The 57,671-nt window shown below is 45.9% G+C and carries 50 protein-coding genes and 2 pseudogenes (2 of these 52 running past the window's edge); 44 read left to right on the top strand and 8 right to left on the bottom strand.

Going from position 1 to position 57,671, the window contains the following annotated elements; translation table 11 throughout:
- A protein-coding gene (gene cytX / locus DWX00_RS07140; protein WP_022462800.1) for a putative hydroxymethylpyrimidine transporter CytX crosses the window boundary here: on the top strand, positions 1–1,017 show its 3' portion. Its footprint begins 144 nt before the window's first position; only the last 1,017 of its 1,161 coding nucleotides appear in the window; its start codon lies beyond the left edge, outside the window; the stop codon is at positions 1,015–1,017.
- 416 nt (positions 1,018–1,433) lie between these two features.
- Here cytX and DWX00_RS07130 read toward each other — a convergent pair whose 3' ends face one another.
- On the bottom strand, positions 1,434–2,276 hold the full coding sequence (locus tag DWX00_RS07130) for an AraC family transcriptional regulator (RefSeq protein ID WP_158578776.1): 843 nt from the start codon (positions 2,274–2,276) through the stop codon (positions 1,434–1,436).
- Positions 2,277–2,422: 146 nt separating this feature from the next.
- On the opposite strand from DWX00_RS07130, the gene DWX00_RS07125 reads away from it, so the two are divergent.
- From DWX00_RS07125 to DWX00_RS07100, 6 genes are all read left to right on the top strand, one after another.
- Positions 2,423–4,141 carry a glycoside hydrolase family 2 protein gene (locus DWX00_RS07125; RefSeq protein ID WP_118594920.1) on the top strand — a complete coding sequence of 573 codons (1,719 nt, stop codon included), beginning with the start codon at positions 2,423–2,425 and terminating at the stop codon, positions 4,139–4,141.
- Between the two features lie 47 nt (positions 4,142–4,188).
- Positions 4,189–4,722 carry an AbgT family transporter gene (locus DWX00_RS07120; RefSeq protein ID WP_330416926.1) on the top strand — a complete coding sequence of 178 codons (534 nt, stop codon included), beginning with the start codon at positions 4,189–4,191 and terminating at the stop codon, positions 4,720–4,722.
- Between the two features lie 402 nt (positions 4,723–5,124).
- Positions 5,125–7,158, top strand: a complete 2,034-nt coding sequence (locus DWX00_RS07115; RefSeq protein WP_118594919.1) for a hypothetical protein — start codon at positions 5,125–5,127, stop codon at positions 7,156–7,158.
- A gap of 20 nt (positions 7,159–7,178) precedes the next feature.
- Positions 7,179–7,643, top strand: a complete 465-nt coding sequence (locus tag DWX00_RS07110) for an 8-oxo-dGTP diphosphatase (protein WP_243037981.1) — start codon at positions 7,179–7,181, stop codon at positions 7,641–7,643.
- Between the two features lie 187 nt (positions 7,644–7,830).
- Positions 7,831–8,199: a TnpV protein gene (locus DWX00_RS07105; RefSeq protein WP_118594962.1), complete on the top strand. Its 369-nt coding sequence runs from the start codon at positions 7,831–7,833 to the stop codon at positions 8,197–8,199.
- A 119-nt stretch (positions 8,200–8,318) separates the two neighbouring features.
- On the top strand, positions 8,319–9,305 hold the full coding sequence (locus tag DWX00_RS07100; RefSeq protein ID WP_243037980.1) for an Abi family protein: 987 nt from the start codon (positions 8,319–8,321) through the stop codon (positions 9,303–9,305).
- A 177-nt stretch (positions 9,306–9,482) separates the two neighbouring features.
- Here the strand turns inward: DWX00_RS07100 and DWX00_RS07095 are convergent, their stop codons facing one another.
- Positions 9,483–10,808, bottom strand: a complete 1,326-nt coding sequence (locus DWX00_RS07095; protein ID WP_118594918.1) for an AAA family ATPase — start codon at positions 10,806–10,808, stop codon at positions 9,483–9,485.
- A 294-nt stretch (positions 10,809–11,102) separates the two neighbouring features.
- Here DWX00_RS07095 and DWX00_RS07090 point away from each other — a divergent pair, with 294 nt between their 5' ends.
- The 4 genes from DWX00_RS07090 to DWX00_RS07075 all read left to right on the top strand — a co-directional run bounded on the left by DWX00_RS07090 (position 11,103) and on the right by DWX00_RS07075 (position 14,653).
- Positions 11,103–12,197, top strand: coding sequence for an MBL fold metallo-hydrolase (locus DWX00_RS07090; RefSeq protein ID WP_158578774.1), 1,095 nt, complete (start codon positions 11,103–11,105; stop codon positions 12,195–12,197).
- Positions 12,197–12,955, top strand: coding sequence for a hypothetical protein (locus DWX00_RS07085; RefSeq protein ID WP_118594916.1), 759 nt, complete (start codon positions 12,197–12,199; stop codon positions 12,953–12,955). The genes DWX00_RS07090 and DWX00_RS07085 overlap by 1 nt, the downstream gene beginning before the upstream one ends.
- 71 nt (positions 12,956–13,026) lie before the next feature.
- Entirely contained in the window at positions 13,027–13,485 is a 459-nt protein-coding gene (locus tag DWX00_RS07080) for a low molecular weight protein-tyrosine-phosphatase (RefSeq protein WP_118594915.1), read from the top strand.
- A gap of 229 nt (positions 13,486–13,714) precedes the next feature.
- Positions 13,715–14,653 carry a hypothetical protein gene (locus tag DWX00_RS07075; protein ID WP_118594914.1) on the top strand — a complete coding sequence of 313 codons (939 nt, stop codon included), beginning with the start codon at positions 13,715–13,717 and terminating at the stop codon, positions 14,651–14,653.
- 122 nt (positions 14,654–14,775) lie between these two features.
- Here DWX00_RS07075 and DWX00_RS07070 read toward each other — a convergent pair whose 3' ends face one another.
- Entirely contained in the window at positions 14,776–15,030 is a 255-nt protein-coding gene (locus tag DWX00_RS07070) for a heavy-metal-associated domain-containing protein (protein WP_118594913.1), read from the bottom strand.
- A 289-nt stretch (positions 15,031–15,319) separates the two neighbouring features.
- On the opposite strand from DWX00_RS07070, the gene DWX00_RS07065 reads away from it, so the two are divergent.
- Entirely contained in the window at positions 15,320–16,222 is a 903-nt protein-coding gene (locus DWX00_RS07065) for an AraC family transcriptional regulator (protein ID WP_055228413.1), read from the top strand.
- A gap of 10 nt (positions 16,223–16,232) precedes the next feature.
- Here the strand turns inward: DWX00_RS07065 and DWX00_RS07060 are convergent, their stop codons facing one another.
- Complete coding sequence (locus tag DWX00_RS07060) at positions 16,233–17,567, bottom strand: MATE family efflux transporter (RefSeq protein WP_022461056.1); 1,335 nt, start codon at positions 17,565–17,567, stop codon at positions 16,233–16,235.
- A 314-nt stretch (positions 17,568–17,881) separates the two neighbouring features.
- Between DWX00_RS07060 and pckA the strand changes: the two genes are divergently transcribed.
- Positions 17,882–19,486, top strand: coding sequence for a phosphoenolpyruvate carboxykinase (ATP) (gene pckA / locus DWX00_RS07055; RefSeq protein ID WP_118594912.1), 1,605 nt, complete (start codon positions 17,882–17,884; stop codon positions 19,484–19,486).
- 240 nt (positions 19,487–19,726) lie between these two features.
- Here the strand turns inward: pckA and DWX00_RS07045 are convergent, their stop codons facing one another.
- Positions 19,727–21,217, bottom strand: coding sequence for an AAA family ATPase (locus DWX00_RS07045; protein WP_118594911.1), 1,491 nt, complete (start codon positions 21,215–21,217; stop codon positions 19,727–19,729).
- Positions 21,218–21,352: 135 nt separating this feature from the next.
- On the opposite strand from DWX00_RS07045, the gene DWX00_RS19605 reads away from it, so the two are divergent.
- Entirely contained in the window at positions 21,353–21,517 is a 165-nt protein-coding gene (locus tag DWX00_RS19605) for a hypothetical protein (RefSeq protein ID WP_158578772.1), read from the top strand.
- 2 nt (positions 21,518–21,519) lie between these two features.
- Here DWX00_RS19605 and DWX00_RS07040 read toward each other — a convergent pair whose 3' ends face one another.
- A complete protein-coding gene (locus DWX00_RS07040; RefSeq protein WP_118594910.1) occupies positions 21,520–22,446 on the bottom strand; it encodes a DMT family transporter in 927 nt (308 codons plus the stop codon).
- Between the two features lie 315 nt (positions 22,447–22,761).
- On the opposite strand from DWX00_RS07040, the gene DWX00_RS07035 reads away from it, so the two are divergent.
- From DWX00_RS07035 to DWX00_RS20700, 25 genes are all read left to right on the top strand, one after another.
- Entirely contained in the window at positions 22,762–24,690 is a 1,929-nt protein-coding gene (locus tag DWX00_RS07035; protein ID WP_158578770.1) for an ABC transporter substrate-binding protein, read from the top strand.
- 99 nt (positions 24,691–24,789) lie between these two features.
- Positions 24,790–25,794 carry an ABC transporter permease gene (locus DWX00_RS07030; RefSeq protein ID WP_022462698.1) on the top strand — a complete coding sequence of 335 codons (1,005 nt, stop codon included), beginning with the start codon at positions 24,790–24,792 and terminating at the stop codon, positions 25,792–25,794.
- 15 nt (positions 25,795–25,809) lie between these two features.
- Positions 25,810–27,063 (top strand): ABC transporter permease, encoded by a 1,254-nt coding sequence (locus tag DWX00_RS07025; protein ID WP_118594908.1) that lies wholly within the window; start codon positions 25,810–25,812, stop codon positions 27,061–27,063.
- Between the two features lie 10 nt (positions 27,064–27,073).
- A complete protein-coding gene (locus tag DWX00_RS07020; protein WP_199596442.1) occupies positions 27,074–28,081 on the top strand; it encodes an ABC transporter ATP-binding protein in 1,008 nt (335 codons plus the stop codon).
- Complete coding sequence (locus DWX00_RS07015; RefSeq protein ID WP_117510330.1) at positions 28,074–28,892, top strand: ABC transporter ATP-binding protein; 819 nt, start codon at positions 28,074–28,076, stop codon at positions 28,890–28,892. Before DWX00_RS07020 ends, DWX00_RS07015 begins: the two co-directional genes overlap by 8 nt.
- A 198-nt stretch (positions 28,893–29,090) precedes the next feature.
- Positions 29,091–30,956 (top strand): sensor histidine kinase, encoded by a 1,866-nt coding sequence (locus DWX00_RS07010; RefSeq protein ID WP_118594907.1) that lies wholly within the window; start codon positions 29,091–29,093, stop codon positions 30,954–30,956.
- Positions 30,928–32,376 (top strand): response regulator, encoded by a 1,449-nt coding sequence (locus tag DWX00_RS07005; protein WP_118594906.1) that lies wholly within the window; start codon positions 30,928–30,930, stop codon positions 32,374–32,376. Before DWX00_RS07010 ends, DWX00_RS07005 begins: the two co-directional genes overlap by 29 nt.
- A complete protein-coding gene (locus DWX00_RS07000) occupies positions 32,369–34,126 on the top strand; it encodes an ABC transporter ATP-binding protein (protein ID WP_118594905.1) in 1,758 nt (585 codons plus the stop codon). The genes DWX00_RS07005 and DWX00_RS07000 overlap by 8 nt, the downstream gene beginning before the upstream one ends.
- Positions 34,127–34,241: 115 nt before the next feature.
- Entirely contained in the window at positions 34,242–34,511 is a 270-nt protein-coding gene (locus DWX00_RS06995) for a spore coat associated protein CotJA (protein ID WP_243037979.1), read from the top strand.
- Positions 34,508–34,789 (top strand): spore coat protein CotJB, encoded by a 282-nt coding sequence (locus DWX00_RS06990; protein ID WP_330416924.1) that lies wholly within the window; start codon positions 34,508–34,510, stop codon positions 34,787–34,789. Before DWX00_RS06995 ends, DWX00_RS06990 begins: the two co-directional genes overlap by 4 nt.
- 3 nt (positions 34,790–34,792) lie before the next feature.
- A complete protein-coding gene (locus DWX00_RS06985) occupies positions 34,793–35,446 on the top strand; it encodes a manganese catalase family protein (RefSeq protein ID WP_055228403.1) in 654 nt (217 codons plus the stop codon).
- Between the two features lie 165 nt (positions 35,447–35,611).
- The gene (locus DWX00_RS19600) at positions 35,612–35,782 is read left to right on the top strand and encodes a hypothetical protein (protein WP_156327612.1); all 171 of its coding nucleotides are present in this window, start codon (positions 35,612–35,614) and stop codon (positions 35,780–35,782) included.
- Positions 35,783–35,968: 186 nt separating this feature from the next.
- The gene (locus DWX00_RS06980) at positions 35,969–37,816 is read left to right on the top strand and encodes a glycerophosphodiester phosphodiesterase (protein ID WP_118594904.1); all 1,848 of its coding nucleotides are present in this window, start codon (positions 35,969–35,971) and stop codon (positions 37,814–37,816) included.
- Between the two features lie 30 nt (positions 37,817–37,846).
- Positions 37,847–39,079: an FtsW/RodA/SpoVE family cell cycle protein gene (locus tag DWX00_RS06975; protein WP_226906412.1), complete on the top strand. Its 1,233-nt coding sequence runs from the start codon at positions 37,847–37,849 to the stop codon at positions 39,077–39,079.
- A gap of 95 nt (positions 39,080–39,174) precedes the next feature.
- On the top strand, positions 39,175–39,408 hold the full coding sequence (acpP, locus tag DWX00_RS06970; protein WP_022462712.1) for an acyl carrier protein: 234 nt from the start codon (positions 39,175–39,177) through the stop codon (positions 39,406–39,408).
- A 142-nt stretch (positions 39,409–39,550) separates the two neighbouring features.
- Entirely contained in the window at positions 39,551–41,002 is a 1,452-nt protein-coding gene (gene gltX / locus DWX00_RS06965) for a glutamate--tRNA ligase (protein WP_022462713.1), read from the top strand.
- Positions 40,999–42,819, top strand: a complete 1,821-nt coding sequence (locus DWX00_RS06960; RefSeq protein ID WP_118594903.1) for an ATP-dependent helicase — start codon at positions 40,999–41,001, stop codon at positions 42,817–42,819. The genes gltX and DWX00_RS06960 overlap by 4 nt, the downstream gene beginning before the upstream one ends.
- Before the next feature lie 150 nt (positions 42,820–42,969).
- The gene (locus DWX00_RS06955) at positions 42,970–43,962 is read left to right on the top strand and encodes a 2-hydroxyacid dehydrogenase (RefSeq protein WP_022462715.1); all 993 of its coding nucleotides are present in this window, start codon (positions 42,970–42,972) and stop codon (positions 43,960–43,962) included.
- Between the two features lie 163 nt (positions 43,963–44,125).
- Entirely contained in the window at positions 44,126–44,485 is a 360-nt protein-coding gene (locus DWX00_RS06950; RefSeq protein WP_022462716.1) for a zf-HC2 domain-containing protein, read from the top strand.
- Complete coding sequence (polA, locus tag DWX00_RS06945) at positions 44,482–47,157, top strand: DNA polymerase I (RefSeq protein ID WP_118594902.1); 2,676 nt, start codon at positions 44,482–44,484, stop codon at positions 47,155–47,157. Before DWX00_RS06950 ends, polA begins: the two co-directional genes overlap by 4 nt.
- Positions 47,158–47,191: 34 nt before the next feature.
- Positions 47,192–47,791 (top strand): dephospho-CoA kinase, encoded by a 600-nt coding sequence (coaE, locus tag DWX00_RS06940; protein ID WP_118594901.1) that lies wholly within the window; start codon positions 47,192–47,194, stop codon positions 47,789–47,791.
- Positions 47,778–48,575 carry an MBL fold metallo-hydrolase gene (locus DWX00_RS06935; protein WP_055218850.1) on the top strand — a complete coding sequence of 266 codons (798 nt, stop codon included), beginning with the start codon at positions 47,778–47,780 and terminating at the stop codon, positions 48,573–48,575. The genes coaE and DWX00_RS06935 overlap by 14 nt, the downstream gene beginning before the upstream one ends.
- Positions 48,576–48,672: 97 nt before the next feature.
- Positions 48,673–48,945 carry an ACT domain-containing protein gene (locus DWX00_RS06930; RefSeq protein WP_022462719.1) on the top strand — a complete coding sequence of 91 codons (273 nt, stop codon included), beginning with the start codon at positions 48,673–48,675 and terminating at the stop codon, positions 48,943–48,945.
- Between the two features lie 19 nt (positions 48,946–48,964).
- Positions 48,965–50,329 carry a PFL family protein gene (locus DWX00_RS06925; protein WP_055267333.1) on the top strand — a complete coding sequence of 455 codons (1,365 nt, stop codon included), beginning with the start codon at positions 48,965–48,967 and terminating at the stop codon, positions 50,327–50,329.
- Between the two features lie 221 nt (positions 50,330–50,550).
- Positions 50,551–50,790 (top strand): hypothetical protein, encoded by a 240-nt coding sequence (locus DWX00_RS20700; RefSeq protein WP_438267032.1) that lies wholly within the window; start codon positions 50,551–50,553, stop codon positions 50,788–50,790.
- Here DWX00_RS20700 and DWX00_RS20065 read toward each other — a convergent pair.
- Positions 50,711–50,893 (bottom strand): annotated as a pseudogene (locus DWX00_RS20065) (IS66 family transposase); the annotation flags it as partial. The gene DWX00_RS20700 and the pseudogene DWX00_RS20065 sit on opposite strands and share 80 nt — an antisense overlap.
- 481 nt (positions 50,894–51,374) lie before the next feature.
- On the opposite strand from DWX00_RS20065, the gene DWX00_RS06905 reads away from it, so the two are divergent.
- The 4 genes and pseudogenes from DWX00_RS06905 (at position 51,375) to DWX00_RS06890 (ending at position 55,307) form a co-directional block, all read left to right on the top strand.
- A complete protein-coding gene (locus tag DWX00_RS06905; RefSeq protein ID WP_118594900.1) occupies positions 51,375–53,549 on the top strand; it encodes a hybrid sensor histidine kinase/response regulator in 2,175 nt (724 codons plus the stop codon).
- 24 nt (positions 53,550–53,573) lie between these two features.
- Positions 53,574–54,311: pseudogene (locus DWX00_RS20695) on the top strand (substrate-binding periplasmic protein).
- A gap of 257 nt (positions 54,312–54,568) precedes the next feature.
- Positions 54,569–54,874 (top strand): response regulator, encoded by a 306-nt coding sequence (locus DWX00_RS06895; protein WP_055228394.1) that lies wholly within the window; start codon positions 54,569–54,571, stop codon positions 54,872–54,874.
- A gap of 121 nt (positions 54,875–54,995) precedes the next feature.
- On the top strand, positions 54,996–55,307 hold the full coding sequence (locus tag DWX00_RS06890) for a hypothetical protein (RefSeq protein ID WP_147342484.1): 312 nt from the start codon (positions 54,996–54,998) through the stop codon (positions 55,305–55,307).
- On the opposite strand, the gene DWX00_RS06885 is transcribed toward DWX00_RS06890, so the two are convergent.
- Positions 55,250–56,500: a tRNA(Met) cytidine acetate ligase gene (locus DWX00_RS06885; protein WP_117805083.1), complete on the bottom strand. Its 1,251-nt coding sequence runs from the start codon at positions 56,498–56,500 to the stop codon at positions 55,250–55,252. The two genes, DWX00_RS06890 and DWX00_RS06885, sit on opposite strands and share 58 nt — an antisense overlap.
- A 215-nt stretch (positions 56,501–56,715) precedes the next feature.
- On the opposite strand from DWX00_RS06885, the gene pta reads away from it, so the two are divergent.
- Positions 56,716–57,671 carry the 5' portion of a phosphate acetyltransferase gene (gene pta / locus DWX00_RS06880; protein ID WP_022462726.1) on the top strand. The gene runs 40 nt beyond the window's last position, so the window shows 956 of its 996 coding nt (coding positions 1–956); its start codon is at positions 56,716–56,718; its stop codon lies off the right edge, out of view.

Here is a 57,671-nt window from a genome sequence, read left to right as displayed (position 1 = left end):
ATCGGATGCCTGATGCTGTTTCTGGCGGGCGTGATCGGCGGAAGGGTCAGAAAAAGTGCCATGGAAACCGTAAAAATGAGTTTTGGACAGAAGGGAAGCATCCTTTTTGCTGTCCTGAATGTATTGCAGCTCGTTGGCTGGACCGCCATCATGATCTATGACGGAGCGCTCGCCGCAGACGGCGTAATGCATACGGGCAGATGGATCTGGTGCCTTGTGATCGGAGTCCTGATTATTCTCTGGATTGTGATCGGAATCACGAATCTTGGTAAAATCAACACGGTTGCCATGGCAGCATTATTTCTGCTTAGCCTGATCCTGAGCAAGGTCATCTTTGCCGGAGGCGGAGCAGGAGCACCATCGGATGACAGTATGACATTCGGTGCAGCAGTAGAACTTGCGGTTGCGATGCCGTTATCCTGGCTGCCGCTGATCAGCGATTACACAAGAGAAGCAAAAGAACCGGTCAAAGCAACGGCCATCAGCGCGGTTGTCTATGGAATCGTCAGCTGCTGGATGTATGTGATTGGAATGGGAGCAGCGATCATCACCGGAGAATATGACATCGCGCAGATCATGCTGAAGGCAGGCCTTGGCATTGCGGGCCTTCTGATTATTGTATTTTCAACAGTAACAACGACATTTCTGGATGCCTACTCCGCAGGAATTTCCAGCGAGACCGTCGTAAGCAAATGGAATGGAAAGCATGTGGCCATCGTTGTCACCGTCATTGGAACCATCGCAGCGATTGTATATCCGATGGATAACATCACAGATTTCCTCTATCTGATCGGCTCGGTCTTTGCACCGATGATCGCAATCCAGATTGCCGACTTTTTCCTGCTGAAACGGGACAAGAGCAGCCTGGCCGTACATATTCCGAATCTGATCATCTGGGTGATTGGATTTGTGGTATACCGAATTCTGATGAACATCGACATGCCGCTGGGAAACACTCTGCCGGATATGGTGATTACGATTGTAATCTGCCTGATCGTTGGAAAATTTGTTTCATAAAAAGTGAATAAAAATATCAGATGACTGTTCTGCCTGCATTTGAGCAGGCGGGGCAGTCATTTTGTGTGCCGAGCATGGCACTAATCTTGCTGGTGCAAGTCCAGTCACGGGTATTTACCGCCAAGTGTAGCGAATCACAAGTCGGTATCAGTAACGGTATGGATGGAGGAAGTGGTGTAGCAAAGTTCTTGAGCCTATGAACAGAAACTTGATCAGGCGATTAGGTGGGTGAGATTGCAAATCAAATCGAAGCCCAAATGGTAAACGTAAACCGAATATGTAGTAGCAATAATTCATACCTTTTTAGCTGTATTTTGTATCGTAAACAGAAAGAAAATGCACTATAATCCAAGGCAATGAAAGTACTTAAAAAAGTAGTTTCGTTGCCTTGGTTCCATTTTTAGAAAGAATAATATTTAGGTGGGAAAATTCCCAGGCGCTGTGTGGAGTTTTCTGTAAGAAGCCGGGGACAGACCGCACTGTTTCTTGAAAAAGTAAGAAAAGTGGTGAGGGTCTAAGAACCCAAGCTGTGTGGAGATGGCAGAAACAGGAAGAGTGGTGCGGCTTAGCATGGACTGGGCCAGCTTGCACTTCTGGGACAGGTAATACTGGTAGGGAGCAACATGATATACCTCCTGGAACAGGTGGATGAGCCTGGAGCGGGACAGGGAAACGGTATCTGCCAGATGATCCAAGGACAGACTTTCTGTTAAGTGCATATCGATATAATTGCGGATCGCCAGTGCAGTAGGATTGATGGGAACTTTGTTTGCCAGAAAATCCGCCAGCTCCTGAATATATTGATGGAGCAGTACAGCCAGCTTGTCAGCAGAGTGTACAGGGTCGGCGGTAAAGGCATCAAGGATCCGGGTCAGAGGTGTTTCGTTATGGAAGCGGGGGATCAGGGTGACACCGTCTAAGCCGTAATCGGAGAGAAGATGCTGTACCAGACTGCCGCTGACATTGAACCAGATCTTGGTCCAGGGATCAACTTTGTCTGAATAGTAGTGGTGGTAGGTGCCTGCAGTAAGGATATAGGCATCTCCGGCATTTACAGTGAGGATACTGCCGTTTCGCTCGATATGTCCACGGCCGCTTAAAACGTATTCAAACACACACAGGGGTCTGCGATAAACCAGGATCTCATAGGCAGGATCCGGGTAAGTGATACCGGCCATGATGGGAGAAAAGCTTTCCGCGGTAGGGCCGGTGTAGACCGTGTATTTTTCAATCTGTGTACGTGTAATTTCCTGAGGCATGGTGGTTCCTCCATTTTTTGAAAGCAAATTGCAATAATGTAATAACAGCATTGTAGTAAAAAGGAGCAAGCCTGTCAACTATGGCTTTCACCATATAAAATAAAAATGAAATCAACCCAAATAAATGATCACAGGAGGACAAAATTATGACACAAATACCCAGACCGGAGCATCCCCAGCCCCAGATGAAGAGGGAGCATTGGAAAAACCTGAATGGAGAATGGGATTTTTCCTTTGACTTTGGATGCAGCGGCATAGATCAGAAATGGCAGGAAGGAAAGACAGATTGGGAGAAGAAGATCCTGGTGCCCTTCTGCCCGGAAAGTGATCTGAGCGGAATCGGCTATAAGGACTTTATCCCCGGCGTATGGTATCACCGTACCATCACATTGACAGGGGAGGAGCTGAAGGGAGATCTTCTCTTACACTTCGGCGCAGTGGACTATGATGCAAGAGTATGGATCAATGGAGTAGAGGCAGGCAGACACCAGGGCGGTTATGTTTCCTTTACGTTTAATATTACAAAGCTTGTAAAGGAAGGAGAAAATGACATTACGCTTTTTGCAGCAGATGATGTGAGAGGCGGAAAGCAGCCCAAGGGAAAGCAGAGTCATTTCTTCTACTCCAGAGGCTGTGATTATACCAGAACGACAGGTATCTGGCAGACGGTATGGCTTGAGTGGGTACCGGAAAGCTACATTGAAAAAGTGCAATATTATCCAAACCTGGCAGAGGCAACTCTGGGAATTAAGGCGGTAGTAAAGGGGCAGGGCACACTGGAAGCAAAGGCCTTTTATGGGGGAGAGCCCTGTGGCAGCGTAAGCGCAAAGTCAGAGGGCGGCACCGTTACCATGACACTTCCTTTGTCCCGTCTGGAAAAGTGGGAGCCGGGTCATGGCAGACTGTATGACCTTACATTAACCTATGGAGAAGATAAGGTAGAAAGCTACTTTGGTATGCGTGAGGTAAGACTGGATGGAGAGAAATTCCTCATCAACGATAAGAGCGTGTTCCAAAGACTGGTGCTGGATCAGGGCTTCTATCCGGATGGCATTTACACAGCGCCTACAGAGGAAGCGCTTGTCAAGGATGTGGAACTGTCCATGGCTGCAGGCTTCAACGGCGCAAGACTCCATCAGAAGGTATTTGAGCCTCTGTTCTTGTATCACTGCGATAAAGCAGGCTATCTGGTATGGGGCGAGCAGGGCTGTTGGGGACTGGATTACAGCGATCCCGCAGCATTAAAATATTTCCTGCCTGAGTGGATGGAAGCCTTGGAGAGAGACTTCAACCATCCCGCCATCATCGGATGGTGTCCATTTAATGAGACATGGGATTATGAGGGAAGAAGGCAGGATGACAGCTTACTGGCCAATGTGTATAAGATGACAAAGCTGTATGACACCACCAGACCCTGCATTGATACCAGCGGAAATTATCATGTGGTGACGGACATCTATGACTTACACAATTATGAGCAGGATCCGGCAAAGTTTGCAGCAACCTACGAGTCCTTTAAACAGGGAGGTGATTTGGAAGATAATCATGGCTACAGGCAGACACCTGTAAAGGGTATCCCTACCTTCATCAGTGAGTATGGCGGTATCAAGTGGGACGAGGAAGGTGTTGAAAAGGATGGCTGGGGCTATGGTGCAGGTCCTGCTACCAAGGAGGAATTCCTGAACCGATATAAGGGACTGACCGATGCCCTTTTGGACAATCCCCATATGTTTGCCTTCTGCTATACTCAGCTGTATGATGTGGAGCAGGAATTAAACGGTCTGTATACCTATGAACGTAAACCCAAGTTTGATATGGATGTGATAAAGGCAATCAATGCCCGTAAGGCAGCAATCGAGGATTAAAAGCATCCCGCAGAGTATAAAAGAAAGCGTGTGAGAGACATTGGGGTCTGACCCTCTTATACTTAAATGATATGAAAGTGAATGATATTGCTGTTTCTTTTAAAAACGGTGCGAAAGACCTGATTGGTGCAGCACTCGTTGTTGCCATGGCGCAGGGCATCATGCAGGTGCTTGGAGGCTCCGATCCGACGACACCGACGGTGATTAATACCATTATGTACGGAATCTCCAACGCGCTTTCCGGTCTTTCCGGTGCAGCCGCAGCGGTTATTATGTATCTCTTCCAGTCTGTTTTCAACTTCTTTGTTGTATCCGGCTCCGGCCAGGCTGCAATTACGATGCCGATTATGGCTCCGCTGGCAGATCTTTTGGGTGTTTCTCGTCAGACATCTGTTCTGGCATTCCAGCTTGGAGATGCTTTCACGAACTTAATCGTTCCAACCTCCGGCTGTCTGATCGGTTCTCTGGCCATCGCGAAAATCGAATGGTCCAGTTGGATTAAATTTATGTGGAAATTCCTTGGCATTCCGATGATCGGCGCGATTATCACGATTCTGATTGCGGTTGGAATTGGATTCTAAAGAGAACTTCTAATAGAAGAAAAAGAGATGCATTGAGGTCTGTAGGAAATGATGCATCTGAAACAGAAAGAAAATAAAAACAGGTTGCTTTTACGCAGAGAGAATCGGTAGCCCCTGAAACCAGAAAATATATGGTTACGGGGACTGGCCAGAAGGCGTGAGAGCAATCTGTTTTTTTATAAAATTGAAAAAAAGTACAAAAGAATACAGAAATAATATGAAATGGAAGAATTAAAAAATATTTGTCAAAATAATCTGGGTATGTGTTATCATATATCTAAGATTTTGCGGTATGAAGTTTCGAGAGCGTGTTTGAAAAACAGAAACCAGATTAAGGGAAGGATATGAAAAGGTATCCATAAACCGGTTTGTATCAGTTGCACAAATAACGGAGGAAAACGAATGAGAAATGAGGAATATCCAGTTAACAGAGAATGGAAGCAAAAAGCATTTAGTATGCCGAAATTACCCGGTGGGGACGATGGTCTGGAAAAAACATTGTATACGATTTTACAAATGGTAAAGGAGGGACAATCGCCAAATACGGTTCCTGAAATCAAAGGAAGCGACAGCACTGCCACATTGGGACGTATGTGCGAATGGATTCGGCCAATCGGTCTAGTCAACAAAGAAAAACAGAGGTGGTCTTTAACGGAGCTGGGAGAAACTGTTTTAAAGAAGCGGGACAGTTTCTTTTCTACGGCAGTGCTTTGCTCATCGATTGTATTTATGGGAGAAATTCTGTTCTCCCTGAATTTGCCGAAAACATCACAGCAGCTTTTAAAGATTGCAGAGAGCTACCATCTAAGCTGGAAAACATATTCCGAGATTCATAATAGAATCAAATGGTTCCGAGATGTGGAGATGGTTTATTTTGAAGAATACAAACTGGAATACCATCTGACGGAAAAAGGAGAAGAATTTCTCAGGCAGATTGATATTGTGTTGCCTTCCGATCTTGAGGAAGAACAGGATGAAACTATACAGGAAGATGCATTACCCATGGAAGAGTGGGCCAGAATGCTGGAGGCGGTTCCGTTAGAACAAAAGAGGATGGCAATCGGCTATATGCCGGGAAAAATGATGGATGCCTGTACAACGATTAGTACATATCTCCAATTGATGAACCAGGCTGTTTCGATTGAGCATATTCGGGAATATTCCCAGACAAATTATCAGATAGCCGTTTCTTCTTCCAATATGTTTCTATCCTTTTTGGAAAAAATCGGATTTATTGACCGGGTCAGCAGAACAATGTACATGACATCTGAGCTCGGAAGAAAATGGATGGAGAAACAATCACCAGTCGATTTGATTGCGTGTTTGAATGCCAGATATTTATTTGTTTATGAACTGCTGGCTGAATTGCGCAAAGAACCGAAAAACGCGAAAACACTCTCTATTATTGCAAAAGTGTCGTACGGATTTGAAAGAGAAAGTATTGATGAGATTAGAAAGCGATTGATTCTGCTGTCGTCAGCAAAGCTGGTGTATTATGTGGATAACGATAAATACGGGGTGACGGCAAGAGGGGAAAAATTACTGGATGAGTTTTCTGTTACGGTTGTGAATGCGGTTCAAAAGGACGAGGAAAGAAAGACAGAAAGCGGTGCGGAACTGCAAAAAGACCTCTGCGAAAGTGTGATTACAGAGCTGAGATTATCCAGCAGGGATTCCGCAAATCCGGATCGTTTTGAAAAAGCAATCAAATCCGCTTTTGTGTATCTTGGGTTTCAGGCGGCATGGCTTGGCGGATCAGGAAAGACGGATGTGTTGATTCAAGCAAGGACGGCGCCGAAGCTGTCTTATGTGGTTGCTGTGGATGCGAAATCTACGCAGTCCGGAAATGTTACAGAAGAAATGATTGATTTTGATACCTTGAAAGAACACCGGAAGCTCCATCATGCGGATTATTCAGCGATTGTCGGCTGTTCCTTCCGGGGAGAACGGCTGTTTAACCGATGCCGGGAACATAAAGTAGCACTTCTTGATGTGGATATCATGGAACAGATGATTCGGAATCAGGCAGAAATTCCACTTACAGGTGAAAATTATAAAAAAATCTTTGAACAGACGGGTATTGTCGATCTGAGTGTTTTGGATGAGGCAAGAAACCAGACAGAACGATATGGGCAGCTGGTTGATGCGATCATGGGATGTCTTGTGAGTGAAAGCCAGGACGAAGTGACAGAAGGAGTTCTTACGTCCCGTGAAATTTACAGAACGGTAAGAGACGATGAAAGATTCTCGATAACCCCCGGGCTGGATGAGATCGAAGATATCCTCCGTTTTTTAGAATCGCCGTTAATTGGCTGTGTTGGAAAAAATAAAGATGGATATTATGCAGTCGGATCTTTAAATGAAGTGGCAAATAAGTTTCAATTTTATGCAAGAAATTGTAAAAAGATAAATCAGAGCGAAGAAAAAACAAGATAAGAACAAGGAAGGAAATCATTTTGAATCGTAAATCACAAGTAGAATTGACAAGCATGTGCCTCATCTGCGATGAAACACGAATTCTGGTGGAGGAAAAGTGCGGCACATCTTATCCGGGCGGCCTGGTTTTTCCAGGCGGCCATGTAGAGAAAAATGAATCGCTGCAGGATTCGGTCATTCGTGAAATGAAAGAAGAGACAGGGCTGACCATAAAGAATCCAAAGCTGTGCGGCGTAAAGGACTGGATCGAGAAGGACGGCACGAGATATCTTGTTCTGCTGTACAAAACAGATCAATTCGAAGGAGAATTAAAATCATCCGAAGAAGGCCGCGTCTTCTGGATCGACCGGAAAGATGTTCCGACTGCCAATCTGATCTGGAATATGAGAGAACTGCTGGAGATTTTTGACACGGACGATTACAGCGAGTTTTTCTTCCGGGATGAAGATGATGTAAGACCGGACAGAACAAATCTTCTGGGATAATGTGCAAAAGAAAGGAATTTTAGGAGTATGATAACTGTGTATTTCGTTTGCCACGGCAGGTGACGAAAATAGTGCTGAAAACCTTTGAAAATCAAGGATTTTTTCAAAATCCGACCTGAATTTACGACACTTTTACGACAGATGAAGTCAAGCTATGATAAATATGTTGTGAAAGAGGTCAAATATGATGAAGGAAAGAATTACGAAAAACGGAATTGATTATGTACTGGTTGGGGATTATTACATACCGGATTTAAAATTCCCAGAGGAAGAACGGCCTATTGGAAAGTATGGGCGAATGCACCGAAAATATTTAAGAGAGAATAAACCGATGTTGTTTAATGATTTGGTGCTGAGTTGCCAGTTCTGGACTTACCTTGCAGATATAAATGAGCAGGCACAGGACAGATTACAGGTCATTATCAGTCAGATGCAAAAAGCTGAGTCTGTAACTGAGAAAATGAAAGAAAGTAATCAGTGGGAATGGATTCAGAGAATGGGCAGTATCCATAATCGTGCAGAGGAAATTGTGTTGAACGAATTGATTTATAGATAATTGACAATGCAGTACATACCTATTACACGAAGTGTAACAGGTATGTACTGCAAGAAATAGTGGGAGCTTGTATTCTTTTTTCGAAAAGGAATCTTGACAGCCACAATAAAAGTTGTATAATGATAGTAACAGAACCCACCACGCCTCTGATTTTTCATGCGCAACCCGGTGGGACTTTTTCATTTATGGGGTGTTTTATGTATCAATATCCAAAACAAATTTTAACAATAGCACAGCAGGTACAATCATATATTGATGCAGGAATGGTAATTACTTCTCGTGCGGACGTAGAAAAGTCATTAAAGTCCGTTGGATTTTATCGTTTGCGTGGATACTCGTTCCACTTATATGATAATGCTACAAAGAAGTATGTTCCAGGAACAAAGTTTGAAGATATTTTAAAGTTGTATCAATTTGATCAGGAATTATCTGCTTTGATTTTTTCAATGATTTCCAAGATTGAAGTGGCTTTGAGAGTACGATTGGTGGAAGCGTTACTAATACACGGAGAGCCACTTGTTTTGCAGGATTCATCGATTTTTAAAGAGAAAAAACTGTATTGGCAGAATATGTCTACTGTAGCGTCAGAAATTGCTCGTTCTAATGATGTGTTTATCAAACATAATTTTGACAATCATGATGGAGAGGTGCCTGTGTGGGCAGCTGTTGAAGTTCTTTCATTTGGTACGCTATCGAAGATAATTAAGAATTTGAAAACAGGTACTGGAAGTTCGTATTCTATATTGGCCACTAATTACCAGTATAAATCGAAAAAAGGGAATTTGGTAAATCCATCACAGAAAATGCTTGCTTCATGGATACAAGGCGTTTCGGTATTGCGTAATATGTGTGCTCATAATTCCAGAATTTACAATCGAACCATACATACTACACCAGAAATTCTCGATGTAGATAAAGTTACACCTCCGCCAGCACATAATGGATTGTATCAAATCTTACTGGCAATGAAATATCTGAGATCTTCAGATGAAGAGTGGACAGTATTTGTAGATACTTTTGATAAGCTGATTCAAAATAATATTGGTGTAGTCAGTCTTACAGCAATGAATCTTCCAACGGATTGGAAAGCACATTTAATCGTATAAATGTAGCAGAACTGCATAAAATAGTAAAGCAGACCTAACCAAGCTTTTTTTGCTCAAACCGGTTAGGCTTTCGGCGAAGTGTTACGATAAGCACTTCGCCATTTTTATTTTGATGGAATTGATCTGAGTATAAACAAGAGCTGGCTCCCAGTGTTTGAGGAATCCAGCTCTTTAAAATTAGTTTGAATCATTTTCTAATGTTTCTAATAAAGAATTGAAGTCGATAGAGGCTCTAACAGGAATGCCATGGTAGTTTCCATGGATATACTGATTTCTAAGGTTAGTGTTTTTATGGATTTTGCTATCGTAATGTGTAATGCATTGTATTTCTTTGTTTCCATTTTCGGTTTCATCAATGACATAAATGCTTTCTTTAGGAATATCTGATTCCATTAACAGGGTATTATGAGTTGTAAGGATAAGTTGTCCTTCGGAGTCTTTGTTTAGAGCAGAAACTAAGCTTTCGACCAGAATATCATGGAGGGCTGTGTCAAATTCGTCAATGATGGCAACGGATCCTTTTACAACTACGAGCATAAATGGTAATAGCTGAAGAAGAGATTGTGTTCCTGTGGATTCTAAAGAAAATTCGATATCTCGTTCCATGCCTTCAATATATTTGGTAACCATCAATCTGTAATTAATACGATTTTCTTTATAGACTCTTTTGTAATACACTTTTTGAATATCGGTATAGGTGTTTTGGAAAAAGGTATTTAACATGCTTTCAGTTCGATTTAAAAGATTTTCTTTATCAAGGCGAATATTTCCCTCATCATAGTGACCGAATATTTCAGGGGGAAGTCCGATAATACCTCGTTCTTGGCGGCTGCCGAATTTTACTTTACATGAAGTACGAGAGAAAAATTCGAGAACCGAATCGAAATGGTCACTGATTTGCTCCTTTATATACATATCAGCTTTGTCATCAGATTCGTGCATCAATATTGCTAATAAAGAATGTTTCCCCCAATATTTGCTACAAGCTTTTTTGATTTCTTGATAGGCTGTATTTTCCAGAAAAATTTTAGGACTGATTGTGGCTTTGTCTGGTGTGATATCAAAATAAGCACCACGATTTCTTGTAAGAGTGTATTCCAATCGTTCGTGTATGATTTGAGAGTCGTTAGTTTCTAAAATATAACGCCCACTTTTTCCGTGTAATTGAAAACCAAATTCAAGATACATGGGTTCTTCGCTTCCCACCATTTTGTTTTCTTGAATCAATGTTTCGATGTCTTTATATCTCATTTTTAAGTAACGAGAAAAATCTTCATCTTTAAGATTGTCTGGATCAGATAATATGGATTGCATAATATCACGAACATCCATAGTGCGAAGAGTTTCCGATAGCATAAAAAAAGCGGAAGCTAAATTGGATTTTCCAACACCATTTTTTCCGTAAATTAATAGTAGTTTTTTTGGCGCTCCATTTTTGTCTAATAAATTGAATTCTACATCACCGAAAGATTTGTAATTTTTGAGTTTAACATATTCAAACATTTCAGTTTCTCCGTTTTCTAAATAGTAAATAAGTAAAAATATAATTTCACAAATGTACTATAACACAAAAAATAAATAAAGTAAAGAACATTTTGTATATATACTCGTAAAAATTACGAAAATATAACAAAAACATTTGAAAAATGCAAGGTATTATGATAGTATAAGATTGTTGGCACTCGGCGGCGATGTTTGCTAACAATCCCGGGAACGTAACTGATTACTATAAGACAAGCAAATGACATGATTCGTAATGGCCAGAGAAGTCATGTTCATTTGCAGAAAGAAGGCAAAATGGCTTACGAAATTGATTTTGTTGGTGTGGGCGATGAGTGTAAAAAAGATGCTGATGCCATCGCCTTACGTTGGAAAGATTTATTTGGCAATTATAAAATTGCCGTGTACGATGGTGGGTTGCAAGCCCACGGAGAAAAATTGGAACAGCATCTAAATCAGTATTATTTTGATAAAGATGATGAAAAGGTTATCGATTATGTCATCTGTTCTCATTCAGATTCTGACCATACTTCTGGTTTGAAAAATATATTGGACAAATTTGAGGTCCAAGCATTGTACATGAATCGTCCGTGGTTATATGTAGATGATATTTGGGATAAAGTAAAGGATGGTCGCATTACAAAAGACAGCCTTATTAGACGTTTGAGAGATGAATATCCATATATCAATGACCTGGAAGAAATTGCACAAGACAAAGGGATTCCAATTTATGAAGCGTTTCAAGGAACTGTTATTGATGGTAAGTTAAGAATATTATCTCCAAGTAAGGAGTTTTACCTTGAGTTGCTGGTTGAATCAAGTAAAACACCTTTAATAAATGAAAGTGCAGACAATGCGTTTTCCAGATTTTTAAAGAATGCTTTTCAATATGTGAAGAATCTTATCGAAACATGGAGTAGTGAAAAATTACGTGAGAACGTGTCTACTACCCCGGAAAATGAAATGAGCGTTGTTATCTATGGAGAAATGGATGATAATTTCTTATTGACAGGTGATGCTGGAATCCGTGCTTTGGATAAAAGCATTACATATTCCGAAAACATCGGAAAAGAGATTAAAGATAATGTAGGCTTTATACAAGTGCCTCATCATGGAGGCCGCCACAATGTTAGTCCGTCCATCCTTAATCGTCTGATTGGAGATGTTGTGGAAGAAGGCGAAACCACTGGAAAAACTGCATTTGTTTCTGTTGCAAGTGGTTCGGATCACCCGCTTCAAATGGTAGTTAATGCATTTACAAGAAGAGGTGTGAGTGTATATAAAACAAAAGGTAATATAATTCACCATCACAGAAATATGCCGGACAGACCGGGATGGACCGCTATAAAACCACTTGAGTTCGAACAGAAGGTAGAGGAGTGGGAAGATTGATGGAATCAGTAAAAAAATATTTTGATGATTTTGTTTTTGCGGCAAGAGTAATGCCAGCTATGACAGCTGGCTTACCGCTGCTAATTATAGCAGTATATAACGGAATAGTAGCTAACAGTTGGTCAGAGGAAAGTACATCCTTTGCATTAGCAATAATATTTATTGCATTCTCCTCCTATATTGCTCGTGAATGGGGAAAAAATTACGAAGGAAAGATGTTTGAGGAATTAGGTGGAATGCCAACAACGATAATTCTGCGTTTTTCTGATAATAAAATTGATGGTATTTCTAAAGTGAAATATCATCAATGGTTTAATAATAATTTGGTGGGTGTTTCGTTACCCGTGTCTTTAACAGAAGAAATGGCAGATTCAACATCTGATAAAAAGTATATTAGTGCGATGACATTTTTACGTACTTATGCTAATTCAAATAGAGATAAATTCCCAAGAGTGTATCAAGAATTAAAAAAATACAATTTCTGGAGAAATTTATATGGATGTAAAGTTTTGGCAACTGTGTCATATGCTATTCTGTTACTTAGAGAATTTGTAGTCATAGATTCCTTTAGCTTGAAGGAAATGCTTATCGTTCCATTTCCGAAGTATATTATTTTAGTGGGATTATTAATATGGATTTGTCTTTTTTGCTCAATAGTGACAAAAAAGACGGTAAAAAGAAATGCATTTGATTATGCAAAAACGCTTCTTGAGATAATCGAAAATCTCTCTCAAGAAGAAATTACGATAGAAAAATAGATAGTTAAAACAAATTTGAACAAAACAATGGTTTATATAAGGTAGGGTATGTTGAAGAGTTATGTTTTAACATACCCTATATTTTATGCCACGGCAATATTTGCCGCTCGACTCTTGCTGAGAGCGTATTCACCCACAAAGTAAATTCCCTCGGCCTTACCCACAATTTTGAAATTGACAGCTTCGCCACCAGCCGCGAGGAGATCGGCAATCCGCCGCACTACGGGACAGTCAATAAACTGCGCGAGGAGCACATTCCGCTCGTGCCGCATCACGCGAAGCAGATTACATGGAAGGATTACGAGCGCGCCGACTACATCATCGGCATGGATACCGCGAATATCCGCAATCTGAACCGGATGCTGAAGAATGATCCGGATGGAAAGGTTTACAAATTTCTTTCCTTCGCCGGTTCCGGCCGCGATATTGCGGATCCGTGGTATACGGGAGATTTTGAGGCGACGTACCGCGATGTCGTGGAGGGATGCAACGGCTTTCTGGTGTATCTGCGCCGGGAAGGAAAAATCTGAAAAACAAAAAGCGCCGAAAACAAGGCCAGTGCCCATTTGCAGAGAATGCGGCACTGGCCTTTTAATATAAGAAAATTCTATAGCCGCTCTAAAGAATTAGCAATTAGACGTAACCAGACAGATATGGTATGATAACTGCATAGAAAACATAGCGAAATAATAGGGAAACAAAAGCTTTCCTATTTGAAAATTCATTCGATAGAACACGCGAAAGAGAGGCAGAAAATCAATGGCGAATTATGATTATGAGATTGTAAATGGAAGAAAAATCCGCGTAAGACCAAAAGAAACCGTATCGGAGATCGACAAAAACGGCTATTTCCGCAGACAGCCGAATCACTTCACGACTCCGTTCGGCGACGGTGAAAACGATCTGAAGGCAGAAGGTAATAAGAGATACCGTCTCGTCTGGGCAAAGCTGTGCCACTGGTCCAACCGCGCGGCGATCGTAAGAGAGCTGGAGGGCCTGGAAGATCAGATTTCCGTCAATATGGTAGAACATGCCCCGTATGAGAAAAACCTTGGCTGGGAATACGTTTACAATGAAAACAACATCGACCCGGTGCTCGGCGATCAGTTCCTCTCTGAGGCGTATTACCGTGCTGATGATGATTACCAGGGAAGAACGACCGTTCCGGCGCTGATCGACACAACGACGGGAAAGGTAGTCAACAACGATTACAACTGGCTGACCACTTATTTCGAGGTCAACTTCCGCCCATGGCACAAAAAAGGTGCGCCGGAGCTGTATCCGGTGGAGCTGCGGGAAGAGATTGACAAGATGAATCTCTGGCTCTTCGATAATATCAACAACGCGGTATACCGCAGTTCCTTCTCCAGAAGCAACGAAGGCCATTTCGACGGTGTGAACACCTTCTTTGCAGATTTTGCCGTGCCGCCGGCAGACGCCAAGGGAAGAATTGAGGGAGAGGAAGACGGCTTCCGCGCCAGCACACACTACGATCTGGCACTTCCGAAGATTGACTGGGATGCACAGTGGAAGGTTTCGACCGAGCGCGCCTACCTGTCCTCAGACCCGACCCATCCGATCTATCTTGGAAACAACCGCAGATTCGACATCGACCCGACCTGGTACGATCTGGGCGCAGAATCTCCGAAAAAAGAGGAGAAAGAAACGCCGCCGTCCTGCGGATGCTGCTGCGGCTGATCAAATCATAGATAAAAAATAGAAAACACCGTTTCAGAGGCAGATTTCCAAAAGAAAATAAACTTCTGAAACGGTGCTTTTTTCCGACGCACAAACTGCAAAAGGAAAGGCATGAAATCCGCTTATCGTCCGAAATGGAAAAATCCCTTTTTCTCATACGGCTCACTCGTATACGAAACCAGCTCATATCCGATGTCCTTGATCTGCTGTTTCAGATACGGAATATCGAGCGGCGCTTCGCTGATGACAACGGTCTCGCCGCTTTTTGCAGAAGAGTTTACTTTCTTTGGAGAGCAGCTCTTGCGGACTACATCATTCATATGGGATTCGCACATGCCGCACATCATACCATCAATTTTTAAGACTGTTTTAATCATACAATACCTGCTTTCTTCCGGGAATACAGCGAAACGAAAGCGTGCCGGACTGTATTCCTGGAGTTTGATGAAAAATTTGAAATCACATACCCTATCGGGGTATCTAAAATATAGCGCGGATGAAAAGAAATGTCAATAAGCTGATAAAATATGATAATTATTATCATTTAAGAAGGAAAAATACGGTCATGGAAGGGCGATTCGCCGGCAGAACATGGAAACTTGCCGGAATCGCAAAGTTCGTGTTACAATTGGGACAGCAGAGCAAAACAAGAGAGGAGACAAAAATATGCTCTCACAGATGAATTACCGAAAAGAAACACAGCCCCACGGTGATGAGCTTTTTCCGCTGAGCATTCACGTTTTCGAGACAGACCTGCAGAGTACCGTGCGGGTGTACTGCCACTGGCATGAGGAAGTGGAGCTCTTTTATGCAGTAAAGGGCGAAGCTGTTTTTCATATGGATACCGAGACCTTTCTCCTGCGGGAAGGGGAGACCGCCTTTGTCAATGCAAACCGTCTGCATGAGGTAGAGGGAATCGACGGACAGGAATTTACGTTTCTTGCCGTTGTATTCCAGCCGCGTTTTCTGTCCGGCACATCGCTTGACCGGATCCAGCAGCAGTATATCGAACCAGTGCTGTCCTCCGAGATCCGTTTTCCATCCAAGACAGAGCGGGGGACACGCCTTGCAGAAAAAACGGCACAGGCCATGCAGGAGATCCGAAATCTGCAGGAAAGAAAAGAACCGGGCTGGGAGCTGCTGTTAAAAGCGGAACTTCTGAAAATCTGGCAGGGATATTACAGTGCGGCAGAAAAGAACGGCGGAAAAACGGATGCCTCGACGAATTACCGTGTCAGCAGAATGAAAGAGATCCTCACATACATGAATGCTCATTTCTGTGAGGATCTCGAAATCGCGGAACTGGCGAGCCAGTTTCATATGAGTGAGAGCGCTTTCTGCCGCTTCTTTAAGTCGATTATGCATATTTCCGCCGTGACGTATGTCAATAACCTGCGGATTGCCGAGAGCTGCCGGCTGCTGCTTTCCACCGAGGAGGCGATCAGCAAGATTGCGAGCGACTGCGGATTCCGAAATATCAGCTATTTTAACCGCGTCTTCCAGGAACGCATGCACCAGACGCCGGGGCAGTTCCGCAGTTTATCCGCAGAAAACCGTACTGCGATATAAGATTCGGAACTTATGCAGGCTTCTGCGATCGGAATGCACGCCGCAGGAAGAAAAGTCCGGTCATATCAGCCAGTGCCCAGCCGATCGGAATAGCGATCCAGATTCCGGCAACGCCAAGCGCCGTGGCGGAGAAAAGGTATGCCAGCGCCACACGCATGCCAAGCGAAATGACGGTCAGAACAACCGACATCTCGGCGCGTTTGACAGCGCGGTAATACCCGTACAGCAGAAACAGCCATCCGATGCCGAGATAGAACGAGCCTTCCAGCCGCAGGTACTGTACGCCGATCGCGATGACCTCCATTTCTGATGCTTTCACGAAAATCTGCATCAGCGGATGCGCGAACAGATTGACAAGCAGAGAAATGACGATGGAAAAAGCAGCGCTCAGTGCAAAAGCATCTTTCGTGCCGCGCCGGATCCGCTCGTGATTTCCGGCTCCGTAATTCTGTGCGGTGAAAGTGGAGTAGGCATTTCCGAAATCCTGCACCGGCAGATAGGCAAAGGTATCAATTTTCACCGCGGCCGCAAATGCCGCCATGACCGCCGGACCGAAGCTGTTGACGAGCCCCTGTACCATCAGAATGCCGAAATTCATGACCGACTGCTGAATGCAGGTCATCGAAGAAAGATTCAGAATCTCTTTTAAAATGGAATGGCTGAAACGCCATTCTTTTTTTGACGGCAGCCACATGCGGCAGCGGAGCAGCACATAGAGCAGAATACCGACGGCGGACACATACTGCGCAAGAACCGTAGCGAGCGCCGCGCCTGCGATGCCGAACGGCAGTACAGCGACAAAGAGCAGATCCAGTGCAATGTTCAGCACAGCAGAGACAGCGAGAAAAATCAGCGGCACAGAAGAGTTTCCGAGCGCGCGCAGCATACAGGAAAAGAAATTGTATACGGATGTTGCAATAAGGCCGGCAAAGATAATCAGAAGATACGTCCGCATGCCGGGACGGACTTCATCCGGGACGCGAAGAAACGTAAGGATCGGCTCGATGCCTGCATAAACAGCGAGATTCAGCACGAGCGTAACGGCAAGGATCAGCAGAAACGCGTGGAGAATCGAAAGTTTTAAAGAAGAAAGATCTTTTCGTCCCTGATAAATCGAAAAGAGCGCACCGGCGCCCATCGACAGGCCGAGAAAAATGGAAGTCAGAAACGTCATCAGCGTATAGGAGGAGCCGACGGCGGCGAGCGCATTGCTTCCGAGAACGCGTCCGACGATCAGGGTGTCGGCAATGTTGTAAAACTGCTGCAACAGATTTCCTGCGATCATCGGCAGGGCAAACAGGATAAGAGAGCGGGAGATTTTCCCGCGGGTCAGATCGTAATACATAAAGAAACTTCTTTCCGAACATAATTATTAATATTATAACATAAAAAATCAAAAAATGTCAATTTGCAGGATGAAGTGTACAAAAATGCAATTGTCAGAAAACTTCGAAAAATCGAAGTTTATAAAATTTTTACAGATTTTGGGACACGTTCTGTAAAAAAACGGAAGATTTTCAGTTGATTTTTTTGGCCTTTTATGTATAATTAGAGTAGAAGAGGCCGGCTGGTCCGGTTTCTTCTAAAGGATACCTTCAAATTTCTGCATTTTGCAGAATGAAGCAGTATTACTATCAAAGGAAAGAGGTTAATTACAAGATGGCACAGATCGATTTAACAAAGTATGGCATCACCGGTACCACAGAAATTGTGTACAACCCTTCTTATGAGCAGTTATTTGAGGAAGAGACAAAACCAGAGCTGGAAGGCTATGAAAAAGGCCGGGAGACAGAGCTTGGTGCAGTTAACGTTATGACCGGTATCTATACAGGCCGTTCACCGAAAGACAAATACATCGTTGTGGACGAGAATTCGAAAGATACTGTATGGTGGACTTCTGATGAGTACAAAAACGATAACCATCCGGCAACCCAGGAAGCATGGGCAGCAGTAAAAGAGATCGCCAAAAAAGAGCTCTCCAACAAAAGACTGTTCGTTGTAGATGCATTCTGCGGCGCAAATAAAGATACCCGTATGGCTATCCGCTTCATCGTTGAGGTAGCTTGGCAGGCACATTTCGTAACTAACATGTTCATCAAACCTACAGCAGAAGAGCTTGAGAACTTCGAGCCGGATTTCGTTGTATACAACGCATCCAAAGCAAAAGTTGAGAACTACAAAGAGCTGGGTCTGAACTCTGAGACAGCAGTAGTATTCAACATCACAAGCCGTGAGCAGGTTATCATCAACACATGGTACGGCGGAGAGATGAAGAAAGGTATGTTCTCCATGATGAACTACTATCTGCCGCTGAAAGGCATCGCTTCCATGCACTGCTCTGCAAACACAGACCTGAACGGTGAGAACACCGCAATTTTCTTTGGACTTTCCGGAACAGGAAAAACAACACTTTCCACAGACCCGAAACGTCTTCTGATCGGTGATGACGAGCACGGCTGGGATGACAACGGAGTATTCAACTTCGAGGGCGGCTGCTATGCAAAAGTTATCAACCTGGACAAAGAGTCTGAGCCGGATATCTACAACGCAATCAGACGTGACGCTCTGCTTGAGAACGTTACTGTTGATGCAGAAGGCAAGATCGACTTCAATGATAAGAGCGTAACCGAGAATACTCGTGTATCTTATCCGATCAACCACATTGAGAACATCGTTCGCCCGATTTCTTCTGCACCGGCAGCTAAGAATGTTATCTTCCTGTCCGCAGATGCATTCGGCGTACTTCCGCCAGTATCTGTTCTGACACCAGAGCAGACTCAGTACTACTTCCTGTCCGGATTTACTGCAAAACTTGCAGGAACCGAGCGCGGAATTACCGAGCCGACTCCTACCTTCTCTGCATGCTTCGGCCAGGCATTCCTGGAGCTGCACCCAACCAAATATGCAGAAGAGCTTGTTAAGAAAATGGAGAAGAGCGGAGCAAAAGCATACCTGGTTAACACAGGCTGGAACGGAACCGGAAAACGTATCTCCATCCGTGATACCCGTGGAATCATCGATGCAATCTTAAGCGGTGCTATCAACGAAGCTCCGACGAAGACTATTCCGTACTTCAACTTCGAAGTTCCGACTGAACTTCCGGGCGTTGATCCGGCTATCCTGGATCCTCGCGATACCTATGCTGATGCTTCCGAGTGGGAGACCAAAGCACTGGATCTGGCTGAAAGATTCATCAAGAACTTTGCAAAATACGAAGGAAATGCTGCTGGTAAAGCACTTGTTTCCGCTGGTCCGCAGAAATAAATTTTCTGAATTGACCGAAAGGAAGCCCCTGACATGAAAGTGTCAGGGGCTTTCTTTTATGAAAATATCTGGAGAAATAAAATAGTTCCCTGCCCGAAAGTACAGACTGATGGGACAGGAAACTATTTTACAGCACACTCCAAAATAATGCAAAAAATTTCAGCACCACAGAGCGTGAATTGTTGCGTCACTGGTTTTCGCCGTACCCTGATACGCCTTCAAAATAGAAAATAAGGCAGATCAGCAGGACAAGAGCAGTTCACGTACCATTTCTGCATCAAAGGTAACAGAGGAAACATGGTTGACTTCTATCTGATATAACGCATTTGCTGCGATATGCTCAGCAGCCTGCTCAAGATCACGAATACCGCTTGTGTTTTCGTGGCAGGAGATTACGGCATCGAGTCCTTCCAGTGTCAGAATGCATTCATTTTCTTTCATACCGATGCGTTTTAATACCTTTGGAAGTGCATAGCGGGAGAAAATGATTTTCTTTTCTTCCGGTGTGTAGTCCGGAATTTCAATCACAGCGAAGCGGGACATCAGCGGAGCACTGATCTGGTTCTTGTCGTTTGCGGTTGCAATCGGGTATACACCGACGGTCGGGATCATACATTCGATATAGTTATCGGTAAAACCAAGATTATCAAGAAGGGTCAGCAGAACATCTGCCGGGTTTCCGTTTCCTTTGCCGGAGGCAGCCTTGTCGAGCTCATTGATGATAAAGACGAGGTTGGATTCACCAGCCATGGAAAAAGCATCCATGATGATTCCCGGTTTTGCGTTTGCGTAGATGCGGGAACTTCCGGTCAGCTGTTCCGGGTCATTAATCGAACTCATATCGAGTGTTGTCCACGGTAATTTTAAGATACGCGCAACGGCATAAGCAATCTGCGATTTTCCGGTTCCGGCAGGACCGATCAGTAACAGACCATAGGCCGGCAGCGTATGAGTCCGGTTAATCTGAATGATGGTTTCGATAATTCTCTGCTTCACGCGTTCCATGCCATACAGTTCTTCATCGAGGATCCGGCGTGCTTCCACTGGATCAATGGCTTCAAAATAGTTGCTTTTCCATTGAATATTCATCATCATGGAGAGGGCGCGCTGTGCGTGACGACGTTCTTCGGGAGAGACTTCGTGGGAACGGGCAACAGCGAGGTTTCGACGAGCCCAAAGGCGGATATTGTCCGGCAGCGTTCTTCCGGCACAGTTCATAAAATCAGTGATGGATTGGATGCTGGTGAGCTTCATGCTGTCACCGGTTTCCTCCTGATCCTCATCCTCAACTTCTTCTTCCGGTGCATTGCTGGCGAGGAGACGCTCAATCATAAACTGTAAAAATCCATCCTCAGCCGAAAGCTTTGCACCGCCACCGAAAGCGATCTCGCGGATTTTGTAAACTGCATAACCGTCGGATGTTTGTGCACCGGAAAGGCGGACATTGATATGGTTTTCACCGAGCCATTTTAAAAGGCTGACAAAACGGGCATCGATCTGAAGAATGTCGGCAATAAAGGTTTCTTCTTCCTCTTTAAATTCAAACGAGGTCCGTTTGGATGGGTTTGTGAAAATACCACAGGGATGATGCGGGAAAGCCTTCTCTTTTGTATCCAGAATTAGGATCGGCTGATCCGGAGAAGTAAACGGTGCGTTTGTGCGGAAAACAGTATACGTACATTCGGAAACTTTTGCTTTTTCCGGGGAATTGCTGAAATCAAAAACGGGCATGACAGAACCTCCTAATAAAATAAGTGCTTATTGGTACAATAAAAACAGTGTAGCACGAATTAAAAAATCCTGCAATCAATATGCAGAATTTTGTATTTTTATGCCATGAAAATATTGGGCAAGCGGATATTCGAAATGGAAGCAGGTGACTTACTTGATTCGGTTAAATTTTCGGATGGCATAAAAAAGCCCTCCGGACAGGATCACACTGCGGCGGAGGGGAATTATGTCATCAAAGCAAGCTGCCGTAAGAAAGAAGCTCGCAAAACAGAAATCTTTCTTACACTGAAAAAGGAATAACATCAGGAAACAGCGTTGGCTTTGTGAAAGTTCGGAAGCTGTACCAGCACGATCGCTGCAAACATCAGAATACAGCCGGAGAGCTCGCGAGCGGAGAGAGCCTGATGAAGGAGAATCCAACCGGCAAGAACAGAAAAAACGGATTCCAGGCTCATAAGCAGAGAAGCTGTGGTAGGATTTAATCCTTTCTGCCCGATGATCTGCAGGGTATAGCCAATACCTGAAGAGAGAATTCCGGCATAGAGAATCGGCATCCAGGCGTGCAGAAGATCGGAGAAGTTTACGGTTTCAAAGAGAACCATACAGACAGCGGACAGGATCGAACAGGTAAAAAACTGAATGCAGGACATTTTGATGCCGCTGACAAGCGGAGAAAAATGATCAATAACCAGAATATGTACGGTAAATCCGAGCGCGCAGGCAAGCACAAGAAAATCTCCCTTCTGCAAAGAGAAGGAGCCGTCTGTCATACAGAGCAGATAGAGACCAGCGACGGCAATAAGAACTGCGAGCCAGACCTTCGGCTGTACACGCTTTCGGAGAAAAAAACCGCAGACCGGAACAAGTACGATGTAAAGTGCGGTGATAAAACCGGCCTTTCCGACGGTTGTGTACTGGATGCCGATCTGCTGCAGAGTTGAGGCGACAAACAGTGCGATGCCGCAGAGAATACCGCCCGCCCAGAGCGTTTTTGGCTGTGTGCCATTTTCTGACGAAGCATCCGGCGGTAGGGTTCGCTTTTTACGCGAGGAGAAAAAGACAATCAGCGGAAGAAGCGTAAGTCCGCCGAGCAGGTTTCGTGCCGCGTTGAACGTAAAAGGTCCGACATAATCCATACCGGTCTGCTGTGCGACAAAGGCAGAACCCCAGATCGCAGCGGTCAGAAGCAGAAGCGCTGACTGTCGGTACTTATAAGAAACAGTATTCATAATAGAAAAAACCTCCTGAAATTGATACGATATTCATCATAGCACAAAGAGATGGAAAAAGCGAACGGAAAAATGTCGGAAAAGACGGAAAAATAGCACAAATAATCATAATGACGAAATAGTGCAGATGTTGCGAAAACGGATATGTGAAAAATGAGCAGAACAAAGGGAGTTAAAAAGAGTAAAATGAGCAATTTAACCAACATAAAACAAAAAAAGAACACCAAAAACAAAAAATAGACACTGTTTTTCTAACAGTCTTTGTATATAATGAATTCATCAAGCAAGAACGAAAACCTTAAGGAGGTAAAAAGTATGAAAAAGCGTAACATGAAAGTCCTTGCACTGTTAATGACAGTGGCAATGGCAGGAACGATGCTTGCCGGATGTGGAGACAGCGGAAGCACAAGCACTAGTTCAAGCGGAGGAGCAACAGCATCCTCCAGCGGAACAGCAGATGCATCAAGCGATACCACAGCAGCATCTTCCAGCACAGCAGATGCTTCCAGCGAAGATACCACAGGTTCAGATGATGTGGTAGGCGAGCTTCCAAGAAATGAAACTCTTTACTTCGCAGGACAGCAGTGGGGTACCGTCAATGATTACAACCCAATGTCCGCAAACTCAAACAATGCAATGGTTATAGCGCAGGGCGATGCTTCACGTGTACTTGTTTATGAAACTCTTTATATGTGGAATCCACTGGATGCAAAAATGTATCCGTTGCTTGCAGACGGAGATCCGGTTTGGAACGATGCCCGTACCGAAATTACCGTTAAGATCAAAGCTGATGCAAAATGGAATGACGGCACACCGGTTACTGCAAAAGACGTAGCAGCTACCTATCATGCACATGTAGATTACAATTCTTCTACCGGCGCTGAAATGAAGAGCTACATTGCAGATGTTGTTGCACAGGATGACAGTACCGTAGTCTTCAAACTGACAACCGATGACTCCGGCGAAGCAGTTAACCCGGTTCTTGCGGAAAGATATCTTCCAATGCTTTATATCATGCAGGAAAACTATCTGAAGACCGTAGCTGACAGAAACAACAACGATGCTGAAGCAATTAAAATGGATAAGATGGACGATCTGGTAACTTCCGGACCGTACAAAAAATACTTTGACAATGACCAGAACGTAGTTCTGATCCGCGATGATAATTATTGGGGACAGGCAGATTCCATGTGGGGTAAGCTTCCGGTTCCGAAATATATTTCTCACCCGATCTTTAAAGATAACGCAGCAGCTACCACCGCATTCCAGAATGGTGATATTGATGTGGCACAGATATTCATCACAGACCTTCAGAAATTGTGGTTAGAGCAGGATCTTCCGATTTCTACCTATGTTGATGAAGCACCGTATCAGCTGTGTATGACAATGCCTACCCTGTTCTTTAATACAGAAGTAGAAGGACTGGATCAGGTAGCTGTTCGTAAGGCAATCGCTATGGCAGTTGACTACGATCAGGTTATTTCTTCAGCAATGTCCGGACAGTCTCCTACCTTCGCAGATGTTCCGCGTTCTGTCATGAACCCGACCGATGCTGAGCAGGCTATGGTGGATCAGGATGCCTTAAAAGAGTATCAGTGGTCCAATGCCGATGTAGAAGGTGCTAAGAAGCTTCTGGACGATGCCGGAATCGTAGACACCGACGGAGACGGAATCCGTGAGTACAACGGAAAGAACCTTTCCTATAAGGCTGAGTGCCCGACAGGATGGTCTGACTGGAATGCAACCCTTGAAATCGTAGCAGCAGCAGGAAAGAATATTGGTATCAACATTGAGACCTACTTCCCGGAAGCAGCAAACTACAGCACGGATTACAGTACCGGAAACTTCGAAATCACCATGCAGTCCGGCCCTGGTACATCGGTTGCCAACCCGTACATGAGATGCCGTTTCTTCATGAGCTCTGATTACAACGATCTTGAGGTTAACTTCAGTGGTAACTTCGGTCATTATCAGAACGACCGTGTAGATGAAATCCTTGCAGCAATTCCTCATGAGACCGATGATGCAAAACTGAAAGATTACTATACAGAACTTTCCAAGATTATGCTGGAAGATTGCCCGTGTGTACCGCTGATGTACAGACCGCAGGTATTCCACGAAGTAAACGAGTCCGTATGGACCAACTATCCGCAGAAAGACGATGGAACCAATGTTCCTCCGATGGACTGCACCGATGGTTATGGCGTAGCAGCACTGTACAATCTGGAACTGATTGACGGCTGATTTGCCAAACAGAAAGAAAGCACACACTGAATTGTAACAGAGGCGGCCGGAGCCGGGGTGCTCCGGCCGCTTTTACAAAATCAGAAGGAGGGTTCCTCTATGAAAGGAATGAAAAAGTATTATACGCAGAAGATCATGTGGTATCTTTTGACGTTAGTCTTTGCAGTGCTGCTGAACTTCATTCTTCCGCGTCTGATGCCGGGCGATCCGGTTTCAACTATTGCGTCCAAATCGGTAGAAGGTATGACCGATGCGACTGCAATTCAGAAAGTATATGAAGACTATGCAGCGAAATTTGGTATTAACAAACCAATGTATGTCCAGTTTTTTACTTGGGTAAAAAATGCACTTCGCGGTGATTTCGGCATTTCTTTCAGCCAGTATCCGCGTACCGTATCCGATATTATTTCCAGTTCGGTTCTGTGGACCATATGTTTACAGCTTCCGGCCATTATTGTTGGATGGATTCTTGGTAACCTGCTTGGTGCAATTGCAGCTTACATGAAAGGTGTTTTCGACAAGGCAATCCTTCCGGCATTCCTGTTTATCAGTAACGTACCTGCCTTTGGTATGGCAACCGTACTTTTATTTGTTTTCTCACTGAAATTACATATTGCACCTGCAGCAGGCGGCTATGCGAGCAGTATGATTCCGCATATGAGCCTTGCTTTTATGAAATCTGTGCTTTCACATTACCAGTTGCCGTTCTGGTCTATCGTAATCATCACGATCGGCGGCCAGGCTATTGGTATGCGTTCAATGTCAATTTATGAATTGAATGCCGACTATGTAAAATACAGTCGTTTCCTTGGAATCAAGGATCATACGATTGTGAAATATGTGTTCCGTAACGCAATGCTTCCGCAGATCACCGGTCTTGCAATGTCCCTTGGTACCATGATAGGCGGTAACCTGGTAGCTGAGATGGTATTCAGTTATCCGGGACTTGGAACAACGATGCTCTCAGCAGTTACCGGCCAGGATTATCCGTTGCTTTCTGCCTGTACGTTAATCATTACTATCATGGTTCTGCTGGCCAACCTGCTTGTTGAACTTCTGTATGCAGTCATTGACCCACGTGTCAAAGCATCCCAGCAGGATTAGAAAGGAGAATACGCTATGAAAAATACAATCAAACAGATTTTTCATTCAGGAAAATTCGTGACAGGATTTGTAATCTTCTTGGCAATTCTCCTGACTATTATCATCTATCCGCTTGTTGTGGCAAAAGATCCGCTGGCAATGATCGGAAACGGAAACTTTTTCAAACCGGGTACCTATCTTTCGATTCAGGACACCGTAAATTCCGGCAAAACGTATAAGATGAATGTTGATGCAACCGCATCCATCGTTGAAAGCAAACTGACAATGGAAAACCGTTCTATGATGGCAGAATGGCTGGAAAAATACGGCGGTGTAGATGCCAGTGAAATCGATGTTACCGATGCAGAAGGTCTGATTGCTCTCTGGGAGGAAAAATATGACCCAAATGCAGAACAGAAAGGCCTTATCGCAGCAAAAAAGAAAAAATATCAGCGTCTCGACAACGAAATCGACGGTATTTTAGAGGATGTTCCAACCATTATTGCCGAGAAAAATGAAGAGACCGGTGAGCTGGAAGAGGTTCAGAGCATCGACAGCAAGCAGTACATCAATGAAAAAGATGTCATTAACCGTCAGACCTTCGTGCTTGGTACAGATAACTTTGGTCGTGATGTTTTGACTGAGCTGATCTCTGCAACAGGTTCATCCCTGAAAATTGGTCTGGTTGCGGGAATCATTGCAACCGTGATCGGACTGTTCCTCGGACTTCTTGCAGGTTACCTTGGAGGTTTTGTGGACAACCTGATTCTGTTCTTTACCAACTTGTTCACCGTTATCCCATCCTTCGTTCTCTTGATCCTCATCTCCTACAGCGTAGGTGAGTCTCAGAGGGGAATCATGATGGTGGCACTCCTGATCGGAATTACAGCATGGCCGTGGACAACACGTTCCGTACGTTCCCAGGTTATTTCTCTTCGAAACCGTGACCATGTAAACCTTTCCAAACTGTCCGGCCACAGCATGCTGCGGATTGTCCTTACCGACATCCTTCCGTACGTTGCATCCTACGTTGTTATGGCCTTCATTCTCCAGATTTCCTCCGGAATTCTGGCAGAGGCACAGCTTTCTATGATCGGACTTGGACCGGCAACCACAAAGACTGCAACACTTGGTCTTATGATGCAATGGGCAACCCAGTACAATGCACACTTAAACGGTGCATGGTGGGCATATTTCCCGGTCATTCTTGTAATCGCACTTATTTCATTCTCTCTTAACCTGATGAACACCGGTCTTGACCAGGTATTCAACCCGCAGTTAAGAGACTAAGGAGGCAGCTATGGGAAAAGTAATGCTGGAAGTAAACAATCTGAAAACGAAATATGTAACTCGTTTTCATGAAGATGTATACGCCGTAGACGGAGTCTCCCTGAAAATTGAAGAGGGAAAATCCCTTGGTGTAGCCGGAGAGTCCGGCTGTGGTAAATCAACACTGGCGCTGTCCCTGATGGGCTATTATTTCGCGCCACTGCATTACATCAGCGGTGACATCATTGTAGATGGAAGAAAGATTTCCGGAATGAAACCGGATGATGTAAGAAAAAATATCCTTGGTAATGAGATTGCCTACATTCCGCAGGCGGCGATGAACGCGCTGAACCCGACACAGAAAATCATTCGATTTGTGGAAGATGTTATTCATGCGCACGATCCGAAAATGCCGAAAAAAGACATTTATGATCTGGCAAAAGAGCGTTTTGAAATCCTGGGATTGCCGGAAGAGGTTCTGCAGAAACACGCCGTAGAACTTTCCGGTGGTATGAAACAGAGAACGGTAATTGCAATTTCCACCATCCTTTCTCCGAAGGTATTGATTGCCGATGAGCCTTCATCCGCACTGGATGTAACTTCCCAGAAGATGGTTATCAAGATGATGCGAGACCTGATGGAAAAAGGATTTATCAAATCCATGATCTTCATCACCCACGAGCTGCCGCTTCTTTACAACGTAACTGACGATATTATGGTTATGTATGCCGGACAGATCGTAGAAAAAGGTACCGCAAAAGAAATGGTATTCGATCCGCTGCATCCATATTCCAAAGGTCTGATGGGATCGATCATCGTTCCGGAGGAAGGTGTAAGAGAACAGAAGCTGACTGCAATTCCTGGAACTCCGCCAAACCTGAAACATCCGCCGGAGGGCTGCCGCTTTGCAGACCGCTGTCCTTATGCACAACCAACCTGCCGCGGTATGAAACCAGAGGTCATCGAGCTGCCAAACGGAAGAGAGTACCGCTGCCTGATGTCTGAGAGAAAGATTCGGGAGGTGTATGCAAATGTGTGATGGAAAAGAATTAAAACCATGCCTTTCCGGAAGAGGTGTGACGAAAGTGTTTGGTTTTGGTGATGCCAAAACGGTCGCTGTAGACCATGTGGATTTCGATTTTCATGAGGGTGAATTCGTTTCCATCGTAGGAGAATCCGGATCCGGAAAAACAACGCTTTCCAAGATGCTGCTCGGACTGATCAGTGTAACCGAAGGCGAAATTGATTTCCAGGGTAAACCAAGAGACATTTCGAACGGAAAGAAGAAAAAAGAGTACTGGAAGGGAATTCAGGCGATTTTCCAGGACCCGTTCGCTTCCTACAATATGTTCAAACGTGTAGATTCTGTTCTGCTGGATTGCATTAACATGCGTGGTGACAAAAATCTGCCGAAAGAAGAAAAAGAACGTCTGATGACAGAGGCCTGCAGTTTTGTAAACTTAAAATACGCAGAACTGACAAACAAATATCCATTTGAGCTGTCAGGAGGCCAGATGCAGCGACTGATGATCGCACGCATTTTCCTTCTGAAACCAAAGATTCTGCTTGCCGATGAGCCGACGTCCATGATTGATGCCTGCTCACGTGCAACGATCCTTGATATGCTGCTGAAGCTGCGTGATGAGATCAATATGACGATTATCTTCATTACCCACGATATTGGTCTTGCTTACTATGTATCCGATAATGTTTATATTATGGAGCATGGAAAATTTGTAGAATCGGGACCGGCAGAAGAAGTAATTCTTCACCCGACAGCAGCGTATACCAAACGTCTGATCAGCGATGTTCCGAAGATTTATGAACCGTGGGATCTGACAACAGTATAACAATGGTACGAAAGCTGTTTCCCTGGAACCATGCTTTGCGTCATATATGAGTCTTGCGAAAAGAGAGACGGTACACGGAAAAGAAGTGTACCGTCTTCTCTTTTTGTCAATAATTTTTCTGAAAAAATTGCTTTTTAAAGAAAAAACTGGTAAAATTAGTAAGGTTACAGAACCGAAAAGAAAACTGGGGGATGAAAAATGCGAAACTGGTTTCGCGGACTGAAACTGAACCAAAAATTTACCGTAACAACGTTGATCTTTGTTTTTATTCCGCTTTTTGGCATGATGTGCTTTGGGTTTAGGAGTATCAAAAAGAATGCCATAGATCATGGGGTAAATGAAGCAGTAACGGCAACAGATCTTACCTGTGCGGAGGTGAATGCAAAAGCGAATGCCTGCTCAATGGTTGTAGATACGCTGCAGGAGTATGAACCACTGGAAAAATATCTTCTTCATCTCAGGAGGGGAGAGGAGATCTCTGAGAGCTATTATCAGCAATTTCGGAACAACAGCATCAGCATAATCGATAAAATGCAGGAGGCAATGCCGGATCTGTACCAGATCCATATTTTTGCCATGGCAGATGGTTTTCTGGAGCAGCAGCCGATCCTGTATCAGAAGGAAAAGATGAAAAACTGTTCCTGGTACCGAAGCTATCAGGGCGGTGGACAGTGGTTTTTTGACATACAGGAAAAAAATATTATCTCCGGTACAAAAAAAGAAGGTTCCCATTTGATGACTTATGTACGGGAACTGCGGGATCAAAGCGGAGGAAGGCTTGGCGTGATCGAGGTATCCATGCGTATGGCAGACATATTTCCCGAAATTTATCGATCCGGTGACAGCAGCTGGGCCTGCTTTGTTGATGAAAATTGGAATTTATATGATTGCGGGAAGACAGCGGCAGCCTGCAAATGGCAGTCCTATCGGGGGTTGATTCTGTTCCGGGCAGGAATCCGTGACAGAAAAGAGAGTCAGCAGAGTGCGGTGATTGACCGGAAAAACGTTGCAATTGTGCTTCGGAAAGTCGATAAACTCAATGGAATGTTTGTAACACTGACCAATTTGGATGATGCAACCGGAAACATGATCAAACAGCAGCAGAGAATGCTGCTTGAATTTGCCGGCTTCGGGCTGCTTCTTATTGTGGTGGTCAATCTGATTGTGCGTGGCCTGCTGAAGGAGTTTTATGACGTCCTGTGTGAGATGCGTCAGATTGACAATGGAACAACAAAGATAAAGGTTTGTTACAGCGCAGAAGAGATGCGGGAAATGAGCTATGGTATCAACGGAATGCTGGAGAGAATTCAGAAACAGAACGAGGAAAGCATCAAAAGGGAGGCAGCACTGAAAGATACGGCAATCCGGGCAATGCAGAACCAGATTAACGCTCATTTTATTTATAATGTTCTGGAATCCATCAAGATGATGGCTGAGATTAATGAAGAATATACGATTTCTGATGCAGTGACAGCACTTGGTGAAATGCTGCACTACAATATGCGCTGGAATAAATTCCTGGTAACCGTTCAGGATGAGATGAATTATATTCAGAACTATGTGGAACTGATGAATCTGCGGTATGATTTCACAATAACACTGTCCGTTCAGATGCCGGAAAATTTGTATCGGCAGGATATCCCCAAGATGTCTCTTCAGCCGATTGTGGAAAATGCAATCACACATGGAATTGAGGAGCTGGATGCAGACGCCGTCATTGAAATCAAAGGAATAGAGCATGAAAAGAGCTTTGAGATTGAAATCACAGATTCCGGAACAGGCATGTCAGAAAAGCAGCTTGCAATTCTGAGACGTAAACTAAGGATGCGCCTGAATTCAGACACACAGCCGAAACATGGAATCGGGCTTCGGAATGTACAGGACAGAATTCACATTCAATTTGGAACAGAGTATGGACTGTCAGTTTATACAAAAGAGCATTGCTATACGAAGGTGAGCATTCATCTTCCCATCACGAGGGGGAAATATTCTCCGATGGATCAAGAGGGTGACGAGAAAGAGGAAGAAAAAGAAAATGAATACACTGCTGGTTGTAGAAGATGAAAAATTGATTCGACAGGGAATCGTGGCGATGATCCGGCGAAGCAGCGTGCCGGTGGAGGAGATTCTGGAGTGTCGAAACGGAGAAGAGGCATTGGAGATTTTGGGAAAACAGAGGGTGGACGTCATGTTCACTGATATCCGTATGCCCAAAATGGATGGTCTGACACTGGTCAACAAAATGGAGGAGTTGTCACAGAAACCTGTTGTTATTGTTTTAAGCGGCTATGATGAATTTTCCTATGCGGTTGAAATGATGAAGCATGGAGTTCGGGACTATATTTTAAAACCGATCAAGCGGGAGACGATAGAACAGCTTCTGGAAAATCTGGAACGAGAGCTTTCGGAGACCCGGGAAACGGAAGAAGAGGAAGAACGGTGCTTTTTAAATCAGCTCCGTTATCTGATGATGAATGCAGAAATGGCCGAAGAAAACGAATGGATGGATATGGAAAGCAGGATCCGGCGATACATCGGAAACGACAGCTTCCGGATCCTGCTGACCAGCAAGGCAAATGGGGAACGGTTTTCGAAATGCAGCGGAATTCTGCTGGAAGGCGTAGAAGGAGGAGTTCTGTATCTTTTGCCGGAACCGGAGGCAGAGCGGATCATGAAAGAAAAAGATGAGAGATTTTGTCTCGGAGTGGGAAAAGAACATCATTCTGTGATGGAAATTCCAGAGGCATACCAGGAAGCACTGCTGGCCCGGGAAATGGCATTTATACAGAAAAATCCTGTGGAAGAATATCAGAAAAAATGTTTTGAGGAAAAGCCGGAACTGGCACAGTTTCAGGAAAAATTTATTCTGCAGGTGCCAACGGACCGGGCAGATACTGTGCTGCGAAAAATGCGGAACTGGTATTTTGAGGCAGCACATCAGAGGGTTTCCCCCTATCAGCTTCTGGCAGTAACAGAAGCAATCTGTAAAGAGCTGGATCTTTTTCATCGAGTGGCGGAAAAACAGGAAAAATGTCCGCGCCCTCTGCAGTACCGTGATGCAGATCTGTTTCTGGATGCGTTTGAAAAATGGATACACGTTTACAGGGAAAGCCTGAAAAGTCAGACAGCCGGAAAAGAAAAAATGGAAGAGGCAATTTCATATATTCGGGAAAATTATGCAAAAGATCTGAATATGGCAATGGTATCTAACCATATTTGTATGAATTATTCGCTGTTTTCAGCAGCGTTTAAAGAACATACCGGTGTGAATTTTGTGAACTATCTGAAGGAGATCCGCATTGCGGAGGCAAAGCGTCTGTTGATTCAAACAGAAGATAAAATTACGGAAATTGCCAAACAGGTTGGATTTGAAAATGATAAGCATTTCATGAAATCATTTAAAACGGCATGCGGCGTATCACCGTCTGAGTTCCGAAAAGATTACAAAATGGTTTCCAACGGAAAGGGAGGACAGGATGAGTAAAGAAAAAGAAACCGGAAAAGAGAAGAGAAGAATCCGCCAGCTGGCGCGGTATTACATTCCATATAAGGGATTGTTTTTTACCGACATGTTTTTTGCAATGCTTGGAGCAGCCATTACACTGGTGATTCCACTGATTGTACGGTATATTACGAGTACGGTTGTGGAAAAGCCGCTGGAGCAGGCAACGGGTGAGATTATCCGCCTCGGTATTCTGATGATTGCTATGGTTCTGGTTGAAATATACTGTAACTTTTATATTGCCTATTACGGCCATGTGATGGGGGCGCGGATTGAGCATGATATGCGGAACGAGATCTTCGGCCATTATCAGAAGCTTTCGTTTGCTTTTTTCGATAACCAGAAGGTCGGCCATCTGTTGTCGCGCATCACAAGCGATCTGTTCGATATCAGTGAGCTTTTACATCATGGGCCGGAGAATATTGTCATTTCGTTTATCAAACTGATCGGCGCGATGATTATTCTGTTTGTGGTAAATCCGATGCTGGCATGTGTGCCGCTTGTGGTTATTGTGGTGATGCTGCTGTTTGCGTTAGTGATGAACAGCCGCATGAAGAGTGCATTCAAGGAAAACCGCCGCAGAATTGCGGATATCAACAGTCAGATTGAGGACAGTCTTTCGGGGATCCGTGTTGTCAAATCGTTTGGAAATGAGACAGAAGAGATGCGTAAGTTCAATGCGGGAAATGACCGTTTTGTCGATTCGAAGAAGGTCAGCTACCGCTATATGGGAATTTACAATTCGGGAATGGGAGCCTTTTCGACGCTGATTACCGTTATTTCGCTGATTGTCGGCGCATTGCTGATGACAGGTGGGAAGCTTGGGGCAGCGGATCTGGTTACCTTTCTTCTGTACATCAACAACTGCACAGATCCGGTGAAAAAGCTGGTGAACTTTACGGAGCAGTTCCAGAATGGTTATTCCGGTTATGAACGTTTCCTGGAAATTATGAGCATCGCACCGGACATCCAGGACAAGCCGGATGCACTGCCACTGAAGAATGTGCAGGGAGAAGTAACCTTTGAAAACGTTTCGTTTCACTATGAGGAGTCGAAGGAAAACGTGTTAAGCAATGTGAATCTGCATGTCCCGGCCGGCGACTATGTGGCACTGGTCGGCAGCTCCGGCGCCGGAAAGACGACGCTTTGCTCGCTGATTCCGCGTTTTTACGATGTGACGGAAGGACGAATTCTGCTGGATGGAAAGGACATCCGCGATGTGAAGTTAAAGGATCTGCGCGATGAGATCGGTATTGTGCAGCAGGATGTGTACCTGTTTGCGGGAACGATCATCGACAACATCCGCTATGGCAGACCGGATGCGACCGACGAGGAGGTCATCCGCGCAGCGAAAGCGGCCAATGCACATGAATTTATCATGGAGCTGGCGGACGGCTACGACACCGATATCGGCCAGCGCGGCGTAAAACTTTCCGGTGGCCAGAAACAACGGCTTTCCATCGCCCGCGTATTCCTCAAAAACCCGCCGATTCTGATTTTCGACGAGGCAACCTCAGCGCTCGACAACGAAAGCGAAAAAGTCGTCCAGAAATCTTTGGAACTTCTGGCGAAAGACAGGACAACCTTCGTGATTGCGCACCGGCTGTCCACAATCCGGAATGCAAAGCGGATTCTGGTGCTGACGGAGAATGGAATTGCGGAGGAAGGCACACATAAGGAACTGCTCGCGAAAGGCGGGATTTATGCGCATTTGTATGAGATGCAGTTTTGATGAAAATTTCATTAGTATGACAGAAAGGCAGCGGAAGAGAAACCGCTGCCTTTTTTGACACTTTCTTATTTTCTTCATACTCTATAAAGAACAGAAAATGAAAGAGGAACATGGTATGGATTCATCCCGTATGAATTGCGGCTGCTGCGGTGCGAACAATATGCAGAACCGCCGCGCCGCTTCAAACAATATGGAACTGAAGATGGAACCAAGGAATTTCCCGCGGAAAATGCAGCATGTAGATCATATGATACCTGCAATGGCGTACGTTCCGATGCAGCGGTTTGAACAGATCTATGATCTTTCCGCTGCATTAAAAAATGGAACCTTATTCCCGGAACTCTGTAAACCATTCTGTGGAAAGGGAGGAGGACAGTGCCTATGATGCCGCAGATGCCATCCCGCGAAAAGCTGCTCGCCTGGATTGATCAGGTCAGCTTTGCTGTTGTTGAAATGAACCTTTACCTCGACACCCACCCGGAGGATGAAGATGCACTTGCCTTTTTCCGGGAAAAAGTGAAGCTTCGAAAAGAAGCATTGAAACAGTACGCCGAACAGTACGGCCCGCTCACGATCGATACCGCCAACGACCGCATGAGCCGTTCTTTCGAATGGGTTATGCAGCCATGGCCGTGGGAAGTCAACCGGAAAGGAGGGTGCTGACGGATGTGGAATTATGAAAAACGCCTCGAGTATCCTGTAAACATCACGACACCAAACCCCAAAATCGCCCAAATTATCATGAGTCAGTATGGTGGACCGGATGGAGAGATGGGCGCATCCATGCGGTATCTCTCTCAGCGTTTCACAGCACCGAACCGAATTGTAGCGGGGGTGTTGAATGATGTTGGTACCGAGGAATTAGCTCATCTCGAAATGGTATCCACGATCGTTCATCAGCTTACCTGTGATCTTTCGCTGGAAGAAATTCAGAATTCCGGTTTTGCTAATTACTATGTAGACCACACAGCCGGAATCTGGCCACAGGCGGCCGGCGGAGTCCCGTTTAATTCCTGCGAATTTCAGTCGAAAGGCGATCCGTTAACAGATCTGTTCGAAGATCTCGCTGCAGAACAGAAAGCCCGATCAACGTACGACAACATCCTTCGCTTGGTAAAAGATCCGGAGGTAGCAGATCCGATTCGTTTCCTGCGGGCACGTGAGGTTGTGCATTTCCAGCGTTTTGGTGAAGCACTGCGTTCTGTACAGGATGAATTGAATTCGAAGAACTTTTATGCGTTTAATCCGTCGTTTGATGCAAAGACTTTCTGTGCGGCACCGCAGCCAGGGGCAGGTCAGGGGAATTGCTGCACAAGATAGTAAATTAAAAATCAAAGAACAGCACACCACTGGAAAATCCCATCTGAAAAACAGGTGGGATTTTTTGGGTTTACAGTAAGAAAATCTTATCCAGTCGTAAATCATTATCCCATCATAATATAGAAAAAAGACTTTCAAAAACAGAAAAGTCAGAAAGGATGTTCCATGGAAGCAATGAATTATGTAAAGCCCGAACTCATCGTCGTTGCGTTCGTGCTGTATTTTTTCGGTGTTGCTTTGCGGCAGGCACCGGATGCGGACAGCAGGATGGAAAAATCAGTAAGCAGCCCATCCGCCATGGTAAAAAAACTGCAGAAGTGGTGCAACCAGAAATAGAAAAAAGAATACTCAAAGACCCGGTTTTGTGTTATACTGGAAGATAGTTTAAAATGAACAGAAAGAAAAGAGCTTCAAAAAAGACTCGAAGTGTCAAATGTAAAATACAAAAGAGAAAAAATAAAGGTAATTTTTGCATACAGATTCATCGGGGGAATTGCGGCTGACAGGAGAGAACAACAGCAGATGAGAAAAAAGGCAGTAAAAAATGCAGGAATGATACGAATTTATCTGAATATGGCATGGAAACTTTTGCAGAAAAACCTGCTTAGCATCGTGATATTTGAGACGGTCTACCGCCTGTTTTCCAGCCAGCTGGTTTCAAGACTCGCCAATGCGGCGATCAACTTTTCCTTAAAACAGCTGGGAACGAGTTATATGACATCGGAAAACTTCAACAAGATCATGTTGCATCCGCTGACCCTTCTGTTGATTTTTGGAATTCTGCTTGTTTTCTTTTTCTGTATGCTGTTTGAAATCTATGCTGTCATGGCGGCTCTGGAGGCCTCCTGGAAACGAAAACGGATTTCCGTTCCTGTCATGATGCTTGCCGGCGGAAGAGGAGCCGCACAGTTTGTGCGTGCCCGCCCGTGGACCTGGTTTTTCTACATGGCAGCGAGCTTCCCGTACCTTTGGCTGCACAGCAGCTACAGCGCCATCCGCAGTATGAAACTGCTTCAGGTTTCCCTGACGAAGATTTTCAATGCCTTCCCGGCATACTGGATCCCTGTGGTGCTGACGATTCTGCTTGTCGCGTTCTCGTTTGTGTTTTCCTACACCATCCCGTTCCGGTGCATGATGACGGAAAAAGAGAAAAATACCCATCTGCGGGTGCGCCAGACACTGGAAAAACGCGTGCTGCGTGAGCTTGGCATCAACGTCTTTTTCCAGGTGATGATTTTTCTGATTACGTGGGTTTTGTATCTGATTTTCGGAACGGCTGTCGTTGCCTATGCAAAGCTGGTGAAAACGCCGTCTACCGTTGTCAGTACCGTCATCGTCTATGGTGACTGGGTCAAATCGACGATGAGCCTGATCGGCGGAGCGTTCGGCCTTGTCGGAAGCATTACGTATCTGTATCTGATTTTTATCCGTTCCTCCCGAAAGGGCTACCAGAAGAGCCGGACAACGAAAAAGCCGAGCTCGAAGCTGGTACGCACCTTCTGCGGTCCGGTAACGGCGGTGGTTCTCACGATCGCCATGCTGGCGGGAGAAACGGTTTATCTTGTATATGCCATGCGCGCAACACGTGCAGAGGCAACGGCTTCCTCCCAGTATATTTCGGTGTCAGCGCACCGGGGCGGAGCCAGAAAAGCACCGGAAAATACGATGAGCGCGATCAAATATGCAGTGGACAGCATGTCGGATTATGCGGAGATCGATGTACAGGAGACGAGTGATGGTGAGATTGTCCTTCTGCACGACACAAATCTGAAGCGGACAACCGGTCTGAATGCCAGCATCTGGACCCTGACCTACGATGAAATCAGCCAGCTTGATGCCGGTGTACGATTCAACAAAAAATTCCGCGGCGAGCAGATTCCGAAGCTGGAAGAAGTCATCGCGTACGCGAAAGGAAAAATCAACCTGAATATCGAAGTAAAATACAACGGCCACAACCAGAATATTGTCAAAAAAGTGGTGAAAATCATCGAGGACAATGACTTTGTGGATCAGTGTGTGCTGACTTCCATGAACTACAATTTCCTCAGGCAGGCAAAGAAAATCAATCCGGATATCAAGACCGGGTATACGATGAAAATGTCGTACGGAGGCCTGGAGGATATGGACGCGGCGGACTTCTTTTCTGTAAAATATACGTACATCACAGAAAGCTTTGTAGAGCATGCGCACAGTCTTGGTAAAGAAGTCTGTGCCTGGACGCTGAATTATCAGGGAGATATGCAGCGGATGGTCAACTGCGGCGTGGACAACATTATCACGGACGATCCGGAGCTGGTGCGTAAGGTTATCCTCGGAACGACCGACCGAAATCCGGGCTTTGTCAGCCTGCTTGGCTATGCACTGAAATAAATGGAGGAAAACAATGGAGGTGGAAACTTCATGGCAGAGAAAGTAAACATGCCATCCCAGAAGAAAGAAAAGAAGAAAAAGAGGAAGAAAAAACTTCCTTCGGATTTTTATGATTATAACCTGCTGGCCTGCACTATTTTGCTGGTCAGCTTCGGACTGATTATGCTGTACAGCGCGAGTGCCTACGAGGCGGCCAGTACATTCAAGGGAAATGATATGTATTATTTCACGCATCAGGCGGGGCTTTCTGCTATTGTTCTGGTGGGGATTGTGATATTGTCGAAGTTTGTAGATTATCATAGTGTATGGTTCCAGCGGATTGCAGCACTGGTATACTGGGGAAGTCTCCTTCTGATGGCGGCGGTAAGGTTTACGCCGCTTGGTTATGAAGCCTACGGGGCGAGAAGATGGCTCCGGATCGGCGGTGTCAGTCTTCAGCCTGCGGAGATTGGAAAGCTGGGGCTGATTCTGTATTTGCCATACATTATCCTGAAGATGGGAAAAAATATGCGTACCATCCGCGCAAAAGCGATTGTCCTCGGACTTGGCGTGCTGCAGGCGCTGGCTGCGTGGATTCTGACGGACAACCTGAGTACCGCCATTATTCTTGGACTCATCGCCTGCGTCATTTTGTTTCTGGCGGACCCGGAGGTAAAATTTTATGCGCGTGTGATTCCGGGCGCGGCAGTAATTGGCGTTTTTGCGATTATCATTTTAAAAAATAATCTGCAGATCTTTGAAAGAATAGGCGGTGACTTCCGGTCGAACCGTATCTATGAATGGCTTTCCGGAGGCAGCTATCAGATTCTGCAGGGACTTTATGCGATTGGATCCGGTGGATTTCTCGGAAAAGGACTTGGCAACAGTACGCAGAAGATTACAACAATTCCGGAAGCACAGAACGATATGATCTTCTCGATCATCTGCGAGGAGCTTGGAATATTTGGCGCGCTTCTTGTATTGCTGCTGTTTGGCTACCTGCTGTACCGTCTGTTTGTGGTTGCACAGAATGCGCCGGACGCGTATGGAATGCTGATGGTGAGCGGCGTTTTTGCACATATTTCCATTCAGGTTATTCTGAACCTGTGCGTTGTTCTGAAACTGATGCCGGCAACGGGAATTACCCTTCCATTTATCAGTTACGGAGGAACATCGGTGCTCTTTATCCTGACGGAAATCGGCATTGCCCTGTGCGTCTCCCGCTTTATTGTGTTCCAGGATGGAAAGAGCGGAGAAGGAGAGGCACAGGCGGAAGAACAGTAAAAGTAGAAAAATCTATTGACAAATGCCGGAATAACAGATACACTTTTTTCGAAAGAAATACTGGCTGCCGGGTAGAGGCAGGAAGGAGCAGAATAATGTTAGAAAAGATAAAAGAAATTTTAGTAGAACAGCTCAACTGTGATGCAGACAGCATCAACGAAGATACCTCTTTTAAAGATGACCTGGGTGCAGATTCCCTGGATCTTTACGAGATGGTTATGGCATTAGAAGACGAGTACGGAATTGAAATCGACACCGACGAACTGACAGACCTTTCTACCGTCGGCGACTTTATGGAATATTTGAAACAGCACGGCGTAGAGGTCTGAAAAAGAGCATTGCCGCTGGCAAAAGTGGAAGGATGGTGCAGCTCGGAAGAAACGCCGGGCTGTTTTCCATTCTAAATAAATGGTGGAAGGGAACAGACAAAAGGATTGTTCCAGAAAAACCAGAAATCAGGAGAAAAGAAAAATGAGCAATGTAAAAACAAGATTTGCACCGAGCCCGACAGGCCGGATGCATGTAGGAAACCTGCGTACTGCCCTGTATGCGTATCTGATCGCAAAACACGATGACGGAACCTTTATGCTCCGTATCGAGGATACCGACCAGGAGCGTTTCCAGGAAGGCGCACTTGATATCATCTACCGTACCTTAAAAGAGACCGGCCTGGTACACGACGAGGGACCGGACAAAGACGGCGGCTGCGGCCCGTACGTACAGAGCGAGCGTAATGCAGCAGGTCTGTACCTGAAATACGCAAAACAGCTGGTAGAGCAGGGTGACGCTTATTACTGCTTCTGTGACGCAGAGCGCCTGAGCCAGTGCAAGCGTAACGTAGGCGGAAAAGAAATCTCGATCTACGACAAACACTGCCTTGGTCTTTCCAAAGAGGAAGTAGAGGCCAATCTGGCAGCCGGCAAACCGTACGTCATCCGTTTCAATATGCCGACCGAAGGAACCACAACCTTCCATGATGAGATCTACGGAGATATCACCGTAAACAACGAGGAGCTGGAAGACCTGATCCTGATCAAATCCGACGGATATCCGACCTACAACTTCGCAAACGTCATCGACGACCATCTGATGGGTGTAACCCACGTTGTCCGCGGTAATGAGTATCTGTCCTCATCCCCGAAATACAACCGTATTTACGAGGCATTCGGCTGGGAAGTTCCGGTTTACGTACACTGTCCGCTGATCACCAACGAGGAGCATCAGAAGCTGTCCAAACGCTGCGGCCATTCTTCTTATGAAGACCTGATCGATCAGGGCTTCTTAAAAGATGCCATTGTCAACTTCGTAGCCCTTCTTGGATGGAGCCCGGAAGGAAACCGCGAGATCTATTCTCTCGAGGAGCTGGTAAAAATCTTCGATTACCACCACATCAGCAAATCTCCGGCCGTTTTCGATATGACAAAACTCCGCTGGATGAACGGCGAGTACATGAAGGCAATGGACGACGAGAAGTTCTATGAGATGGCGCTTCCGTATATCCAGAAGACAATCCACCGTCCGCTCGATTTTAAGAAAATTGCAGCCATGGTAAAAACAAGAATCGAAGTATTCCCGGATATTGCAGACCTCATCGACTTCTTCGAGGAAGTTCCGGAATACGACGCTTCGATGTACACTCACAAAAAGATGAAGACAAACGAGGAGACCTCCCTTGCACTTCTTCAGGAAGTAAAACCGCTGCTGGCAGCGCAGGAAGATTTCAGCAATGATGCTCTCTTTGAGATGCTCAGCGCATTCGGAAAAGAAAAAGGATACAAGACCGGTTATATTATGTGGCCGATCCGTACCGCTCTTTCCGGAAAACAGATGACACCGGCCGGCGCAACGGAAATCCTTGAGGTTCTGGGAAAAGAGGAGTCTCTTGCCCGCATCGACAAAGCGATTGAGAAATTATCCAAATGATATATAATAATTCACAGAAAAAAGCGGTGATGCATACCACCGGCCCCATGATGGTCCTTGCCGGACCGGGGTCGGGGAAAACCGCAGTGATTACGGGGCGGACCTGCCAGCTTGTAACGAGCGGCATTTCCGCCTCTCGTATTCTTGTCGTAACATTTACGCGTGCGGCGGCAAAAGAGATGAAGGAGCGGTATTTGAAGGCGATGGGAAAGACGAGTACCCAGGTCACCTTTGGAACGTTCCACGGGGTATTCTACGCGATTCTGCGCCATACGTATCGCATGTCCGGCAACAATATTTTAAGCGAGGAAGAGAAAAAGCGGCTGATGCGCGAGCTGGTCAACCACTATGCCAGAGACCTGGAGGAAGAGGATCTCGAGGAAAATCTGGCGCGCGAAATCAGCACTGTGAAGAACAATCAGATCCCGCTGGAACATTACTATTCCGCCTGTATGCCGCAGGAAAAATTTCGCGAAATCTATGAGGCGTATGAGAAATGGCGGAAGGAGAACAAAAAACTCGATTTCGACGATCTGATGGTGCAGTGCAAACGTCTCTTTCTGGAGCGGCCGGAGGTCCTCCGCGCCTGGCAGCAGAAATTTCAGTATATCCTGATTGACGAGTTTCAGGACATCAGCCCCGTGCAGTATGAGATTGTGCGGATGCTGGCGCTGCCGGAAAATAACCTCTTTATTGTCGGTGATGACGATCAGTCGATTTATCAGTTCCGCGGGGCCAAGCCGGAGATCATGCTGAATTTTCCGAAAGATTACCCGGGCGCGGCGCAGGTAGTGCTCGATAAAAATTACCGTAGTACGGAATTTATCGTGAAGCGGTCCCAATGCCTGATCCACCACAACAAAAAGCGGTATGAAAAGGCGATTTCCACCGACAACGAGAAAGGCGCTCCGGTTGCAATCCGGGGATATAAGAACCCGCGCGAGGAGATGCGTGCCGTTGCCGAGGAGCTGCGGGAGGCGGAGAAAAACGGCTGTCCGTATGAAGAGATGGCGCTTTTGTTCCGCACGAATCTTGGCTGCCGGACAGCAGTAGAGGAACTGATGGAAGCACAGATCCCGTTCCAGATGCGGGATACCCTGCCGGATCTCTATGACCACTGGATTGCGAAAGATCTGCTGACGTATCTGAATCTTGCGATGGGAAGCCGGAAGCGCGGCGAGTTTTTAAAGATTGCCAACCGCCCGAACCGTTATCTGTCGCGGGATGCCTTTGAGGAGGCGACTGTTTCGTTCGATGCACTTCTGGAATATTACGAAGAAAAAGACTGGATGTGCCAGCGGATCCGCAAACTGGAGCAGGATATCACGACACTGACGCATTTATCGCCGTTCGGCGCGGTCAATTACATCCGCTATGCGATCGGCTATGAACAGTATGTGAAGGAATATGCTGCATACCGCCATCTGAAAGAGGATGATCTGATTTCCGTTTTGGACGAGCTGCAGGAGGCGGCAAAGACCCAGAAAAGCATCGAGGGCTGGTTTGCACATATTGAGGAATACCAGCAGAAGATGAAGGAAAAACAGAAGCAGCGCGCAGAGAGTGCGGAAGGAGTTATGGTTTCCACCCTGCACAGCGTCAAGGGACTCGAGTACGACAAGGTCTATCTTCTTGACGTCAACGAGGGTGTAATGCCGTATCAGAAAGCAGTCCTTGCGGAGGCGATCGAGGAGGAGCGGCGGATGTTCTACGTCGGAATGACGCGCGCCCGGAAAGAGCTGACGCTCTGTTACGTGGAGGAACGGTTTGAAAAGAAAGTCGAGCCGTCCCGGTTCCTGGACGAGGTGATCCAGTAAATTTGTACTGTTGTGAAAGATGTTGAAAATAAATTTACTAATTGATAAAATTTTAACAAATAATACATTGACAAAGTTTTAACAATGAAGTATAGTAATACCTGTAAGCGGGAACAATAAGATGACCGCAAAGCGAGGAGGAAAAACATTATGAAAATTTTATTTTACGATACCCAGAGCTACGACAGAGAATCTTTCGACCGAACCAAAGAGCAGTTTCCAGAAATTGAAGTGGAATATTTAAAAACCGGCCTTGCTGCAAGAACCGCTTCCCTGGCAAAGGGCTACGATGCCGTGTGCGCCTTCGTAAACTCCGATGTCGGAACAAAAACCGTAGAAGCACTGCATGAGGCAGGTGTCAAGCTGATCCTGATGCGTTGCGCAGGCTTCAACAACGTAGATTTAAAGACAGCTGCAAAATACGGCATTGATGTACGCCGTGTACCGGGTTACTCCCCGGAGGCTGTAGCTGAGCATGCGATGACACTGGCCATGACGGTCAACCGCCACATGCACAAAGCATATACGAAAGTAAGAGAAAACGACTTCAGCCTGGGCGGACTGATGGGATTTAACTTCTATCAGAAGACCGCCGGAATCGTCGGAACCGGAAAAATCGGTGCGGCTATGGCAAGAATCTGCCGCGGTTTCGGCATGAAAGTTATTGCTTACGATGTATACCAGAATGAATCCTTAAAAGATTTTGTTACGTACGTAACTCTTGATGAACTGCTGGCACAGAGTGATCTGATCTCCCTGCACTGCCCGCTGATGGACAGCACATACCACATGATCAACCGCGAGAGCATCAAAAAGATGAAAGACGGCGTGATCCTGGTCAATACGTCCCGCGGAGGTCTGGTAAAGACAGACGACCTGATCGAGGGAATCCGTGCAAGAAAATTCTTCGGCGTCGGCCTTGACGTATACGAGGAGGAAACCCCGAACGTATTCGAGGACCGTTCCGATGAGATTCTGGAGCACTCCACCACAGCACGTCTCCTGTCCTTCCCGAACGTTATGATCACTTCACATCAGGGATTCTTCACCGAGGAAGCACTGCGTGCGATTGCAGAGACCACACTGCAGAATGCACTGGATTTCGAGGCAGGAAAAGAGACCCCGAACATTGTCCGTGCATAATGGAAATCCACTAGAAAACAGTTATCTTATAAGAGAACAAGAGACAACCCATTTTCGGCGGGTTGTCTCTTTTAAATTATGAGAAAATAGTGTATGATGGTAGATAGCAGAAAAAACGGCCAGAGGAAAACACTGGCCGGATACAAAAGGAGAGCAGGATTTTATGGACTGTAAAGAAGCAGAAAAATTAATACAGCCATACGTGCAGGGAAATATGCCGGAGAAAGAGATGGAACCGTTTATTTCCCATATCCGGAAATGCCATACATGCCACGAGGAACTGGAGACATATTTTATTGTGAACCGTGCGATGGCATATTTCGAGGATGACGCGCCCGATTCCTACAATCTGACAGGACTTCTGGAACGCGATCTGGAGAAAAAAGAGGAAGAAGCGAGACACCGCCGGTACAAAGATACGTTTTTCCGGGTGCTGATGCTGATTCTCGTTCTGTTTCTGGTGCTCCTGGCTCTGCACTATTTTGAAGTGATAGAATTACCCTGGCTGAAAGGATTATTATGAGTGATAAAATCGTATTACTGGACGGACACAGTATTCTGAACCGGGCTTTTTACGGCGTACCGGATCTGTCCAATGCAGAAGGACTGCACACGAACGCCGTATATGGATTCCTGAATATTCTGTTTAAAATTCTCGATGAGGAGCAGCCGCAGTATCTTGCCGTGGCGTTTGACCTCCATGCGCCGACATTCCGCCACAAAATGTATGACCAGTACAAGGAAACGAGAAAGCCGATGCCGCAGGAATTGCGCGAACAGGTCCCGGTGATCCAGGAAGTGCTCGCAGCAATGGACATTGAGATTGTCACAAAAGAGGGCTATGAGGCGGATGATATCTTAGGAACGCTCGGCCGCAAATGCGAGGCGGAAGGGATGGAAGTTACGATCGTATCCGGAGACCGCGACCTGCTGCAGCTTGCAACGGACCACATTCTGATCCGGATTCCAAAGACCGTAAAGCGTGTGACGACGATTGAAAATTACCACACGGCAGAGGTGCTGGAAAAATACAGTCTTCTCCCGAAACAGATCATCGATCTGAAAGCGCTGATGGGCGATACCGCAGACAATATCCCGGGTCTGCCGGGTGTCGGCGAGAAAACCGCGACGAAAATCCTGCTGCAGTACGAGACACTGGAAAATGCGCATGCACATTTCGAGGAGATCAAACCGAACAAGGCAAAAGAGGCGATGCGTGATCATTATGATCTGGCGGAATTAAGCAAAAAACTTGCAACGATTGATACCGATGCGCCGGTGGAGCTCGACCGTGAAAAAGCGGCACTCTCGAATTTTTATACATCAAAAGCGTATGAGATGTTCAAACGTCTGGAGTTTAAAAACCTGCTGGGCCGCTTCGAGGAGACGAATGCAGAACCAGAGGATGCCGTCTTTCTGCGCACCGTAACGGATTTTTCCGAGGCGGAAGAACTCTTTGGAACCATCGCGAAGGAGGAGAAGGCAGGAGCCGCTCTTCTGACAGAAGAAACCCCGAAGGACGGACCGATGGCAGATCGGAGCCGTTCACTTGTCGGTATGGCAGTTGCGTATGGAAGCGGAGAGCCGGATGTTGTTTACTTCCCAGCAGAAGGTTTCCTGACCGGAGATTATTTAAAAGAAAAATTGACTGAGTTGCAGAAGCAGATTCCGGTTTTCTGCGTCATGGACGGAAAAGAATTTCTGAAGGATATGCCGGACGCCGATGAAGCCCATCTGTTTGATGCCGGAATTGCCGCGTATTTATTAAATCCATTGAAATCACAGTATTCGTACGATGATATCGTAAAAGAGTACGTACACCGCTATGTGCCGGCAGTGGAAGAGATCTTCGGCGGAAGCAAGATTCCGGCCGCAGGAAAGATGACGCCGGAACAGCAGGAGTCGTATGCAGGTCATCAGGCGTATGCTGTATTTGCCGCACAGGAAAACATGGAAAAGCTGCTGAAGGAGCAGGGCATGTGGGATCTGTACCGGAATGTGGAGATTCCGCTGGTGTTTACGCTCCGTCAGATGGAAGCGGATGGAATCGCCGCAGAAAAAGAAGCACTTTCCGTTTACGGAGCTGAGCTGGCGGAGCGGATCGGAGAGCTGGAGGCACAGATCTACGAGGAGGCCGGCGAGGAGTTCAACATCAATTCCCCGAAGCAGCTCGGCGTGATTCTGTTTGAAAAGCTGCAGCTTCCGGGCGGCAAAAAGACCAAGACGGGTTATTCCACCGCCGCCGATGTGCTCGAAAAGCTCGCACCGGATCACAAACTCGTTGCCGATATTCTGGAGTACCGCCAGCTTGCCAAACTGAAATCGACGTACGCCGACGGTCTGCAGGCCGTGATCGGGAAAGATGGAAGAATCCATTCGACATTTAACCAGACCATCACCGCGACCGGCCGCATCAGCAGTACCGATCCGAATCTGCAGAACATTCCAGTGCGGATGGAGCTTGGCCGTCTGATCCGGAAAGCCTTCGTGCCAAAGCCTGGCTGTGTCTTTCTGGATGCCGACTATTCCCAGATTGAGCTCCGCGTGCTGGCCCACATGTCGGGCGATGAAAACCTGATCGAGGCGTACCGCGAGGCGGAGGATATCCACCGCATGACGGCATCGAAAGTGTTCCATGTGCCGCTTGAAGAGGTAACACCGCTGCAGAGAAGAAATGCGAAGGCGGTCAACTTCGGTATCGTATACGGCATCAGTTCGTTCGGTCTGGGCCAGGATCTCGGCATCAGCCGGAAAGAGGCAGAGGCCTATATCCAGCAGTATTTCGAGACGTATCCGGGTATCCATGAGTTTTTGAACCGCTGCGTAGAGGATGCCAAAGAGAAAGGCTATTCCGTGACGATGTTCGGACGCAGACGGCCGATGCCGGAGCTGAAATCGAGCAACTTTATGCAGCGGTCATTCGGCGAGCGCGTTGCGATGAATGCGCCGATCCAGGGAACGGCGGCGGATATTATTAAAATAGCGATGATCCGCGTGGCGAAACGGCTGAAAGAGGAGCAGTTAAAGACCAGACTTCTTCTTCAGGTACACGATGAGCTGCTGCTGGAAGTGCCGGAAGACGAGCTCGAAAAGGCAGAACAGATCCTGGAAGAGGAGATGACCGGGGCAGCACATCTGGCTGTCAAACTCGAGATCGATATGCACACAGGAAACAACTGGTACGAGGCGAAATAGCGCACTCATACCAGGAGCGAAAGGATACAAAAGAATGAAAGTTTTTGGAATTACAGGCGGCGTTGGCGCCGGAAAAAGCGAAGTGCTCACGTACCTTGGACAGAATTATGATGCAACGGTGATCCAGGCGGACGAGGCAGGTTACCTTGTGATGCTGCCGGGCGGCGAATGCTATGGAGAGATTGTGAAGCTGTTCGGCAGACAGATCACCACAGAGACCGGCGAACTTGACCGGAAACGGATTGCTGAGATCGTTTTTCAGGACGAAGAAAAGTTAAAAGCCCTGAATGCGATCATTCATCCGGCGGTAAAACGGTATATCAAAAAAGCCATTGCAGCCGCGGAAAAAGCAGGGACGGAATACGTCTTTGTGGAGGCCGCACTCTTAATCGAAGAAAAATATGATGAAATTTGTGATGAACTGTGGTATATTTATGCGGATGAAGAAGTCCGGAAGGAGCGATTGATCGAAGGACGCGGCTATTCCGAGAAGAAAGTTCGCGAAATCATGGCAAATCAGCTTTCCGAGGATGAATTCAGCAGCCACTGCGATTTTGAAATCGACAACAGCGGCGATTTTGAGGAAACAAAAAAACAGTTAGACCATAGGATGAAAAGATATGAAACTTTGTAGTATTGCAAGTGGTTCGAGCGGAAACTGCATTTTCGCGGGAAGCGAGACCACAAGCCTTCTGATCGATGCGGGCATCAGCGGAAAGCGCGTGGAGGCGGGACTGGCTGTTCTCGACCGCAGCGCGAAGGAGCTGGACGGCATTCTCGTGACACATGAGCATTCCGATCATATCCAGGGCCTTGGCGTGCTGGCGCGCCGGTACGGTATTCCGATTTACGCAACGGATGGAACAATTCAGGCGATGCAGCAGACGAAGAGCCTTGGAAAGTTTCCGGAGGGGATTTTCCACACGATTCACGCGGATGACACGTTTACGCTGGGTGATATCGCCGTACATCCGTTTACGATCTCCCACGATGCGGCAGAGCCGGTCGGCTACCGCATGGAATCCGGCGGGAAATCGATTGCGATCGCGACGGACCTTGGTGTCTACAGCGATTACACGGTTCAGAATCTGACCGGGCTGGATGCCGTTTTGTTGGAGGCAAATCACGACGAGAACATGCTTGCGGTCGGACCGTACCCGTATCCGTTAAAACAACGGATCGCCGGGGCGAAAGGCCATTTATCGAACCTGGCGGCAGGCCATCTCCTCTGCGAGATTCTGCACGACAATCTGCAGGAAGTGCTGCTCGGCCATCTGAGCAAGGAAAATAATTATGAGGCACTGGCCTTTGAAACCGTGGCCTGCGAGGTCACAACGGGTGATAATCCGTATCACTCGGGTGATTTTCATCTCGCTGTCGCTAAAAGAAGCGAAGTATCACCGTTAATTGAGGTTTAAATATACATTTTTAGCTACATACCATGTTTTTCGCAAGGCCGCCATTACCGGTTTTTCCGGGGCTTTGACATAAAACCAGAAAAAGGAGAATGGAAACATGAAGAAGACAATTATCACTGTCGTAGGCAAGGACACCGTGGGCATTATCGCAAAGGTATGTAATTATCTGGCAGAGAACCAGGTAAACATCGAAGACATTTCTCAGACGATTGTGCAGGGATATTTCAACATGATGATGGTAACGGACGTCTCCAAGAGCGAGAAATCCAACGCAGAGCTTGCAAAAGATCTGGAGGAGCTTGGAAGTTCCATCGGCGTTGTCATCCGCTGCCAGCATGAAGATATTTTCAATATGATGCATCGTATCTAAAGCGAAGGAGAAAAACGACATGATAAATCTGTTTGAAGTAAAGGAAACGAACGAGATGATCGAAAAAGAGAATCTGGACGTTCGTACCATTACCCTTGGAATCAGTCTTATGGACTGTATCGACTCCAATCTTGACAAGCTGAACCGCAAAATCTACGACAAAATCACGACGACTGCCAGAAATCTGGTTTCCGTAGGTGAGGAGATCGAGGGCGAGTTCGGTATTCCGATTGTAAACAAGAGAATTTCCGTTACCCCGATTGCCTTAGTCGGCGCAGCAGCCTGCAGAACGCCGGAGGATTTCGTGACGATTGCACAGACTCTGGACCGTGCGGCAAAAGAAGTCGGCGTCAATTTCCTCGGCGGCTATTCCGCTCTGGTAAGCAAAGGTATGACGACAGCAGATGAGCTTCTGATCCGTTCTATCCCGCAGGCACTGGCTGTTACGGATTTTGTCTGCAGCTCCATCAACCTTGGCTCCACCAAAACCGGTATCAACATGGATGCTGTCAAACTGATGGGTGAGATCATCAAGAAGACGGCGGAGGCAAGCAAAGAGAACAATTGCCTTGGATGCGCAAAACTCGTTGTTTTCTGCAATGCACCGGACGACAACCCGTTCATGGCAGGCGCTTTCCACGGCGTAACCGAGGCGGATGCCATCATCAATGTCGGCGTTTCCGGCCCTGGTGTTGTCAAACATGCTCTGGAAAAAGTACGCGGCGAGAACTTTGAGGTACTCTGCGAGACGATCAAGAAGACCGCATTTAAGGTAACGCGTGTCGGCCAGCTCGTTGCACAGGAGGCTTCCAAGCGGCTGAACATTCCGTTTGGTATCATTGACCTTTCCCTGGCACCGACTCCGGCGATCGGAGATTCCGTTGCGGATATCCTTGAGGAGATCGGCCTCGAGCACGCAGGTGCACCGGGAACGACGGCGGCGCTGGCACTTCTGAACGATCAGGTGAAAAAGGGCGGTGTTATGGCATCTTCCTATGTCGGCGGTCTCTCCGGCGCATTCATCCCGGTTTCTGAGGACCAGGGTATGATCAACGCAGTCAACGACGGTGCGTTGACCATCGAGAAGCTGGAAGCTATGACTTGTGTCTGCTCTGTAGGCCTTGACATGATCGCCATCCCGGGAGACACGAAAGCATCGACCATCTCCGGAATCATCGCAGATGAGCTTGCCATCGGTATGGTCAACCAGAAAACAACGGCAGTCCGCCTGATTCCGGTCATCGGAAAAGGCGTGGGCGAGACCGTAGAATTTGGCGGCCTCCTCGGCTATGCACCGATCATGCCGGTCAACAACTTCTCCTGCGAGGCATTCGTCAACAGAACAGGAAGAATCCCGGCACCGATTCATTCGTTTAAAAACTAAAGAGAAAGCTGAAAAGCCGGCAGTGATCCTGAATGGAAAGGATCGCTGCCGGCTTTTTTTACTATCTGCGCAAATAAAAATAGTAATTTTAAGGAATGTATAGTATGATATATTACATATTGATAATTTTACTTGCAACCCATAAAAAGTGTAAGAAAAAATGAATTATTACGGGGAACTTCAGCGGTAGCAGCCGTTGTTCTAGCAATACCTCTGCGGATGTGGATGTGAAGGCCGCCATAGAAAACACAAAGTATTATTTGAACAAAAACGGCAAAATGCAGACTGGCTGGCAGAAGATCGGTGGAAAATGGTATTACATGGATAAGAACGGAGCGCTGCAGGAATCTAAATGGATCAGCGGAATTTATTATGTAAAAGTCGATGGGCAGTCCGTTCGTCTGATGAAAGACCGGAAAGCTTTCCTTCCTCCCGGTAAATCGCACGGATCGGGTTCATGATGAGGTACAAAACAGACTGTTTCCTCAGATCTTTCGGTATGACCTCCAGTGCCTCATGGAACTTGCGCCTGTAATGTACCCAGCACCCTGCGATCTTCAGATCTCCAAAATATGATGTTCCTCAACTTCGACTTTTCAGGCACAAAGCGGTAACATCTGGATATGGCATCTGGAAGCTGTTTTCATTCTTTTTGCCGATCTGTTTTTTTCTTTTTGGCTGCTCTTATTGGACAGCACGATCTGTTCCATCATCAGCTGCATCTTATCATTGCGGGTCTGTGTCTGTTTTGTCAGTTCCTCCATCTGATCCTGAAGACAGAGAAACAGAAGAAAATATATCTGCCGAAAGTCCATTTCCGTTTTTGATACACATCACTGGAACTTTGGGCACAGTTGCTGTTCTTTTTTTGCCTTTTAACGCTAAAAGGTAATGTTTTTCTTGTGTGCAGTAAAGTGTTAGAGTATAATAAAACCAGTTTTTTTGCATAAGTTTAAGCGGAGAATCCTGCCGTAGCAGGATCCTTTCTTACGGTGTTATTTCACAGACGTAACCATAATAGTTTTACTGCAGGGGGGGATAGAAAATGAAAACAAAAGAGATTCAGGAACTCTATCAAATAAAATTACATAGTATGGACACGATCCTGCATCAGATATCGCTTATGGATCAGGTGGAAAATGAGCAGGAGCTGTCAGAAATTATTCACTCTTTGTTGCAGGCGATTGGAAACTATACAGGGGCAGACCGGGTATATGTTTTTGACTGGGAAACCGATCAGAAGGACAGTCTGAGCAATACATTTGAATGGTGTGCCGATGGAGTGGCACCAGAGATAGATAACCTTCAGGCAATCCCGGTCAGTTCGATGCCGAACTGGGTGAAACGATTTGAAAACAAGGAAGTAATCGTGATTCATGATCTGGAAGCGACAAAAAATTCTGAACCGGAAGAATATGAATTGTTAAAAACACAGGAAATATGTTCCTTGATTGCGGTGCCGATTTATGCCAATCATCAGATGAATGGATTCATCGGGGTAGATAATCCTGATTTGAGGCAGAATGAGATTTCCATTACACTGCTGTCTGATGTTGGCGGACATCTTGGATGTGTGAGGGAAAATCTGAAAAGTACGGTACTGTTGAAAAAGGCTCTTGATGAGGCGACAAAGAGGTCAGAGATTATTGCCGCAATTGCTACGTTGTATGTAACAATCGTACAAGCCAATGTTAAAGAGCGGACATATGAGCTTTTGAAAGGCCATGACCTTGTGCAAAAAATCCTTGGACAAAAGGGGAAAATTGATGATGTTATGGAAAGACTTCCAACAGCATTTGCCGCCCAGGAAGAGAGAAAAAAATACCGGGAGTTTCTTGACTTTGATACATTGACAGAGAGACTTCGTAATACGAATTTTGTTTCGATTGAATTTATGGGAGTAAACGGAGAATGGCGGCTGGCCAGATTTATTGTAAAGAGCAGAGATGCACATGGAAACGCTGTGGATGTGCTTTATGTCGTACGAGATATTACGGAAGAAAAATCACGGGAACTCATGTATCAGAAACAGCTTAAGGAAAGCATGGAAGATGCTCATCGCGCGAATCTTTCAAAAACAGCCTTTCTCCGGCGTATGAGCCACGATATCCGTACACCGCTAAACGGAATCGTGGGGATGATCCATATCGCTGAAAAATATAACAATGATGTGGTCAAGTTAAGGGAATGCAGGAAGAAGGTACTTCAGTCCGCCGATTATCTGCAAAATCTGATCAACAATGTCCTGGATATCAGCAAACTGGAATCCGGTTCCCTTGTGTTGGAACATAAATCCTTTGATCTGGCAGAACTGTTAAGGAATAATCTGACGGTTGTTGCAATGAGTGCTTATGAGAATGGTGTAAGATTTGAAGGCGGCGTGGAAGCAAGCACAATCCGCCACAGATATTTGATTGGAAGTCCGGTACATCTGAGCAGGGTTTTAATGAATCTTTCTTCCAACGCGATTAAATACAATCATTTTCATGGAACAGTGAATGTTCATTGCGAAGAATTATCGGATGATGGGAATATAGCTGTTTTTCAGTTTGTATGTTCAGATACCGGTCTTGGTATGAGTGAAGAATTTCAAAAACATGCGTTTGATGCTTTTGCGCAGGAAGGCAAACAGTCAACTACAACATTCAGTGGCTCCGGTCTGGGACTTTCGATTGTCAAAGATATTGTTGAACGGATGGGTGGAACGATAGAACTGGAAAGCGAAGAAAATGTAGGAAGCACGTTTACGGTTACGGTTCCATTTGAAATAGATTATTTGGCTGAAAATAATGATTCACAGAAGGACAGCTACTCACAGGACAGGGATCTGTCAGGAAAACGGGTGCTTCTTGTTGAAGATAATGTCATTAATATGGAGATAGCCCATGAAATCCTGGGGGAGGAGCATCTGAACATTACAGAAGCGAAAAACGGAAAAGAGGCACTTGAAATATTTCAGAATTCCAGGTTGGATGAGTATGATGTCATCATCATGGATGTGATGATGCCGGTCATGGATGGGCTGGAAGCAACAAAAGCAATTCGTATGCTGGAACGTGAAGATGCCAAAAAGATTCCAATCATTGCCATGACGGCAAATGCTTTTGAGGAAGATCGGAAAGCATGTCTGGAGGCCGGGATGAATGAACATATTGGAAAGCCGATTGATATTCCGCGATTAAAAAGAGCGATCACAAAACTGCTGACAAAAAAGGGGTAGTAAACGCAAAAACATAATCATTCATTGAAATTAAGAAAAACTATAGTAATTTTATTAGGACTTTTGATATTTAGCAGTCACCCTGGCAGGGTGCAAAAACACAGATAACACGAAAGAAGAAACCGAAAAGCCTGTTATTACCCTCGGCAGCGACAGCTATCCACCATACAATTATCTGAATGAGGATGGTGTACCGACAGGAATTGATGTAGAACTGGCTACGGAAGCATTCAAAAGAATGGGATAACAGGTGAAGGTTGTCCAGATCAACTGGGAGGAGAAAAAAGAACTGGTGGAGAGCGGCGAGATTGATTGTATCATGGGCTGTTTTTTCTATGGAAGGACGTCTTGACGATTACCGCTGTCCAGTCCACAACCAAACCGGAAAGCATCTTTCTGAACCGGACGGATGAGAGGATCCCAAAGCTGGGAAATCTGATCATCCTGGGACACCGGGAGCTGATCTATACGTTTCTGGGAAAAGGATATGTAGATGCGGTTGCTGCACACGAGGAATCTATCGTTCAGTATAGGAAGGATTATGATGCAAGCTTCCGTATCCTGGAAGAGCCTCTGATGATCACCGGAATAGGCGTTGCTTTTGCAAAAGAGGATGACAGGGGAATCTGTGAGCAGATGGGCCAGACACAGGAAGAGATGCGTCTGGATGGCACATCCCTGAAAATCATTGAAAAATACCTGGATGATCCCCAGAAGTATCTGGAGGTGGAGAAAAACGGATCCAGCTGCTCGGCGGTCTGATAGGAATCTGTGTAGCTGTAGTCTCTCTGTTTTATTTCTTCCACGCAGAAAAAGCAGAAGCAGAGAAAAGAATGGTGGAGATTGTAAACTATGTGAAAGTGCAGTGTTCCACTACACCCATTATAATGAATCTTCGGAATCCAAAAGTCTCCTCCGTGCCATTGAAAGTGCCAGACAAATGAGTACAAATATTAAAATGGAAACAGAAAACGGCGGGCAGCTAAGAGAGGATTTCCTGAAAGAAAAAAGGTGCCGACGTGACAAAAACATGGGATGGTCAGGAAGCTGTTGAACTGTTCAGAAATAGTGAACCTGGTGAATTTGATGTCATTCTTATGGACATTATGATGCCGGTCATGAATGGTTATGAAGCTACAAAGATGATTAGGTCTCTGGACAGAGAGGATGCAAAGAAAATACCGATCATTGCAATGACAGCAAATGCGTTCACGGAGGACAGAATAAGGGCAAAAGAAGCAGGGATGAATGAACATGTTGCTAAGCCTGTTGATGTGGAATTACTGATGAAAGTAATTTATAGCGGGAGTGCTATGAAGCATTAATAGTACATGAGAAAACAAGGAGGAATTCAGTTGTTGGAGAAAGCGGTTCAGGCTGCAATATATGAAAAAGCTCTTAAAAATCATTATATAGAAATCCTGTACATTGATTTTGAAGATACTCATGCGTTATGCATCTGGCAATATAGATGATCTTAATCGGATAAAACAGCAGATGACGATGGAAGCAATCACACAGGGAACAGCAGAACACATCATGCATCATGTTATGATCAATTTTATACTGAATGGTGAGATGCGTTTCATGCAGTTTGACTTTACAAGAGAAAGTGCAGATACAAAAAATGTTTTCCTGTTTGTGGAGGACTATACAGTTCCACAGCAGCAGATGATGCTGCTGCTGGAAAAAAGCTGGTTCTATAACAGAACCAGCTTTTTTGTGTATTCATGGACGAACTGTGTCCCTGTTTTGTGAGAACGGACAGTCTCGTAAAAAAGAGAGGCCTGTATATCGCTCTCAAAGGCGGCAAGTGCATCGCCGGTAAGAAGCCGCGGGGCGTCGGCTGCCTTGGCAATGAGCGGCAGAGAAGAACGTCTTCTAATCTCTTTTAACAATGCACCGGCACTTTTTCGGAAACCGAGAACACGGTTATAGCCGGCCGGGTACAATGTTTTCTGGTTCAGAAGCAGATGCATCAGGGCACGGCTGATGCGGGTGTAGGTCATCTCTTTTGTTTTGAGCTGCAGGGCGAACTCCGAGAATGAGGAGCATGCGTGGCGCTGGCGGAGGATGCGGTTGGCAAGATCCGGCGAAAGATCAAGATAAGAGGAAAGGGATTCCTTCGTTTCTGTGAGGAGCCGCGCGGCGAGGAGCAGGCTGAAATCATCGCTGGAAAGCAGGCCGTGTGCGGTGACGGCGTCCTGGAAAGCGGGATAGACTGCTTCCGGCATGCAGGAGGCGAGCGCGGACAGTTCCGGATCCTTATGCGGATTGGAAAAAAGAAGATTCCGCATTGCTGTAGCAGAAGGGAGTGCCTGTGTGAAAAGCGCTCCTTCGTGGTAGCCGCTGCCCTCCCGGCGGATCGTTACCGGCCGAATGCGGCTTTGTGACAGCAGAAGTGCCTGGACATATTCAATGCCTAAAATATTGTTTGGTTCTTTTAAAAAGGTATCAAGTTCTTCTTTTGAAAGCGAAGAGAAGGAAGCGCTGTCAGAAAAATAAGCGGAAAGTGCCTGTGCGCGCGCCGTCGGGAAGGAAAGTCCGTTCCGAAGCAGACCGGAGAGCAGCTCGCGGTATTCCTCCGGCTCGTGGAGCAGAACATCAGCGAGTTCCAGAAACGGCGCCGTGTCTCCATATTCACTGCCAAAGCAGAGAAAATCGACGCAGCCAAGCGCAGTAAGAAGCGATACCGCCCCGCGTGCGAAATGCTGTGCACTGCCGAGTGCAAAGTGACACGGAAGCTGTAAGATAAGGTCCGCGCCGCCAAGAAGCGCCAGCTCCGCACGGTCATGTTGGTCAAGAATCGCAGGTGCGCCGCGCTGGACGAAATCGCCGCTCATAATCACGACAAGATAGTCCGCCCCGGTCAGTTCCCTGGCTTTTGCCAGCTGATAAGCATGGCCGTTATGAAAAGGATTATATTCTGCAATGACTGCGGTAATGGTCATAAAACGTACCTTCTTTCGAAAAAAATAGCACGATTCCAAACAGAGAGGAACCGCGGATCACATAGCCCTATCGTAACAAAAACAGAAAAGGAATGCAAGAATTCCTCCGTTTTGGATTTTTTGTCCAGTTGTTTTGAATTTTATACTTGCGAAAGGGCAAAAAGCGTACTACAATGAGAATATCGAGTAAATTTATCGAAAGGAGTCAAAAGATCATGGGATTTATTGACACAATTAAAGCAAGAGCAAAAGCAGACAAAAAAACAATTGTACTGCCAGAGTCAGAAGACAGAAGAACATATGAGGCTGCTGCACAGATCCTGAAAGAGGACCTTGCAAATCTGATCATCATCGGAAGCGAAGAGGCAGTAAAGAAAGGCAGCGAGGGACTGGATGTCTCCAAAGCTACTATTGTAGATCCAGAGAAAAACGAGAAAACACAGGCTTATGTAGATAAGCTGGTAGAGCTTCGTGCAAAGAAAGGCATGACTCCGGAGAAAGCAAGAGAGACCATCCTGAATGACTATACATATTATGGCGTTATGATGGTTAAAATGGGAGATGCAGACGGACTTGTTTCCGGTGCCTGCCATTCTACCGCAAATACCCTTCGTCCATGCCTGCAGATCTTAAAGACCAAACCAGGTACAAAACTCGTATCCGCATTCTTCCTGATGGTAGTTCCGGACTGCGAGTACGGCGATGACGGTGTATTCGTATTCGGTGACTGCGGTCTGAACCAGAACCCGAATCCGGAAGAGCTGGCTGCAATCGCAGAGTCTTCCGCAGAGTCCTACCGCATGCTGACCGGAAACGAGCCAAGAGTTGCTATGCTTTCCCACTCCTCCAAAGGAAGTGCAAAACATGCTGATGTAGACAAAGTTGTTGAGGCTACCAGAATTGCAAAAGAAGCAAACCCGGATCTCGCTCTCGACGGCGAGCTGCAGCTTGATGCAGCAATCGTTCCGAGCGTAGGTGCATCCAAAGCTCCGGACAGCAAAGTAGCAGGAAAAGCAAACGTTCTGATCTTCCCGGATCTGGATGCCGGAAACATCGGATACAAACTGGTACAGAGACTGGCAAAAGCAGAAGCATACGGCCCAATGACGCAGGGTATCGCAGCTCCAGTCAACGATCTGTCCCGTGGATGCTCCGCAGAGGATATCGTTGG

Source organism: Blautia sp. AF17-9LB, assembly GCF_003479185.1.
GTDB lineage: Bacteria > Bacillota > Clostridia > Lachnospirales > Lachnospiraceae > Fusicatenibacter > Fusicatenibacter saccharivorans.
Note: the sequence above shows the minus strand (reverse complement) of the source record. Positions and strands in the feature narration are given on the sequence as shown.

Coding starts and splice junctions, on each gene's coding strand:
- DWX00_RS06985 (WP_055228403.1), top strand. CDS start 34,793: ATGTGGAATTATGAAAAACGCCTCGAGTATCCTGTAAACATCACGACA.
- DWX00_RS07095 (WP_118594918.1), bottom strand. CDS start 10,808: ATGTTTGAATATGTTAAACTCAAAAATTACAAATCTTTCGGTGATGTA.
- DWX00_RS07045 (WP_118594911.1), bottom strand. CDS start 21,217: ATGCCCGTTTTTGATTTCAGCAATTCCCCGGAAAAAGCAAAAGTTTCC.
- coaE (WP_118594901.1), top strand. CDS start 47,192: ATGAAAGTTTTTGGAATTACAGGCGGCGTTGGCGCCGGAAAAAGCGAA.
- DWX00_RS07115 (WP_118594919.1), top strand. CDS start 5,125: ATGAGAAATGAGGAATATCCAGTTAACAGAGAATGGAAGCAAAAAGCA.
- DWX00_RS07130 (WP_158578776.1), bottom strand. CDS start 2,276: ATGCCTCAGGAAATTACACGTACACAGATTGAAAAATACACGGTCTAC.
- DWX00_RS07000 (WP_118594905.1), top strand. CDS start 32,369: ATGAGTAAAGAAAAAGAAACCGGAAAAGAGAAGAGAAGAATCCGCCAG.
- DWX00_RS19605 (WP_158578772.1), top strand. CDS start 21,353: ATGGAAGCAGGTGACTTACTTGATTCGGTTAAATTTTCGGATGGCATA.
- DWX00_RS07035 (WP_158578770.1), top strand. CDS start 22,762: ATGAAAAAGCGTAACATGAAAGTCCTTGCACTGTTAATGACAGTGGCA.
- DWX00_RS06925 (WP_055267333.1), top strand. CDS start 48,965: ATGATAAATCTGTTTGAAGTAAAGGAAACGAACGAGATGATCGAAAAA.
- DWX00_RS07070 (WP_118594913.1), bottom strand. CDS start 15,030: ATGATTAAAACAGTCTTAAAAATTGATGGTATGATGTGCGGCATGTGC.
- DWX00_RS07075 (WP_118594914.1), top strand. CDS start 13,715: ATGGCGAATTATGATTATGAGATTGTAAATGGAAGAAAAATCCGCGTA.
- pckA (WP_118594912.1), top strand. CDS start 17,882: ATGGCACAGATCGATTTAACAAAGTATGGCATCACCGGTACCACAGAA.
- DWX00_RS07125 (WP_118594920.1), top strand. CDS start 2,423: ATGACACAAATACCCAGACCGGAGCATCCCCAGCCCCAGATGAAGAGG.
- DWX00_RS06905 (WP_118594900.1), top strand. CDS start 51,375: ATGAAAACAAAAGAGATTCAGGAACTCTATCAAATAAAATTACATAGT.
- DWX00_RS06950 (WP_022462716.1), top strand. CDS start 44,126: ATGGACTGTAAAGAAGCAGAAAAATTAATACAGCCATACGTGCAGGGA.
- DWX00_RS06955 (WP_022462715.1), top strand. CDS start 42,970: ATGAAAATTTTATTTTACGATACCCAGAGCTACGACAGAGAATCTTTC.
- DWX00_RS07025 (WP_118594908.1), top strand. CDS start 25,810: ATGAAAAATACAATCAAACAGATTTTTCATTCAGGAAAATTCGTGACA.
- DWX00_RS06975 (WP_226906412.1), top strand. CDS start 37,847: ATGGCAGAGAAAGTAAACATGCCATCCCAGAAGAAAGAAAAGAAGAAA.
- DWX00_RS06890 (WP_147342484.1), top strand. CDS start 54,996: ATGCGTTATGCATCTGGCAATATAGATGATCTTAATCGGATAAAACAG.
- DWX00_RS06960 (WP_118594903.1), top strand. CDS start 40,999: ATGATATATAATAATTCACAGAAAAAAGCGGTGATGCATACCACCGGC.
- DWX00_RS07030 (WP_022462698.1), top strand. CDS start 24,790: ATGAAAGGAATGAAAAAGTATTATACGCAGAAGATCATGTGGTATCTT.
- DWX00_RS07090 (WP_158578774.1), top strand. CDS start 11,103: ATGGCTTACGAAATTGATTTTGTTGGTGTGGGCGATGAGTGTAAAAAA.
- DWX00_RS06990 (WP_330416924.1), top strand. CDS start 34,508: ATGATGCCGCAGATGCCATCCCGCGAAAAGCTGCTCGCCTGGATTGAT.
- DWX00_RS07060 (WP_022461056.1), bottom strand. CDS start 17,567: ATGTATTACGATCTGACCCGCGGGAAAATCTCCCGCTCTCTTATCCTG.
- DWX00_RS07015 (WP_117510330.1), top strand. CDS start 28,074: ATGTGTGATGGAAAAGAATTAAAACCATGCCTTTCCGGAAGAGGTGTG.
- DWX00_RS07005 (WP_118594906.1), top strand. CDS start 30,928: ATGAATACACTGCTGGTTGTAGAAGATGAAAAATTGATTCGACAGGGA.
- DWX00_RS19600 (WP_156327612.1), top strand. CDS start 35,612: ATGGAAGCAATGAATTATGTAAAGCCCGAACTCATCGTCGTTGCGTTC.
- DWX00_RS07100 (WP_243037980.1), top strand. CDS start 8,319: ATGATAGTAACAGAACCCACCACGCCTCTGATTTTTCATGCGCAACCC.
- DWX00_RS06935 (WP_055218850.1), top strand. CDS start 47,778: ATGAAACTTTGTAGTATTGCAAGTGGTTCGAGCGGAAACTGCATTTTC.
- DWX00_RS07105 (WP_118594962.1), top strand. CDS start 7,831: ATGAAGGAAAGAATTACGAAAAACGGAATTGATTATGTACTGGTTGGG.
- DWX00_RS07020 (WP_199596442.1), top strand. CDS start 27,074: ATGGGAAAAGTAATGCTGGAAGTAAACAATCTGAAAACGAAATATGTA.
- DWX00_RS06930 (WP_022462719.1), top strand. CDS start 48,673: ATGAAGAAGACAATTATCACTGTCGTAGGCAAGGACACCGTGGGCATT.
- DWX00_RS07085 (WP_118594916.1), top strand. CDS start 12,197: ATGGAATCAGTAAAAAAATATTTTGATGATTTTGTTTTTGCGGCAAGA.
- DWX00_RS06885 (WP_117805083.1), bottom strand. CDS start 56,500: ATGACCATTACCGCAGTCATTGCAGAATATAATCCTTTTCATAACGGC.
- gltX (WP_022462713.1), top strand. CDS start 39,551: ATGAGCAATGTAAAAACAAGATTTGCACCGAGCCCGACAGGCCGGATG.
- polA (WP_118594902.1), top strand. CDS start 44,482: ATGAGTGATAAAATCGTATTACTGGACGGACACAGTATTCTGAACCGG.
- acpP (WP_022462712.1), top strand. CDS start 39,175: ATGTTAGAAAAGATAAAAGAAATTTTAGTAGAACAGCTCAACTGTGAT.
- DWX00_RS07010 (WP_118594907.1), top strand. CDS start 29,091: ATGCGAAACTGGTTTCGCGGACTGAAACTGAACCAAAAATTTACCGTA.
- DWX00_RS06980 (WP_118594904.1), top strand. CDS start 35,969: ATGAGAAAAAAGGCAGTAAAAAATGCAGGAATGATACGAATTTATCTG.
- DWX00_RS07065 (WP_055228413.1), top strand. CDS start 15,320: ATGCTCTCACAGATGAATTACCGAAAAGAAACACAGCCCCACGGTGAT.
- DWX00_RS06995 (WP_243037979.1), top strand. CDS start 34,242: ATGGATTCATCCCGTATGAATTGCGGCTGCTGCGGTGCGAACAATATG.
- DWX00_RS07040 (WP_118594910.1), bottom strand. CDS start 22,446: ATGAATACTGTTTCTTATAAGTACCGACAGTCAGCGCTTCTGCTTCTG.